51 protein-coding genes (2 of these 51 running past the window's edge) are annotated in these 56,194 nt (G+C 73.1%); 20 read left to right on the top strand and 31 right to left on the bottom strand.

Going from position 1 to position 56,194, the window contains the following annotated elements; all coding sequences use genetic code 11:
* The 4 genes from ACFYSC_RS30520 to ACFYSC_RS30535 all read right to left on the bottom strand — a co-directional run.
* Positions 1-903, bottom strand: the 5' portion of a protein-coding gene (locus tag ACFYSC_RS30520) for a helix-turn-helix transcriptional regulator (RefSeq protein ID WP_389968532.1). Its footprint begins 81 nt before the window's first position; 903 of the gene's 984 nt are visible here — the first part of the coding sequence; it begins with the start codon at positions 901-903; the stop codon falls past the left edge of the window.
* Between the two features lie 60 nt (positions 904-963).
* On the bottom strand, positions 964-1,305 hold the full coding sequence (locus tag ACFYSC_RS30525) for a TraR/DksA family transcriptional regulator (protein WP_389968534.1): 342 nt from the start codon (positions 1,303-1,305) through the stop codon (positions 964-966).
* A 127-nt stretch (positions 1,306-1,432) separates the two neighbouring features.
* On the bottom strand, positions 1,433-2,239 hold the full coding sequence (locus tag ACFYSC_RS30530) for a rod shape-determining protein (RefSeq protein WP_389968536.1): 807 nt from the start codon (positions 2,237-2,239) through the stop codon (positions 1,433-1,435).
* 414 nt (positions 2,240-2,653) lie between these two features.
* Positions 2,654-3,043 (bottom strand): hypothetical protein, encoded by a 390-nt coding sequence (locus ACFYSC_RS30535; RefSeq protein ID WP_389968538.1) that lies wholly within the window; start codon positions 3,041-3,043, stop codon positions 2,654-2,656.
* Positions 3,044-3,234: 191 nt separating this feature from the next.
* Between ACFYSC_RS30535 and ACFYSC_RS30540 the strand changes: the two genes are divergently transcribed.
* From ACFYSC_RS30540 to ACFYSC_RS30550, 3 genes are all read left to right on the top strand, one after another.
* Positions 3,235-3,702, top strand: a complete 468-nt coding sequence (locus tag ACFYSC_RS30540; RefSeq protein ID WP_389968540.1) for a hypothetical protein — start codon at positions 3,235-3,237, stop codon at positions 3,700-3,702.
* A gap of 46 nt (positions 3,703-3,748) precedes the next feature.
* Positions 3,749-6,061, top strand: coding sequence for a protein translocase subunit SecD (gene secD / locus ACFYSC_RS30545; protein WP_389968542.1), 2,313 nt, complete (start codon positions 3,749-3,751; stop codon positions 6,059-6,061).
* Positions 6,062-6,238: 177 nt separating this feature from the next.
* Positions 6,239-6,946 carry an RraA family protein gene (locus tag ACFYSC_RS30550; RefSeq protein ID WP_389968544.1) on the top strand — a complete coding sequence of 236 codons (708 nt, stop codon included), beginning with the start codon at positions 6,239-6,241 and terminating at the stop codon, positions 6,944-6,946.
* 151 nt (positions 6,947-7,097) lie between these two features.
* Here ACFYSC_RS30550 and ACFYSC_RS30555 read toward each other — a convergent pair whose 3' ends face one another.
* Genes ACFYSC_RS30555 through ACFYSC_RS30565 form a run of 3 tightly spaced genes read right to left on the bottom strand, consistent with a single transcriptional unit; the run spans position 7,098 to position 10,620 of the window.
* Positions 7,098-9,389 (bottom strand): FtsX-like permease family protein, encoded by a 2,292-nt coding sequence (locus ACFYSC_RS30555; protein WP_389968546.1) that lies wholly within the window; start codon positions 9,387-9,389, stop codon positions 7,098-7,100.
* Entirely contained in the window at positions 9,386-10,096 is a 711-nt protein-coding gene (locus ACFYSC_RS30560; RefSeq protein WP_389968548.1) for an ABC transporter ATP-binding protein, read from the bottom strand. Before ACFYSC_RS30560 ends, ACFYSC_RS30555 begins: the two co-directional genes overlap by 4 nt.
* Entirely contained in the window at positions 10,093-10,620 is a 528-nt protein-coding gene (locus ACFYSC_RS30565; protein WP_389968550.1) for a PadR family transcriptional regulator, read from the bottom strand. Before ACFYSC_RS30565 ends, ACFYSC_RS30560 begins: the two co-directional genes overlap by 4 nt.
* A gap of 281 nt (positions 10,621-10,901) precedes the next feature.
* Between ACFYSC_RS30565 and ACFYSC_RS30570 the strand changes: the two genes are divergently transcribed.
* On the top strand, positions 10,902-11,660 hold the full coding sequence (locus tag ACFYSC_RS30570) for a DeoR/GlpR family DNA-binding transcription regulator (RefSeq protein WP_389968552.1): 759 nt from the start codon (positions 10,902-10,904) through the stop codon (positions 11,658-11,660).
* A 348-nt stretch (positions 11,661-12,008) separates the two neighbouring features.
* The gene (locus ACFYSC_RS30575) at positions 12,009-13,244 is read left to right on the top strand and encodes an MFS transporter (RefSeq protein WP_389968554.1); all 1,236 of its coding nucleotides are present in this window, start codon (positions 12,009-12,011) and stop codon (positions 13,242-13,244) included.
* Between the two features lie 71 nt (positions 13,245-13,315).
* Here ACFYSC_RS30575 and ACFYSC_RS30580 read toward each other — a convergent pair whose 3' ends face one another.
* Positions 13,316-14,314, bottom strand: coding sequence for a LacI family DNA-binding transcriptional regulator (locus tag ACFYSC_RS30580; protein ID WP_389968556.1), 999 nt, complete (start codon positions 14,312-14,314; stop codon positions 13,316-13,318).
* A gap of 149 nt (positions 14,315-14,463) precedes the next feature.
* On the opposite strand from ACFYSC_RS30580, the gene ACFYSC_RS30585 reads away from it, so the two are divergent.
* Entirely contained in the window at positions 14,464-15,243 is a 780-nt protein-coding gene (locus ACFYSC_RS30585) for an SDR family NAD(P)-dependent oxidoreductase (RefSeq protein WP_389968558.1), read from the top strand.
* A 172-nt stretch (positions 15,244-15,415) separates the two neighbouring features.
* On the opposite strand, the gene ACFYSC_RS30590 is transcribed toward ACFYSC_RS30585, so the two are convergent.
* Positions 15,416-15,601 (bottom strand): DUF418 domain-containing protein, encoded by a 186-nt coding sequence (locus ACFYSC_RS30590; protein WP_389968560.1) that lies wholly within the window; start codon positions 15,599-15,601, stop codon positions 15,416-15,418.
* A gap of 47 nt (positions 15,602-15,648) precedes the next feature.
* Positions 15,649-17,040 (bottom strand): CoA transferase, encoded by a 1,392-nt coding sequence (locus ACFYSC_RS30595; RefSeq protein WP_389968562.1) that lies wholly within the window; start codon positions 17,038-17,040, stop codon positions 15,649-15,651.
* A gap of 890 nt (positions 17,041-17,930) precedes the next feature.
* Between ACFYSC_RS30595 and ACFYSC_RS30600 the strand changes: the two genes are divergently transcribed.
* Positions 17,931-18,203 (top strand): hypothetical protein, encoded by a 273-nt coding sequence (locus ACFYSC_RS30600; protein WP_389968564.1) that lies wholly within the window; start codon positions 17,931-17,933, stop codon positions 18,201-18,203.
* 222 nt (positions 18,204-18,425) lie between these two features.
* Here ACFYSC_RS30600 and ACFYSC_RS30605 read toward each other — a convergent pair whose 3' ends face one another.
* Positions 18,426-19,190 (bottom strand): TSUP family transporter, encoded by a 765-nt coding sequence (locus ACFYSC_RS30605; protein WP_389968566.1) that lies wholly within the window; start codon positions 19,188-19,190, stop codon positions 18,426-18,428.
* Between the two features lie 141 nt (positions 19,191-19,331).
* On the opposite strand from ACFYSC_RS30605, the gene ACFYSC_RS30610 reads away from it, so the two are divergent.
* From ACFYSC_RS30610 to ACFYSC_RS30620, 3 genes are all read left to right on the top strand, one after another.
* Positions 19,332-20,588, top strand: coding sequence for a sensor histidine kinase (locus ACFYSC_RS30610; RefSeq protein ID WP_389968568.1), 1,257 nt, complete (start codon positions 19,332-19,334; stop codon positions 20,586-20,588).
* 229 nt (positions 20,589-20,817) lie between these two features.
* Entirely contained in the window at positions 20,818-22,206 is a 1,389-nt protein-coding gene (locus ACFYSC_RS30615) for an FAD-dependent oxidoreductase (protein WP_389968570.1), read from the top strand.
* A gap of 85 nt (positions 22,207-22,291) precedes the next feature.
* The gene (locus ACFYSC_RS30620) at positions 22,292-22,588 is read left to right on the top strand and encodes a HesB/IscA family protein (RefSeq protein ID WP_389968572.1); all 297 of its coding nucleotides are present in this window, start codon (positions 22,292-22,294) and stop codon (positions 22,586-22,588) included.
* A gap of 137 nt (positions 22,589-22,725) precedes the next feature.
* Here the strand turns inward: ACFYSC_RS30620 and ACFYSC_RS30625 are convergent, their stop codons facing one another.
* On the bottom strand, positions 22,726-23,199 hold the full coding sequence (locus ACFYSC_RS30625; RefSeq protein ID WP_389968574.1) for a hemerythrin domain-containing protein: 474 nt from the start codon (positions 23,197-23,199) through the stop codon (positions 22,726-22,728).
* A 70-nt stretch (positions 23,200-23,269) separates the two neighbouring features.
* A complete protein-coding gene (locus ACFYSC_RS30630; protein WP_389968576.1) occupies positions 23,270-24,451 on the bottom strand; it encodes a zinc-dependent alcohol dehydrogenase in 1,182 nt (393 codons plus the stop codon).
* Between the two features lie 456 nt (positions 24,452-24,907).
* On the opposite strand from ACFYSC_RS30630, the gene ACFYSC_RS30635 reads away from it, so the two are divergent.
* On the top strand, positions 24,908-25,477 hold the full coding sequence (locus ACFYSC_RS30635) for a hypothetical protein (protein WP_389968578.1): 570 nt from the start codon (positions 24,908-24,910) through the stop codon (positions 25,475-25,477).
* A 206-nt stretch (positions 25,478-25,683) separates the two neighbouring features.
* On the opposite strand, the gene ACFYSC_RS30640 is transcribed toward ACFYSC_RS30635, so the two are convergent.
* Together ACFYSC_RS30640 and mca are read right to left on the bottom strand one after the other, a co-directional pair.
* On the bottom strand, positions 25,684-26,958 hold the full coding sequence (locus ACFYSC_RS30640) for a C39 family peptidase (protein WP_389968580.1): 1,275 nt from the start codon (positions 26,956-26,958) through the stop codon (positions 25,684-25,686).
* A 73-nt stretch (positions 26,959-27,031) separates the two neighbouring features.
* Positions 27,032-28,069, bottom strand: a complete 1,038-nt coding sequence (gene mca, locus ACFYSC_RS30645) for a mycothiol conjugate amidase Mca (RefSeq protein ID WP_389968582.1) — start codon at positions 28,067-28,069, stop codon at positions 27,032-27,034.
* Positions 28,070-28,181: 112 nt separating this feature from the next.
* On the opposite strand from mca, the gene ACFYSC_RS30650 reads away from it, so the two are divergent.
* Complete coding sequence (locus tag ACFYSC_RS30650) at positions 28,182-28,832, top strand: TetR/AcrR family transcriptional regulator (RefSeq protein WP_389968584.1); 651 nt, start codon at positions 28,182-28,184, stop codon at positions 28,830-28,832.
* 10 nt (positions 28,833-28,842) lie between these two features.
* Here the strand turns inward: ACFYSC_RS30650 and ACFYSC_RS30655 are convergent, their stop codons facing one another.
* The 8 genes from ACFYSC_RS30655 to ACFYSC_RS30690 all read right to left on the bottom strand — a co-directional run bounded on the left by ACFYSC_RS30655 (position 28,843) and on the right by ACFYSC_RS30690 (position 38,911).
* Complete coding sequence (locus tag ACFYSC_RS30655; RefSeq protein ID WP_389968586.1) at positions 28,843-29,103, bottom strand: zinc-ribbon domain-containing protein; 261 nt, start codon at positions 29,101-29,103, stop codon at positions 28,843-28,845.
* A gap of 155 nt (positions 29,104-29,258) precedes the next feature.
* Positions 29,259-30,722: a PucR family transcriptional regulator ligand-binding domain-containing protein gene (locus tag ACFYSC_RS30660; protein WP_389968588.1), complete on the bottom strand. Its 1,464-nt coding sequence runs from the start codon at positions 30,720-30,722 to the stop codon at positions 29,259-29,261.
* A gap of 43 nt (positions 30,723-30,765) precedes the next feature.
* The gene (locus ACFYSC_RS30665; RefSeq protein ID WP_389968590.1) at positions 30,766-32,625 is read right to left on the bottom strand and encodes a nitrilase-related carbon-nitrogen hydrolase; all 1,860 of its coding nucleotides are present in this window, start codon (positions 32,623-32,625) and stop codon (positions 30,766-30,768) included.
* Positions 32,626-33,169: 544 nt separating this feature from the next.
* Complete coding sequence (locus ACFYSC_RS30670; RefSeq protein WP_389968592.1) at positions 33,170-34,276, bottom strand: alcohol dehydrogenase catalytic domain-containing protein; 1,107 nt, start codon at positions 34,274-34,276, stop codon at positions 33,170-33,172.
* Positions 34,276-35,760: a purine-cytosine permease family protein gene (locus ACFYSC_RS30675; RefSeq protein WP_389968594.1), complete on the bottom strand. Its 1,485-nt coding sequence runs from the start codon at positions 35,758-35,760 to the stop codon at positions 34,276-34,278. The genes ACFYSC_RS30670 and ACFYSC_RS30675 overlap by 1 nt, the downstream gene beginning before the upstream one ends.
* Positions 35,745-35,912 (bottom strand): hypothetical protein, encoded by a 168-nt coding sequence (locus ACFYSC_RS30680; protein ID WP_362944408.1) that lies wholly within the window; start codon positions 35,910-35,912, stop codon positions 35,745-35,747. Before ACFYSC_RS30680 ends, ACFYSC_RS30675 begins: the two co-directional genes overlap by 16 nt.
* 317 nt (positions 35,913-36,229) lie before the next feature.
* On the bottom strand, positions 36,230-38,545 hold the full coding sequence (locus ACFYSC_RS30685) for a phosphoketolase (protein ID WP_389968596.1): 2,316 nt from the start codon (positions 38,543-38,545) through the stop codon (positions 36,230-36,232).
* A gap of 81 nt (positions 38,546-38,626) precedes the next feature.
* Positions 38,627-38,911, bottom strand: coding sequence for a DUF427 domain-containing protein (locus tag ACFYSC_RS30690; RefSeq protein ID WP_362944404.1), 285 nt, complete (start codon positions 38,909-38,911; stop codon positions 38,627-38,629).
* Positions 38,912-39,060: 149 nt separating this feature from the next.
* Here ACFYSC_RS30690 and ACFYSC_RS30695 point away from each other — a divergent pair, with 149 nt between their 5' ends.
* Positions 39,061-40,110: an NAD-dependent epimerase/dehydratase family protein gene (locus ACFYSC_RS30695; protein ID WP_389968598.1), complete on the top strand. Its 1,050-nt coding sequence runs from the start codon at positions 39,061-39,063 to the stop codon at positions 40,108-40,110.
* Between the two features lie 168 nt (positions 40,111-40,278).
* On the top strand, positions 40,279-41,232 hold the full coding sequence (locus tag ACFYSC_RS30700; RefSeq protein WP_389968600.1) for a DUF72 domain-containing protein: 954 nt from the start codon (positions 40,279-40,281) through the stop codon (positions 41,230-41,232).
* 127 nt (positions 41,233-41,359) lie between these two features.
* Here the strand turns inward: ACFYSC_RS30700 and ACFYSC_RS30705 are convergent, their stop codons facing one another.
* The 7 genes from ACFYSC_RS30705 to ACFYSC_RS30735 all read right to left on the bottom strand — a co-directional run bounded on the left by ACFYSC_RS30705 (position 41,360) and on the right by ACFYSC_RS30735 (position 49,769).
* The gene (locus ACFYSC_RS30705; RefSeq protein ID WP_362944398.1) at positions 41,360-41,674 is read right to left on the bottom strand and encodes a WhiB family transcriptional regulator; all 315 of its coding nucleotides are present in this window, start codon (positions 41,672-41,674) and stop codon (positions 41,360-41,362) included.
* Positions 41,675-41,810: 136 nt separating this feature from the next.
* The gene (locus tag ACFYSC_RS30710; protein ID WP_389968602.1) at positions 41,811-43,256 is read right to left on the bottom strand and encodes a DUF2254 family protein; all 1,446 of its coding nucleotides are present in this window, start codon (positions 43,254-43,256) and stop codon (positions 41,811-41,813) included.
* A gap of 452 nt (positions 43,257-43,708) precedes the next feature.
* Positions 43,709-45,373, bottom strand: coding sequence for a catalase (locus ACFYSC_RS30715; protein ID WP_389968604.1), 1,665 nt, complete (start codon positions 45,371-45,373; stop codon positions 43,709-43,711).
* A 166-nt stretch (positions 45,374-45,539) separates the two neighbouring features.
* Positions 45,540-45,932, bottom strand: coding sequence for a ChaB family protein (locus ACFYSC_RS30720; RefSeq protein ID WP_389968606.1), 393 nt, complete (start codon positions 45,930-45,932; stop codon positions 45,540-45,542).
* A gap of 127 nt (positions 45,933-46,059) precedes the next feature.
* A complete protein-coding gene (locus ACFYSC_RS30725) occupies positions 46,060-47,145 on the bottom strand; it encodes a DNA topoisomerase IB (protein WP_389968608.1) in 1,086 nt (361 codons plus the stop codon).
* 63 nt (positions 47,146-47,208) lie between these two features.
* Positions 47,209-48,669: a cytochrome D1 domain-containing protein gene (locus tag ACFYSC_RS30730; RefSeq protein ID WP_389968610.1), complete on the bottom strand. Its 1,461-nt coding sequence runs from the start codon at positions 48,667-48,669 to the stop codon at positions 47,209-47,211.
* Complete coding sequence (locus ACFYSC_RS30735; RefSeq protein ID WP_389968612.1) at positions 48,666-49,769, bottom strand: beta-propeller fold lactonase family protein; 1,104 nt, start codon at positions 49,767-49,769, stop codon at positions 48,666-48,668. Before ACFYSC_RS30735 ends, ACFYSC_RS30730 begins: the two co-directional genes overlap by 4 nt.
* Positions 49,770-50,171: 402 nt before the next feature.
* Here ACFYSC_RS30735 and ACFYSC_RS30740 point away from each other — a divergent pair, with 402 nt between their 5' ends.
* The gene (locus ACFYSC_RS30740; protein WP_389968614.1) at positions 50,172-50,816 is read left to right on the top strand and encodes a response regulator; all 645 of its coding nucleotides are present in this window, start codon (positions 50,172-50,174) and stop codon (positions 50,814-50,816) included.
* 178 nt (positions 50,817-50,994) lie between these two features.
* Here ACFYSC_RS30740 and ACFYSC_RS30745 read toward each other — a convergent pair whose 3' ends face one another.
* The gene (locus ACFYSC_RS30745) at positions 50,995-51,768 is read right to left on the bottom strand and encodes a hypothetical protein (protein WP_389968616.1); all 774 of its coding nucleotides are present in this window, start codon (positions 51,766-51,768) and stop codon (positions 50,995-50,997) included.
* Positions 51,769-51,890: 122 nt separating this feature from the next.
* Between ACFYSC_RS30745 and ACFYSC_RS30750 the strand changes: the two genes are divergently transcribed.
* From ACFYSC_RS30750 to ACFYSC_RS30770, 5 genes are all read left to right on the top strand, one after another.
* A complete protein-coding gene (locus tag ACFYSC_RS30750) occupies positions 51,891-52,895 on the top strand; it encodes a MoxR family ATPase (protein WP_362944382.1) in 1,005 nt (334 codons plus the stop codon).
* Positions 52,896-53,069: 174 nt separating this feature from the next.
* Positions 53,070-54,035, top strand: coding sequence for a DUF58 domain-containing protein (locus tag ACFYSC_RS30755; RefSeq protein ID WP_389968618.1), 966 nt, complete (start codon positions 53,070-53,072; stop codon positions 54,033-54,035).
* Positions 54,032-54,979 carry a VWA domain-containing protein gene (locus ACFYSC_RS30760; protein WP_389968620.1) on the top strand — a complete coding sequence of 316 codons (948 nt, stop codon included), beginning with the start codon at positions 54,032-54,034 and terminating at the stop codon, positions 54,977-54,979. The genes ACFYSC_RS30755 and ACFYSC_RS30760 overlap by 4 nt, the downstream gene beginning before the upstream one ends.
* 175 nt (positions 54,980-55,154) lie before the next feature.
* Entirely contained in the window at positions 55,155-55,766 is a 612-nt protein-coding gene (locus tag ACFYSC_RS30765) for a methyltransferase (RefSeq protein ID WP_362944375.1), read from the top strand.
* A gap of 133 nt (positions 55,767-55,899) precedes the next feature.
* On the top strand, positions 55,900-56,194 hold the 5' portion of the coding sequence (locus tag ACFYSC_RS30770; RefSeq protein ID WP_362944373.1) for an RNA methyltransferase. The gene runs 266 nt beyond the window's last position; 295 of the gene's 561 nt are visible here — the first part of the coding sequence; its start codon is at positions 55,900-55,902; the stop codon falls past the right edge of the window.

Below are 56,194 nucleotides of genomic sequence, written 5' to 3' on the forward strand. Positions count from 1 at the left end.
CACCTCCACGTCGGTGCCCAGACGCAGCAGCGTCCAGCGGGCGTGCCGGACCGACTCGATCGGCAGCCGCATCACCCTCCACCCCCGCTCGTCCGGCTCCCCCGCGCCGCCCAGCGCGACGTCGGCGGCGTCGTCGCCGACGGTGTAGCGCAGCAGGCCCTCAAGTCCCGGCGCCACCCGCACCACCGCCTCGGCGGTGTACATCCGGCGGCGGAAGTCGGCGGCGTAACGCTCCCAGTGGGAGGCCAGGTCGAACCCGGCGGGCCGTTCGAACCGCCCGGCGAGCACCTCGGCGCTGACGATCCGCGACACCCGGTAGGTGCGCGGCTCTCCCCCGTCCACGGCGGCCACCATGTACCACGTCCCGCCCTTCAGGACCAGCCCGTACGGCTCGGCCACCCGCTCGACGTCGCGCGGCCCCCAGCGGCGGTAGGTCATCCGCAGCGGCCGCTGGTCCCACACCGCCTCGGAGACCTCCGCCAGGAACGGCGCCTCGTCGGCGCCGTTGTACCAGCCGGGCACGTCGAGGTGGAAGCGCTCACGCATCCGGGCGGCGTGCGAGCGCGGCTCCGGCGGCAGCGCCGCCAGCAGCTTCAGCTCGGCGTTGGCGGCCACCTCCCCCAGCCCCAGCTGGGTGGCGGGGCCGGGCAGCGCGGCCAGGAACAGCGAGGAGGCCTCCTCGGCGGTCAGGCCGTTGAGACGGGTGCGGTAGCCGTCCAGCAGCCGGTATCCGCCGGCCGGGCCGCGGTCGGAGTACACCGGCACCCCCGCCGACGACAGCGCCTCCACGTCCCGGTAGACGGTCCGGACCGACACCTCCAGCTCCCGGGCCAGCTCGGTGGCCGTCAGCCGTCCCCGGGTCTGCAGAAGCAGCAGCAGTGACAGCAGACGGCTCGCTCGCATGACCACATTGTTCCTCCTCCCGCGGCCACTCCGTGCGAGCCGCCTGGCTGCGCGGAGCCGTCAGGCGGCCTCGTGCACGCGCTGGCAGGAGATGCAGTAACGGGCCAGCGGCCGGATCTCGAGCCGCTCGAACGGGATGCCCGCCTCACAGTGGGCGCAGCGGCCGTAGGTGCCGTCCGTCAGCCGCTCCAGGGCCCGGGTGAGCTCGGCGACGGCGCGGTCGGCGGCGGTCAGGGAGGCCACCAGCTCCTGCCAGGTGCCGTCGGCGCCGGCACTGTCCTGCGCCTCGGCCCGCAGGCCGAGCACCTGCTGGGTGCGCCGCTCCAGCTGCTCCCGCAGGTCCCGGCGGAGCGCCTGCAGCTGGACGCCACTGAGGTGAGAGGTCTGGCCGATGTCGGTCATGGTGAGAGTTCCTTCCTGGTGACGCTGATGACAATGGGTACCGAGGCGATCGGCCACCGCGGACGGCGCCGATCGGGATGAGGGGGCTCGGAGGAGCCCTGGACGAGGGGGCGGGCGCCGAGGCGGCTCAGCGGCCGCCGGCGGTGGCCCGGGCCTCCAGGTCCGGCCGCAGGCACAGGCTCACCAGGCCGCGGATCGTGGCGTGCCCGGGTTCGGGCGCGGCGCCGACCGGCACCCGCAGCGCGGCGCGCAGGCGCTCCAGCAGCGGTGCCTGCCGGGCGCCTCCGCCGGTGACGACCAGCCCCGCCGGGCGCGGCCGGCCGGGCAGCCGGCGCAGCAGGCCCGCCGTCATGCCGACGACGCCGTCCAGCGCGTACAGCGGCAGGCCGGTGCCGGTCGTGGCGCTCAACTGGAGGACGGCGGCGTCGGTGATGACCCCTCCGTCGATGACGACGGCCTCGGCCAGGCCCGCCCCCACGTCCAGCAGCAGGCACGGCCGGGGACCGGCGATGTCCAGCCCGGCGCCGACGGCCGCGGCCAGCGGCCCCTCCACCAGCGTGGCCTCGCACCCGGCGACCTCGGCGACCGCGGTGCCGACCGCCCGCCGGTCATCCGGCGTCGCCGTCACCGGCACGCCGGCCAGCACCCGCTCCGGCGGCCAGGCGCCCGACCAGCGGGCCTCCAGCAGCACCAGCCGAACCAGCCGCAGGTAGGCCGCGGGGTCGGCGACCACGCCGTGCCGCAGGGGCCGCACCGGGCCCGGGACGCCGGACGGGCCGCCGGTGATCGCCGACGGCCGGTCGGCGACGGCGCACCCGCCCGACGACATCGAGCGGGTGCGCGCGGTGCCCACGTCGAGCGCCACGAAGCCCCGGCGGGCCGGGGGCTGTTCGAGGTGCCGCGGATGGGTGTGGATCGATCTGACATCGGCCATGGCGGTGATCGCTCCTAGCGTGTGACCGAAAGCAGGCTCGCCCCGCTCACGGCGGGGTCACGGCGGAGTCCCGGTGCCGCGGCAGGCGGGCGTGGGGATCCGGCGCGCACGGCGCCGGATCCCCGCGGCGCGGACGGCCGGAGGACACCGGAGGGACGGAAGACGGCGCCAGGTCCCGTCCCGCGGTTCCTCGCCGCGCACCGGCCGTACCGCCTCCCCACGGGGCGAAGGCGGCGCAGGGCGGCGAAGGCGCGGCCCGGACGCGCGTCCCACAGGACGGAGACGCGTTCCCGGACGCACCCTCAGGGCGAACCGGCGGATGACGGCGGCCGCGGCCGGCGGGACCGGCCGGAGCGGCGGGCGGAACGGCCCGCCAGGGCGGAACCCGGGCGGAGCGGCCCGCGAGGACGGGACCTAGATCGAGGAGACGCCGGCCGGCGGGCTGCGCGACCCCGCGGTGCGGTGCGCGAACTGCTGCGGATCACGGATCGCGTCCGTGTCCGGGCCCGGCGACGACGGCAGCGCCAGATGGGCGGCGTCCTCCTGCCGCTCGCCGCGCGACGGCCACAGCGACGGCACGTGGTGCTCACGGACCCCGGCGGCCTGCGGCGGCAGGCTCGCCGGCGCGTCGTCCCACGTGCCCGGACCCCACACCGGGCCGGACGAGGGCGCCGCCGGGTGGGCGTGCTTCCCGGCGCTCCAGGCGCCGGGCGAGCCGGACAGCAGCAGGGACAGCAGAACCAGGCCCATCACGGCGACAGCCGCGACGGACCCTCCCGCTGCGCTGCGCCACGGCCCGGTCATGAGGCCGACCATAGCCCAGACGCTGCGAAAAGGCATGTCCATTCGTCCCGGCCCCGTTCCGGTTCGGCTCCGTTCCCGTTCCCGGCCCTGTTCCGGCGCCGCCCCCGCCGCGGACCGCCGGCGCGGGCGGGGTCGCGCCGGGGTACGGTGGCCGCAACACCCCCCCTTTTTCCCGCCGATCAGGAGGAGACGTGCGCAGCAGAGTGCCCGCCGTCCTGCTCCTGCTGCTTTCGGCGTTCGTGCTCCTGCCGCCCGCCGTTGACGCCCACCCCACCGGCGTGGCTCCCGCGGCCTGGTGGAGCGGCCCGGCCGTCCAGGCCGTGGCGGGCCAGGCCGCCCGCGGCGGGCCGGGCCCGGCTCTGACACGCCCGGCCGCCCATACCTGGCCGGATCAGGCCGCCCAGGCCGCCCAGGCCGCCCAGGCCGCCCAGCCTGTGGCCGATCCGACCGTCCACGCCGGGACGGACCCGGTCCTGCCGCGCCTGCACCCCGCCCGCGGCACACCCGCCGCGCCGGCGCATCCGGCCGTCCTGCCGCCCGTCTGGGAACCGGACGGCGCCCTTCGACCGGCCGGCGCCGCGGCCGGCCACGCTCCGGCGGCTCCGCAGCCGCGCCTGCGCCGGGCCCCGGCCCGCGCACCCCCCTCCACGACGCGCTGACGTCCTTTCCCCTCGACAGTCCGTCGACAGCCCGTGGAGGCTTCCCATGTCACGTGCGCCCCTGTGGCGCGCGGTGGCGGCGTTCGTCATCGTCGCCACCGCCGCATTACTCACCGTCACCGCATCGCCACGCCTGGGCCTGGACCTGCGCGGTGGCACCCAGCTGGTCTTCGAGACCCGCGACTCCCCCACCGCCAAGGCCGACGCCGAGGCCACCGACCGCGCCCTGGACGTGCTGCGCCGCCGCGCCGACGCGCTCGGCGTGGTCGATCCCACCCTGGTCCGCTCCGGCGAGCGGCGGATCATCGTCGAACTGCCCGGCGTGCTCGACCCGCGCCAGGCCGCCCAGGTCATCGGCAGGACGGCGCAGCTCACCTTCCACCCGGTGCTCGGCCAGGCCGACCCCGCCACCGACCCCGCCACCGGCCCCGCCCCCGGCTCCGGCTCCGGCGCCGCTTCCGGAGACGACCCCGGTGCGGCCAGAGCCGGGCAGGTCCTGGCCGACGAGTCCGGGCGGCGGCTGCGGCTCGGCCCCGTCGCGATCACCGGGGACGGGGTGAGCGACGCCGCCGCCCGCAACGACCCCCAGCAGGGACCGGCCTGGTTCGTCACCGTCGACTTCCGCGACGCCGCCGCCTGGCAGCGGCTGACCGGCGACGCCGCCTGCCACGACCCGGGCGACGATCGGCGCCGGGTCGCGATCGTGCTGGACAAGGAGATCATCTCCTCACCCCAGGTGGACACGTCCGTGCCCTGCCGTACCGGCATCCCGGGCGGGTCCACGCAGATCACCGGTTCCTTCACCCACCAGCAGGCGCAGGACCTGGCGGTGCTCGTCAAGGGCGGCGCCCTGCCCGTCCCCCTCGCACTGATCGAGCAGCGGACCGTCGGCCCCACCCTCGGCGCCGAGGCCATCGAGGCCAGCGCCGAAGCGGCCGTCGCCGGGGTCCTGCTCACCGCGTTGTTCGTCGTCGCCGTCTACCGGCTGTCGGGGTTGCTGGCCGCCGTCGCGCTCGCCGCCTACGGCCTCATCTCCTACGCCGCGCTGCTGGCGTTCGGCGCGACGCTCACGCTGCCCGGCCTGGCCGGGTTCGTGCTGGCCATCGGCATGGCGGTGGACGCGAACGTGCTGGTGTTCGAACGGGCCCGCGAGGAGTACGGCCGCGCACCCGGGCGGGGCCTGCGCGCGGCCCTGGACGCGGGCTTCAGGAACGCCTGGAGCGCCATCGCCGACTCCAACATCACCACACTGCTGGCCGCCGGGCTGCTGTTCTGGCTGGCCTCCGGGCCGGTGCGCGGTTTCGGCGTCACCCTGGCCATCGGCGTGCTCGCCTCGCTGGTCTCGGCGATGCTCATCACCCGCGTCCTGGCCCACTCGCTCGTCGGCAGGGTCGGGCCCCGGCTGTCGGGGCTGGCCACGCAGGGACGCGTCCGGACCTGGATCGCCGAACACGAACCGCGCCTCATGTCCCGCGGCAGGCGCTGGCTGGCCCTGGCCGCCGCCGGACTGGTCCTGGCCGTCAGCGGGCCGGTCCTGCACGGCCTGAACTTCGGCGTCGAGTTCACCGGCGGCCGGCTCGTCGAGTTCACCGCCGCCGCGCCGGTGAGCGCCGAGACGGCCCGGCGGTCCGTGGCCGAAGCCGGGCACCCCGCGGCGGTCGTGCACGCCTCCGGCGCCACGGTCTCCGTACGCGCCGGGCAGATCAGCGCCGACGACGTGGCCCGCATCGAACGGTCACTGGACCGCGACCTCGGCGAGGTGACCAAGCAGCGCGACGAGCTCATCGGCCCGAGCCTGGGCGAGGAACTGCGCCGCAACGCGCTCGTCGCGCTCGCCGTGGCGCTGGCGGCCCAGCTGCTGTACCTGGCGGTCAGGTTCCGCTGGACGTTCGGCACCGCCGCGGTCCTCGCCCTTGTCGTGGACACCGCCGCCGTCGTCGGAGTCTTCGCCTGGCTGGGCAAACCCGTCGACGGAGTGTTCCTGGCCGCCATGCTCACCGTCGTCGGCTACTCGATCAACGACAAGGTGGTGGTCTTCGACCGGGTCAGGGAGCTGTGGCAGGCGCGGCGCGGGGACCGCTTCGCCGACGTCGTCAACGCCGCGATCCTGCAGACCGTCCCGCGTACGGTCAACACCGGGCTCGGCGCCCTGTTCATCCTCGTCGCGCTGGCCGTCCTCGGTGGCGACACCCTGCGTGACTTCGCCCTCGCGCTCATCATCGGCATCGTGGCCGGCACGGCGTCGTCGTCGTTCGTCGCCGGGCCGCTGGCGATCGAGCTGGAGCGGTTCAGCTCGCAGCCGCCGCCCGAGCCGCCCCGGCCGCGTGCCCGCCGGGAGGGCAACGGAGCCGTGGTGTAGGGAGGAGGACCGCGGAACGGCCGGGGGCGGGCTCGTTGATCCCGGCCCCCGGCCGTGCCAGTCTCGGTGGCGACGGCATCAGGCGGCGGCGCGCCGGGTGACGCCACGGTGGGCGGCACGGCAGGCGTCCGGCGCGGCGGGCGGCGGCGCGGCGGGCGGCGGAAGGGGAGCACGGCCATGGACCACCAGGAGCTTCACAAGCGGTTCACCGCTCTGACCACCGCCCACCTGGCGGACGCGTGCATCCGCGCCGGCGTCCCGGTGCGGTGCGCGCCCGCCGCCCTGCGCGCGGTGACACCCGGCGACCGCCTGGCCGGGCGGGTGGCCCCCGCCCGGCACGCCGGCAGCGTCGACGTCTTCCTGGAGGCGTTCGAGCGGGCCGCGCCGGGCGACGTGCTGGTGGCCGACAACGGCGGCCGCCTCGACGAGGCGTGCGTCGGCGACCTGGTGGTCCTGGAGGCCCGCGCCGCCGGGCTGGGCGGGATCGTGATCTGGGGGCTGCACCGCGACACCGCCGACATCCAGCGGATCGGGCTGCCCGTCTTCAGCCTGGGAGCCCTGCCCACCGGGCCGCTGCGCCTGGACGAACGCCCCCCGGGCGCCCTGGAGTCGGCGGACGTGGGCGAGTGGACGGTGGGCCCCGGCGACCTGGTCCTGGGCGACGACGACGGCGTGCTGTTCGTCCCGGCCGGACGCGCCGGGGAACTCCTCACCCTGGCCGAGGCGATCCGCGACACCGAGCGGCGTCAGGCCGACCGGATCCGCGGCGGAGACACCCTGCGCGATCAGGTGCGCTTCGGCGCCTTCCTCGCCGGGCGGCGGCAGAACCCCTCGCTGACCTTCCGCGACCATCTACGGGCCGTGGGCGGCGCCATCGAGGAATGACCGCGGACGCCGCCCGCCGGGCTCGGGGCCGGGACGCCGCCGTAGCGCTGGGCCTGTCCCGGCGCGGGCGCCGCCGTCAGGAGGGCGCCGGCCAGGGCCGCCACGAGGAGCGCGGACAGCCGCCTGACACGCATCATCATCATCGGGGGTCCTATTCGAAGCGGGCGCCCTCGGGCGCGGTCACACGCCTGAGCAGCGGCAGACCGGCGAGGATCACCAGCAGGGCGGCCAGCAGCCCGCCGCCGACGGTCAGGAAGTAGGCGGGGCCGGGCAACGCCGCCGGCGCGCTCCTGATCCTCAGCAGGTCGATCACCGGCCCGGCCACGCCGAGGCCCGCCCCCGCCGCCACCAGCGCGGCCAGCACCATGGGCGCCGCGGTCTCCAGCAGCACCACGCCGGACAGGGTCCGCATCGGCGTGCCGCACAGCCGCAGCAGCGTGAAGGGCCGCCTGCGCTCCACCACGCCTCCGGCGACCGCGACCAGCAGGCCGCAGCCCGCCACCAGCAGGGTCAGCGCGACGATGGCCAGTGCCACCCGTTCGGCCTGGTCCAGCAGCACCGCGCGCGCCTGGGCGACCTCGGCGAACGTCAGCGGCGTCTCGGCGCTGCCCGAGCGGGCGACGTACGGGGCCAGCAGCGTGCGGATCCGCTCGCGGACGGCCGGGTCGTCCACGCGGACCAGCACCGCCGCCAGGGACAGGCCGGCCGGGCCGGAGGCGGGGCTCGCAGCGGGACTGGAGGCGTCCACGATCGGCAGGTTGCGGCCGACGCTGAGCATGTTGTCACTGGTCAGCAGCCGGTTGAAGTCGGCCGCCACCGTGCGGGCGCCCGGGGCGCAGCGGCCGAGCGCCGGGAAACCGGCCAGGGCGTCGCACGCGACCACCTGCCCGAGCATGAAGTCGGGCCGGCAGCCGGGGCCCGGGTCGCACGGCGGGGGTCCGCCGGGCGGGGCCGGCTGCCCGGTCCTGCGGTGGATCGGCAGCACGGTGACCCCGGGGTGGGCGCGGAGCCCGGCGAGCAGCTCGTCCGCCGTGCCGGGCGGCAGCGGCCGGCCCGGAGCGGCGTCGGCGTACCCGAACGACACCCGCAGGACCTCGTTCAGCGTGCCGCCGCCCGCCGTCTCCTGGCCCGAGACGACGGCGGGGACGATGCCGGCGACGGCCGTGCCGATGAAGACCGCCAGCACGATCCCGTTCACCGGCCGGAAGGCCGCCTTCGGGTCGGCCGCCAGCCGCTGCGCGGCCAGCAGCGTCGCCGCGCCGGGGGTGAGGCGGGCGGCCAGCCGCGCGGCCAGCATCGTCAGCCAGGGCCCGGCCGCCACGAGACCGGCCATGACCAGCACCAGGCCGGCGTCGGCGAGCACCGCGTCCGGATCACCGCCCCCGAACGCCGGGCCCGCCAGCAGTCCCAGCCCCACCGGCAGCGGCAGCACCCGCCACCAGCCCGGAGCCGGCGCCCGCACCCTGCGCGCCACGCCGAGCGGCGTGATCCGCACCCGGCGCAGCGACCACAGCGCGGCGCCCGCGGCGGCGAGCGGCACACCCGCGACCACGGCGGCGTACTGGAGCGCGGTGGGCGCGACCGTGTCGGGGAAGAAACGCGAGCCGGTGACGGCGACGCCGGCCAGGGCGGGCCGTACCGCCTGGAAGACCGCGATGCCGGCGAGCGCGCCCAGCAGCGCGCCGAGGGCCGCGTCCACCGAGGCGATCACGCTGATCTGCCGCGCGGTGGCGCCGGCCAGCCTGATCGCGGCGAACCGCGCCTCGCGGCGGGCGGCGGCCAGGCGCGTGGCCGTGCCGACGAGGACGAGCAGCGGGAAGACCAGGCCGATCGCGGCGATGCCGAAGCCGTGCCCGTACAGGGCGGCGGTATCGTCGGCGGCCGGGGCGGCGGCGACGTCGGCGGCGTCGACTGCCACGGTGCCGGCCATCGCGGCCAGCTCGGCGGGGGTCCGGCCGACGACGGCGACCAGGTCGTCCGGGCCGGACAGCGCCGCCCGCCCGACGAGGCCGGCGCGGACGCCCGGGAAGCGGTCGGCGAGCTGCTCGCGCGGCACCGCGTCCATCAGCTCGGCGAGCGCGGGCGAGACGTGGTAGCGCCCCGCGGCCGGCGGCGCGGAGAGACCGGGAACGCCCGGCGCGGGCGCCCGCGCGTCGAGGACGGCGACGTCGAGCCGCTTGATCGGGCGGCCGGCGTAGGAATCCCGGCGGTGGTTCCACAGCACGGCGCCGGGGGTGGCGCCCAGTGCCCGGCCGCCCGGCGCCGATCCGGTCGTGCACTCCCAGCACGGCCGGTCCGCGGTGGCCCGGAAGGCGTTGAACAGCGCCACCGTGGACAGCAGCACCGTCACCCCCATCGCGACGGCGGCGCCGACGAGCACCAGCCGGACGGCCGCCTCCCGGCCTCCGCGCAGCGACAGCCGCAGGCCCAGCCGGAGCGTCATCGCAGGACCCCGCTCGCGTAGGGGTCGGTGACCCTGCCGTCGCGCACCATGACCTCCCGGTCGGCGCAGGCGGCGACGCGGGCGTCGTGCGTCACCACGATCACGGTCGCGCCCTCCTGGCGGGCCAGGCCGACGAGCAGCTCCATGACCTTCTCGCCGGTGAGCGAGTCGAGCGCTCCGGTGGGCTCGTCGGCGAAGACCACCTTGGGCCGCGTCACCAGCGCCCTGGCGATCGCCACCCGCTGTGCCTGTCCGCCGGACAGCTCGCCGGTGCGCCGCCCGCGCAGGCCGTCCAGCTCCAGCCGCTCCAGCCAGTCGTCCGCCCGCCGGTAGGCCCGCCTGCGCCCGGCCCTGCCGAGCAGCAGCGGCAGGGCGACGTTGTCGGCCACCGTGAGCTCCGGCACCAGCTGGCCGAACTGGAAGACGAAGCCGAACGCCGTACGGCGCAGCTCCGACCGCCGGGCGTCGCTCAGGGTGTCCAGCCGCCGCCCGTCGAACCAGACCTCGCCCGCGTCGGGGGTGAAGATGCCGGCCAGGCAGTGCAGCAGCGTGGACTTGCCGGACCCGCTCGGCCCCATGATCGCCAGGATCTCCCCCGCCGTCACCGACAGGCTCGCCTCGCGCAGCGCCGGCGTCCGGCCGTAGGAGCGGCCGACGGAGCGGGCCTCCAGCAGCGGGCCCGGCACGGGAAGGGCGTCGACGGTCATGCGCCGCGCACCGTCTCCGCCAGCGCGCCCAGCCGGGCCGCGGTCACGTCGATCCAGCGCAGGTCGGCCTCCAGATGGAACATGGCGTGGTCGGCCAGCAGGGCGTCCACGAGGGCGCCGCCGCGTTTGATCTCCGACAGCTCGCGCATGCGCCGCATGTGCGTGGCGCGCTGGACGTCGAGGAAACCCTGCGCGTCGTGGCCCAGCATCAGCGCCAGCACGACCTTCGTGAACAGCACCGTCTGCAGGAACGGCTCCGCCGCCGCCGGCTCGGCCAGCCACTCCTCCACCTCCCGCCTGCCCAGCGGGGTGATGGCGTAGCGCTTGCGGTCGGGGCCGTCGCCGGGCTCGCTCTCGCCGGCCGCGACCTTTCCGTCCCTGGCCAGGCGGCCGAGCGTCGAGTAGACCTGCCCGAAGGGAAGCGGCCTGCCCCTGCCGAAGTAGGTGTCGTAGTCGCGTTTCAGGTCGTACCCGTAGCTGGGCTCACGATCCAGGAGGCCCAGCAGCGTCAAGGGGACTGTCATGACGATCACTATATACCGAGGGTATATACGCGGCGCATACGACGATTCGTGATCCCGGGCCGCCGATCGGACGAGACGGCGTTTCGACATTCCCGACAGCTGACCGTTATCCATTAGCCAGCCACTGGAGAGCAGGGTGCGGGACACCGCGCCGGCCACGCCCGCGCATCCGGCCCTCGCGGCCCGCCGGCCCGTGGCACAGACCCTCAGCGCCGAACCGACCTGACCGGACTCACCCCACCGGCTTGCGGAACGAACACACATCATGTTCAAATGAACCCGTGGAGAGTTCAGAGCGTCTGCGCGCCATCATGTCCGAACTACGCGCCCACGACACCGTCTCGGTGGCGGAACTCGCCGCCGAACACGCCGTCTCGGAGATGACCATCCGCCGCGACCTCGACGAACTCGCCCAGCAAGGAGTGGTCAGACGCGTCCGCGGCGGCGCCATCAGCCTCCTGCTCCGCGGCGAGGAACCCCCCTTCGGCGTACGCGAACGCGAAGCGACCGACATCAAACGCCGCATCGCCGCCGAAGTCGCCACCCTCCTCGCCGACGGCGAAGCCGTCCTCCTCGACGGCGGCACCACCAACCTGGAGGTCGCCCGCGCCATCCGCGACCGCCGCCTCACCGTCCTGCCCCTCTCCCTGCAGTCCGCCGACGAACTCGCCACCGCACCACGCATCCGCCTCGTCCTCCCCGGCGGCGAGGTACGGCCCGGCGAACTCAACTTCTCCGGCCCCCTCACCGAGACCTCCATCCGATCCCTGCGCTTCGACACCGCGATCATCGGCTGCTGCGGCCTGTCCGCCGAACACGGCCTTACCGCCCACGACCTGTCCGACGTCGCCGTGAAACGAGCCGCCATGGACTCCGCCCGGCGCGTCGTCATCGCCACCGACTCCGGCAAGTTCACCCGCACCGCCTTCGGCGCCGTCTGCCCCCTCGACCGCCTCGACATCGTCATCACCGACACCGCCATCCCCCCGGGCGAACACGACGCCCTCACCGCCGCCGGTGTCACCGTCCGCACCGTCTGACCGGAGCACCCAGCCCTTGCCCCGGCCGAACCCCCTCCCCTCGTGGCGCACCGGGGCCACGCATGCCTCCCGGCCCGGCCCCGCCCCGATCGGCGGCCTCTCCGAAGCCGTCAGCCCTCCCACACCGGCCACCGCGCCGGGCGGGCCGCCGGAGGCCGCCGGCGCAACCCCGCCTCTGATCATCTCTTGTTGCCTATTATTTTTGTCCTTTTTGTCTATTTCTTTCAGAACGCCCGCCTTTACGAAGTAGATCACTAAGATTGCGTCAGAGGCCCCCTTCCAACGCCTCCCGCACCGGCCCCCTCCCCGCTCCCCGCACGCACCTGCTCCACCGTGATCGGAAAGCCGATGCCCGCTACCGCCCCTCCCACCGCACCCACCCGCCAGGCACGTCTGGCCCGTGCCGCCGTCGCGGCGCTGTTCCTCACCAACGGCGCCGTCTTCTTCAACATCGTCCCGCGCTATCCGCAGATCAAGGCCGACCTCGGCGTCAGCAACGCCGTCTTCGGCACCGCGGTGGCCGGCTCCCCGATCGGCGCGCTGCTGGCGGGGCTGCTCGCCGGCGCCGCGATCCGCCGCTTCGGCTCCGCCCGCACGGCGGCCTTCGGCATCGTCATCACCGCCCTCGTGACCCTGGCCGTCCCCTTCGTGCCGAACTGGGTGGCCTTCGGCGGCGTGCTGTTCTTCGTGGGCGCGCTCGACGCGATCGTGGACGTCGCACAGAACGCCCACGGCCTGCGCGTGCAACGGCTCTACCGGCGCTCCATCCTCAACTCGCTGCACGGCCTGTGGAGCGTCGGCGCCGTGCTGGGCGGCCTGATGGGCTCGGCCGCCGCGGGACTCCGTCTGCCCCTGGCGATCCACCTCGGCATCTCCGCGGCGCTGCTCAGCCTCGTGGCCGTCGTCGCCCACCGCTTCCTGCTGCCGGGCCCGGAAGACGCCGAGCGCTCCGGCGCCCTGGAGCCGGCCGCGGCCGGCGACCACACGGCCGGGTCCGCCCGGCGCGCGGACCGGCGCTCGTTCACCGGCCCGGCGGTGCGGATGCTCGCCGTACTCGGCGTGCTGGCCGCGTGCGGCGCGTTGGCCGAGGACGCCGGCGCGTCCTGGGGCGCCCTCTTCCTCACCGGCCTGCACGCCGACGCCGCCACCGCCGGTCTGGCCGTCGTGGCCTTCCAGACCGCCATGACCATCGGCCGCCTGTCCGGCGACCGCGTGGTGGACCGCTTCGGGCAACGCGCGGTGACCCGCGCGGGAGGCGCCCTGGCCGCCGCCGGCATGGGCGCGGCACTGGCCCTGCCCTCCGTCCCGGCGGCGCTGGCCGGCTTCGCCCTCGCCGGACTCGGCGTCGCCACCCTCGTCCCGGCCACCATGCACACCGCCGACGAACTGCCCGGCCTGCCGCCGGGCACCGGCCTGACCATCGTCAGCTGGCTTCTGCGTGGCGGCTTCCTGCTGTCCCCTCTGCTCGTCGGAGCCGTCGCCGACCTCGTCGGCCTGCGCGTCGGCCTGCTGTCGGTCGTCCTGGCCGGCCTCCTCACCATCGTCTTCGCCCGTGTCCTGGCCGACCACCGCTCTTCGGCCTGATCCCCGGACCGGCCGCGAGACACCGTCCCGGCGTCCCCGAGGCGATGCGGAAGGCATTCTCCCCACGGGGGTCAGGTCGTGGTGCGGGCGATCAGTTCCAGCCCGAGGACCACGTCCCTGGCAGCGGTGCGACGACCCAGCTGCTGGATCAGGCGTTCCATGGCGGCCCGGCCGGACTCCTCCAGCGGCTGGCGAACGGTGGTGAGACCCATGATCTCGGCCGGTTCGCCGTCGTCGAAGCCGACCACGGCGACACTCCCGGGCACGTCCAGGCCGAGATCGCGGGCCGCCCGCAGGACCGCGGCGGCGAGGACGTCGTCGGAGGCGAACACCGCCGTCGGACGATCCTCGCGAGCCAGCAGGTCCCGGGCCGCGGCCAGGGCCTCCCCGGCCCGGTGACACACCAGGCGCACGTCGCCCTCACCGACGACGTGACCGGCCTCGGCGAGCGCGGCACGATATCCACCGAGCCTGAGCCGCGACGGCGAGACGTATCGATCGGACCGCTGGTCCTCGCCGAGGAAGCCGAACCGGCGATGACCACGGCCGAGCAGGTGCCCGGCGGCCAGGCGGCCCCCGTCGGCGTCGTCGGTGCGGACCGAGTCGAAACCGGGATGACGCACGTCCACCAGGACCGCGGGCAGCCGCAGGGCGGCGAGCCGATCGGCCACCGCGTCGTCCAGGGGGAGGCTGACCACGATGAGGCCGTCCAGCCGTCCGGTGACGGGCAGGCTCGCCAGTAGCGGGGAGGTGTTTTCGGCGGCCGACTCCTGGTCGAACAGGACGACTTCCAGCGGCCTGTCACCGACGGCGCGCAGGACGCCGCGGAGCCGGCGGGCCACGGACGGATAGGAGGTGTAGGGCGCGATCACGCCGACGCGGCCGACACCGCGTCGTGCCTTGGCCACCGCGTCCGGCTTGGGAGTGAATCCGAGCGCGTCCACGGCGGCGAGCACCTTGCGGCGGGTCCGCTCGCTGACAGCGCCGGGCGAGTTGAGGACCCGGGACACCGTCGAGATGCTGACGCCCGCCCGGGTGGCCACGTCGTAGATGGTCGGCGGGCCGCTCACACCGTCCTCCTCGCATCCGTCACATCCGATCCCCAAGGGGATCCTATCGCGGAAGTGCTTTCATGAAAGCACTTGACGGAATGAGGGCGAATCCCGTTGCCTGAAACGGCGGCCCGGCGAAGGGAGGCCGCCGTCGCACAGGGAGAGACATGAACCGTTCGTACGTGGTGACGGGCGCGGGCCGGGGAATCGGCCGGGCGGTGGCCGAGCGGCTCGCCGCCGCCGGGGATCCGGTCGTGGTGATCGAGCAGGACCCCGCCGCCCTGGCGTGGACCACGGCCCACCCGCTCGGCGACCGGCTGATCGGCCTTGCGGGCGACGCCGCCGACGAGCGCGTCACGGAACGGGCCGCCGACACCGCGGAAGCCGCGGCACCGCTGGCGGGCTGGGTCAACAACGCCGCCGTCTTCCGGGACGCCTCGGTGCACTCGGCCACCACCCGGCGGATCCTGGACCTGATCGCGGCGAACCTGGAGACCGCCATGACCGGCTGCGCCACCGCGGTCCGCCGCTTCCTCGCCGCCGCCACGCCCGGCGCGATCGTCAACGTCTCCTCCCACCAGGCACGCCAGGCGGTCCCGGGCTCGCTGCCGTACGTGACCGCCAAGGCGGCCATCGAGGGGATGACCCGCGCCCTGGCGGTCGAGTACGGCCCGCGCGGCATCCGCGTGAACGCGGTGGCGCCAGGCTCCGTGCGCACCGAGCGCTACACCGGCTTCCTGGCGTCCCAGGAGCCGGAGGCCGCCGCCCGCGTCGAGGAGCAGATGGCCGCCGTGCACCCCCTGGGCCGCGTCGCCGAGGCGGACGAGATCGCCACCGCCGTCGCCTACCTGCTGTCGCCGGAGGCCGGGTTCATCACCGGTGCCACCGTCCCGGTCGACGGCGGCCGGACCGTCCTGGCCCACGACCCGGAGACGAGAAGCCTCTGACGACCGACGACGCCGCTCTCCGCCGGCCCCCGCGGGAGCACGGGACGGGTTGCGGGAACGCAGGACGGCCCCGCGAGGGCACGAGGCGCAACCGGGAGGCGCGGCGGATGAGCGCCAGGCGGACACGACCCGGTGGCGGGGACGCGGAGGTGTGAGGCGCGGCGGACGGCGGTCAGGACGCGCGGAACAGAGCCGGACGGCGGGCCCAGGCGGCCCAGCGCCAGAGCCACTCGAGCGGACCCTGACGACACCGCCGCAACCACAGGACGGACCACAGCCACTGCACGGCGAGGACGGCCCCGACGATCGCCGCCACCATCGTCTCCGGCCAGTGGTCCGGCACTCCCCCTGGGCCCAAAGCACGATCCGCACCGCGCCCGGCCGTACTTCCAGCCGGTTCCCGGCCTACCCGGATGAGGTCGCTCCGCCCCGCTCCCCCGCCTCGCCCCGCCACACAGGAGGATCCGTGCCCCACAGGGTCGGCGGGCCGCTCCACGTCCGGGGCGCGCCCTCGTAGCGGATCGGTGGCAGGGCATGACGCAGCGGCCCGTACGGCGAGGCGGTCTCCGCCAGCCAGGGCCCCGGGTCGTAGCCGCCGCCCTCGACCGGCGCGGGACGGACACCGTGCAGCAACCAGGAGGCGGTGCCCGCGAGGGAGAGCCGAAGCCGGCGGCCGCGGCCGGTGAGCTGCCGGTCGCTCAGCGCCCGCAGGACCGCAGCGGCCAGCAGATATCCGGTCCCGTGATCCAGCGCCTGCGCGGGCAGCGCGCCGGGACGGCCGTCGGCCCCCGCCTCGATCACGGCGATACCGCTCGCCGCCTGGACCAGGCTGTCGAAACCGCGCCGCGCCGCCCACGGCCCCGACCAGCCCCAGGCGCACAACCGGGCGACGATCAGGCCGGGACGCCGGGCGAGGAGCGCGTCGAGACCCAGGGCCTCCAGCGCGCCGGGCCGGTAACCGAGGACCACGACGTCGGCCGAGTCGAGAAGATCGGCGAAGACGCGGCGGTCCCCGCCGTCGGACAGGTCCAGCCGCGTCGAGCGCTTGCCCATCCCGGTGTCGGCGTGGGCGTCCGCGCCCTCCGACAGCCGGGGGCAGTCGACGCGGAGCACGTCGGCGCCCAGGAGGGCGAGGGTGCGCGTCGCGACGGGACCGGCGATGACCCGGGTCAGGTCCAGGACCCGCACCCCGGCGGCCGGCAACGGCGCCGGCGCCAGGACTCGCGGGCGGCCCTCCCCGGCGGGCCGGGTCTCGACCAGGGGACGCGCCGCCCCGCCGGGAGGCGCCACGGCCACGGCCAGGCCACCGGCCTCGTAGACGGTCTCCTGGATCCACCGGGCCGGGCGCAGCGCCAGTTCGTCCGCGAGCACCCCCGCCAGCGCCCGGTCGTCTCCCGTGTCACCGATGCCCAGGGCGTCCAGCAACCGGGAGCGATGGTGCGGGTAGTTGGCGTGGGTGCGCACCCAGCCGTCGGCCGCGCGCCAGAAACCGGAGAGCGGCGCGAAGGCCACCGGGGCCCGGCCGTCGATCCGCAGGTGGCGTTCGCTGACGAACGCCGTGGCCACCTCCGCCTCCCACACCCGTACGGCCGGCACCGGCACCGCGTTGCGCCGCGCCAGCAGCTCCGCGGCCGCCAGCGAGCACACGCCCACGCTCGCCCGGGCCAGCTCCCGCACCGGCAGCCGGGCCGGCAGGACGTCGCCCGCCCCCTCGTACGAAACCCCCTCGGCCAGTTCCACCGGCCCTTCCAGAGCGGCCCAGGCGTGGACGGTCGCCGCGTCGTCTCCATGCGTCACCCGGCCAAGTCTGCCCCATCGCCGGCGACTCGCCCACGGTTCGCCCACGGAAAAGATCTGCGCGAACCTCTCATGTCATCCCTCCGAAAGGACCGGTCATGACACTCGGCATGGTGCTCGGCGACTTCTCCTCCCGCGCTTCGACGCAGGAGCGGTAGCCCCCTGCCCTGACACCCCCCATGCCACGGCACGGGCCGTTTCTCCCGCTCCTCGTCGAAGTGCTCTTCGTGTCCCCGCACGTTCGATCACGAGGAGTACGTGGTGTCCACGATCCGCCGGACCGAGACGAACACCCCCTGTTCCGCCCACTGGCATTCCGAGAGCGCGGCTCCACCGCCCCGCCGGGTCATCAGCGCCGACGACCGTACGAAAGCCGACACCGCCTACCGGCTGGCATGTGAAGGCACCGGCCTGCTGTGGCGGGGTGACTTCCACGACGCGCGGCGGCTGCTTCAGGCGATGAGCCGCCGGATCGACCGGAAACCTCACCGGCAAGGCGACAGCCCGGCGGAGTCCTTCCACCTGTACCGCCGTGCCCGCGGCCACCGCGCCCGCGTGCCGGGCAGGCTCCTGGTCCTGCTGGAGGACGACCACCGCCTGAACCTGCGCAGAGCCCCCGATGTACGCCGGGCCTGCACCGAAGCGTACGGCCCGCCGTCCGAGCCGACGGCCGTCTCGCTCACCGAACTGCTGGGCGTGATCGGAGCACATCAGTGGCGCATGAAAGGCGTGGAGGCACCGGCCCTCCACGCCCGCATCCACCCGCACTACGGCGTGTTCTCTCCCGTCAGGGGGAATACGTCGGCCTCGTCGCACACGCGCCGCTCCCCGCACCGGCGGACCGCCACGCGGACCGCCGCACCGCGTTCGACCTCGGCACCGGAACGGGAGTGCTCGCCGCCGTCCTGGCCCGCCGGGGCATCGACCGCGTCGTGGCCACGGACATCAGCCCGCGCGCCCTGGCCTGCGCACACGAGAACGTCCGCCGGCTGCGCCTCACCGGGCGCATCGACATCGTGGGCCCCGCCCTCTTCCCCGACGGGCGCGCGGTGGACAGGATCGACACCGGGCCGCGGCATCCACGGGCGAGGGACACCACCGATCCCCTCCACGCCGCCCGAGCCGCGGAAGTCACCTCGCTCTGGCGTCTCACCGGCGGATGACGTCCGGTATCGGCCGGTGCCGGAAGGAGCGGACTCGTGACCCCGTCGATCGCCTCCGGATGAGAAGGAAGGCGCTTCCGCGTGTTCTCCGGCGTCTCGTGCCGTGATCCGGTCATCGGCGCCGCTGGCCTTGTCCTGGCCTCACCTTCTCTGGTGAGGCCAGAATCCTCTTGTGTCTGCTGTTTGAACCGACCAGCCTGCTTTACTATGTAGATCAAAATGTCAGGCGACGAACTGCTCGTAGCCGAGTTTCGCCACCATGGCGCACACCACGCACAGCAGCACGATCCGCACGAACCCCGAGCCGCGGCGCAGCGCCATCCGGGCTCCGACCTGGGCACCGGCGATGTTGCAGACGGCCATTCCCAGCCCCAGCAGCCACAGCACATGCCCCTGGGAGGCGAAGACGATCAGCGCCCCGACGTTGGTGCAGGAGTTGATGATCTTCGAATGCGCCGAGCCGTGCACGAAGTCCATGCCGAGGACCGTGGTGAAGGCGATGATCAGGAAGGTGCCGGTGCCGGGCCCGAGGATGCCGTCGTAGAAGGCGACCGCCACGCCGGTGACGGCGACCGCGGCCAGCGTCCTGGCACGGGTGCCCAGGTGGGGGCGGGGGTGGGAGCCGAACGCCGGGCGGAGGGTGACGAACAGCGCCACACACAGCAGGGCCGCCATGACCAGCGGGGTGAGCGCGTCCTTGGAGATCGCCGACGCCGACGCCGCGCCGAGACCGGCGAACACGACCGCGGCCAGACCGGCGGGCACCGCCACCCTGCGGTCGATCTTCGTGGTGCGGGCATAGGTGACCGCGGCGGAGGAGGTGCCGAAGACGGCCGCGAGCTTGTTCGTGGCCAGCGCCTGGACCGGCGAGACCCCGGCGACGATCAGCGCGGGCAGTTGCAGCAGCCCTCCCCCGCCGACGACGGCGTCGATCCATCCCGCCCCGGCCGCGGCCGTCAGCAACAGGACGATCTCCACCGTGCTCATCCCGAAATCCCCCGGACCATCGCCATCCGCCGTCAGCTCGGCAGAGCGTACCGAACCGCCTCCGGGTGTCCCCCGCCCGGGGGACGGGCTCCCCTCCCGGCGGGAGGGCGTCCGCTCCGGGGAGTTGGGAGGATCGGGAGCGTGAGACGCATCCTGGCGCCACTCGCCGACCGGACCACCTACCTCCGCTGGACGTGCCTGATCCTGGGCGGCGCGCTGGCCATGCCGTACATGATGGTCGGGACGATCCTCGCGGCCCTGACGGGGGCGCTGGAGGCGCGGGCGTACCCGCTGGTGAGCATAGACCCGCTGGTCTTCGCGGCCGTGCTCCCCCTGATCGGGACGACCGGGCTGTTCCTGCCGGTGCGCGCGCTGGAACTGACGGCCGCGCGGGGCCTGCTGGGCGCCCGCGTCGATCCGGCCCCGCACCGGCCGGGGCGTACCTGGGCCGAGAGGCGGCGCACCGCGGCCTGGTTCACCCTGCACCTGGGGGCCGGCGCGGTGATGGCGGGGGCGACGCTCGCCCTGGTGCCGTTCGCCGTCTGGCTGATCCTGCTGCCGGTGTTCGGCGACCCGCTGGGATTCCTGGGCGGCCACCTGGCACCCGGATGGGACTCCGCCTGGGGGCCGGCCGCCGGGGTGGCGACACTGGTGCTGCTGGTCCACGCGGTGTCGGGAACCGGGGCGCTGCTGGCCCGGCTCGCCCCCGTGCTGCTGGGCCCCTCCCCCGCCGACCGGCTGGCCGCGACGGAGGAGCGCGCCCGGCGGCTGGCCGTCCGCAACCGGCTCGCCCGCGAGCTGCACGACTCGGTCGGGCACGCGCTCAGCGTGGTGACCGTCCAGGCCGGCGCGGCCGGGCTGCTGCTGGAACGCGACCCGGAGGCGGCGCGGGCCGCGCTGGACGCCGTCGAGGAGTCGGCCCGGGCGGCACTGGAGGACCTCGACCACGTGCTGGGGGTGCTGCGCGAGGAGGCGGGCGGCGACCGCGTCCCCGTGCGGACCCTCGCCGACCTGCCGGAACTGCTCCGCTCCACCGGAGCCGCCGCCGAGATCGACGGCGACCTCGCGGCGCTGCCCGCCCTGGTGTCCCGCGAGGCGTACCGGATGGCCCAGGAGGCGCTGACCAACGCGATCCGGCACGGCGCGGGGGCGGTACGGCTGGCGGTCGCCGTACGGGACGACCGCCTGGAGCTGAGCGTGCGCAACCGGCTCCGTGCCCCGGCGTCACACGCGGGCGCGCACGGCCGCGGTCACGGTGATGAGCGCGGCGGGGGCGGGCGGGGGCTGGCCGGGATGCGGGAGCGGGCGGCCCTGCTGGGCGGCGCCGTGGAGGCCGGCGCCACCGGGGAGGAGTGGCGGGTGACCGCACGGTTGCCGCTGTGCGGCGAGCATCCGTAGCGGCGGGCCGTACCCGGCCGGGCGGTGGAGATCCCGTACGGCGGAGCGGGCCGTACAGCGGGATGCTCAGCACGTCGTTGACGCCACCGGCCGTTCCGACGCCGCTCAAGCCCCCTTACCGCGGGGCGGGGCGACACGCCATGATCGAGGCGATGCCGTTTGGGACGGGCGGGCGGAGGAACCCCTTCCCCAGCGGTGCACACTGACGGCTTGCGAGACGGGCGGGACGATGACGGAACGGCTGGTGGTGATCGGCGGCGACGCCGCGGGGATGAGCGCGGCCTCCCAGGCGCGGAACCGGCGCGGCCCGGACGACCTGCGGATCGTGGCCCTGGAGAAGGGCTTCCACGCCTCCTACTCAGCCTGCGGAATCCCCTACCTGGTGGGCGGCGAGGTGAACGGCGTCGAGGAGCTCGTCGTCCGGCGGCCCGAGGTGTTCCGCGACGAGCAGGCCATCGACCTGCGCCTGCGCAGCGAGGTCACCGAGATCGATCTGGGCCGCCGGACGGTGACCGTGCGCGACCACGGGGAGGGCCGCGACTACCGGGAGCCGTTCGACCAGCTCGTCGTCGCCACCGGAGCCCTGCCGAACCGTCCCGGCCTGCCCGGCGCCGACGCCGAAGGCGTGTACGGCGTGCAGACCCTGGACGACGGCGCCGCGCTGCTGCGGGCCGTGGAGACCGAGGGGGCGGAGCGCCCGCGCGCCGCCACGGTGGTCGGCGGCGGCTACATCGGCCTGGAGATGGCCGAGGCCCTGGTGCGGCGGGGCCTTTCGGTGACGCTCGTCGAGGCCGGTGAGCAGCCGATGGGCACGCTCGACCCCGACATGGGCGCCCTTGTCGCCGACGCCCTGCGCCGGCTGGGGGTCGAGGTGCTCCTCGGCGAACGTGTGACGGGTTTCCCCACCTCCGGCGGCCGGGTGGACGCGGTGTGCGTCGGGGACCGGAGCGTACGGGCCGACCTGGTCGTGCTGGGCCTCGGGGCCCGCCCGAACACCGCGCTGGCCGAGGCCGCGGGCATCCCGGTGGGCGAGACCTCCGGGATCCGGACCGACCGGCGGATGCGCACGCCGGTCGAGGGCGTCTGGGCGGCCGGCGACTGCGTCGAGACCTTCCACCGCGTCTCCCGCAGGCCGGTGGCGATCGCGCTGGGCACCCACGCCAACAAGCAGGGCCGCGCGGCGGGCATCAACATCGGAGGCGGGTACGCGAGCTTCCCCGGGGTCGTGGGGACCGCCGTGTCCAAGATCTGCGAGTACGAGGTGGCCCGCACCGGCCTGACCGAGACCGAGGCCGCCGCGGCGGGGTTCGAGTTCGTCACCGAGACCGTGGCTTCCACCACGCGCGCCCACTACTACCCCGGCGCACGGGAGATGCGGACCAAGATGATCGCCGACCGCCGGACCGGCCGCCTGCTGGGCGCCCAGATCGTCGGGCAGGAGGGTGCGGCCAAGCGGATCGACGCCCTGGCACTGGCCGTCTGGCACGGGATGACCGTGGAGGAGATGACCGGCCTGGACCTGGCCTACGCTCCCCCGTTCTCCCCGGTGTGGGATCCCGTGCTGATCGCCGCGCGCAAGACGGCCGAGCGCCTCGAACGCCTCCACACCGGCGGATGAGGGGAAATCCGCCTGTTCATGTGTTGGGTCTGCCGTAATCGGGCAAGGGCGGAGAGTCCAACCTCAATTCGGACAAGGAGTTGCAATGCTCACAATGACCGATAACGCCGCACAGGTGATCCGGAATCTCAGCTCCCAGGTCGGAGAGTCGACGGACACCGGGGTCCGCATCTCCGCGCAGAGCGACGGCACGGACTCTCTGCTGCTGTCGATCGTGGAAGGGCCGCAGTCCGAGGACAAGGTGGTCGAGACGGGCGGAGCGCGCGTCTTCCTGGACCCCAAGGCGGCGGACCTGCTCGACGACAAGTCCCTGGACGCCGACGTCGACGAGGGTGGAGGGGTGGCCTTCACGGTCACCGAGCAGATTCCCCGGCAGGCGTGACGGCCTTCCGGGAAAAGCGGGCCCCGGCCTCGGATGAGGCCGGGGCCCGCGTGTCGTCTCAGGCGCCCTGACGGGCGCTCCCGGCGGTGTTCCCACCGCCGGTCTCCCCGGCGACGCCCCGCCGCGCCGCCGGCGCCCTACTGGCGGGCGCTGGCCAGCGCCAGCGGGTCGGACGGAGCCTCGGCCTTGGCCTTCTCCATCCGCTCGCCGAGTTCCTGGAGCCTGTTGCGCCCCAGGGCCTCACGGACCTGGGGGAACCAGTCCTCTTCCTCCTCCTTGACGTGGTGGCGCACGTTCTCGATGAGAACGGTCACCTTGGCGTCGAACCGCTCGTCCTTGGGGTCCATCCCCTTCAGCTCCGACAGCAGCCAGGCCACGACGTGGTGCTCCTCCACGCTCTCGAGGACGTGGTCGGAGGTGTCGGGCACCTCGGCGCGCGCCTCCGGGTAAAAGATCGCCTCCTCGATGTAGGCGTGCCGGCACAGCTCCTGGGAGATCTTCTCGACGATCTCCTGCTTCTTCTTGTAAGCGGTCTCGCCCGTCTGCTCGAACTCCTTGAACAGCTTCTCGACCGTCTTGTGGTCGTCCTTCAGCAGCACGATGGCGTCCATGGCCTATCTCCTTCGGGTACGGGGTCCGCGGGGACCCGCCTGTTCAGGGGGGACGTCTTCTCGGGGTCTCTCAGGGGTTCAGGAGGACCTTGATGGCCCCGTCCTGCTTCTTCTGGAAGATCTCGTAGCCGTGCGGGGCCTCCGCCAGCGGCAGCCGGTGCGTCGCCAGGTCCATGACGCCCAGCGGATCGGAGTCGTCGGCCACCAGCGGCATCAGGTCGTCGATCCAGCGCTTGACGTGCGCCTGACCCATGCGCAAGGTGATGCCCTTGTCGAACATCTTCAGCATCGGCAGCGGGTCGGCCGCGCCGCCGTAGACGCCGGAGACCGAGATCGTGCCGCCGCGCCGTACCGTGTCGATGGCCTGGTAAAGGACGGCCAGCCGGTCCACGCCGGCGTTGGTCATCAGCGGTGCGGCGATCGCGTCGGGCAGGAGCCCGGTGACGGTCTGGGCCACCTTGGCGACCGGGGAGCCGTGCGCCTCCATGCCGACCGCGTCGATGACGGAGTCGGTGCCCCGCCCGCCGGTCAGCTCGCGGACCGCCTCCGGCACGTCCGGGGTCGCGGAGGAGTCCAGGATCTCCACGCCGTGCCGGCGCGCCATCTCCAGCCGCTCGGGTACGGCGTCGATGCCGATCACCCGGTACCCCAGGTGCTTGGCGATCCGGGCGGACATCTGCCCGATCGGGCCCAGGCCGAAGACCGTGACGCTGCCGCCGTCGGGGACGCAGGCGTAGTCCACGGCCTGCCAGGAGGTGGGCAGGACGTCGGAGAGGTAGACGAACCGCTCGTCCGGCGGCCCGTCGGGCACCTTGATCGGCCCGAAGTGCGCCTGCGGGACCCGGAGGTACTCGGCCTGCCCGCCGGGGACCTGGCCGTACAGCTTGGTGTAGCCGAGCAGCGCGGCCCCGGTGCCGTACTCGCGCACCTGCGTGGTCTCGCACTGGGCGTACAGCTTCATGTCGCACATGTGGCAGCGGCCGCAGGAGATGTTGAACGGGACGACGACCCGGTCACCGGGTTTGATGTGCGTGACCTCCGCACCGACCTCCTCCACGACGCCCATCGGCTCGTGCCCGAGGACGTCCCCCTGCCCGAGGAACGGTCCCAGCACCTCATAAAGGTGGAGGTCGGAACCGCAGATCGCGGTCGTGGTGACCTTGATGATCGCGTCGGTGGGTTCCTTGATCACCGGGTCCGGAACGTCCTCGACACGTACGTCTCGCTTGCCGTGCCAGGTAAGGGCCTTCATCGCTCTCCTCCTATCGGGACGCCGGACGGCGTGTCACACAGCCACGCCTGAGCTGCGACGACGTCCCTCTTACCCCCTGAGTCGTCCTCAAACGAGGAACCCCGGAGGAGGCGTCGCCGGTTGGCCCGGGAGGAAGGCCGCCGACAGGAATGCGACCCGCCTGTTCATTTCGGTTTTCCTTTATTGCCTTTTTTATTGCCACTTATTGCGGAATGCAGTGCGGGGAGTAATTCGCGCGGCCGATCAGCGCTCCCCCGCGGGAAGGACGCCCCGGTGGACCGGCGGCGGCCACCATGAGATCGAGATCGACACCGCCTGCGGCGGCTCTCCCCCGTACGCAGGCGTCATGTGGGCGGGATCGGCGCACCGTCCGGTCCCGGCGGCCGGCGTGAACCGCCGCCACATGCGTTCTCATCATCCGGAACGACGTCCGAAAGGAAACCGAGGAACGTGAAAATGACCAAGAAGGCTCTGCTCGCGGCGACGGCGACGGCGGCTCTGTCCACCCTGGCGCTGGTGCCGACGGCTCCCGCCAGCGCCGCGGTCTACACGGTCGAGGTCCAGCTCCAGAACGTCATCAGTGTCAAGGAATCAGCGGGCGCCCATGTCACCTGCCCCGCCAACCAGGTGATGACCGGCCGTGCGCACTCCGGAGACGAGAACGCCTACACGAAGTACTCCTGCAGCCGGATCCTCATCAACGGCGAACAGGTGACGGTGGAGTCCCGAAGCTGGAGCCCCAGCCAGAAGGAGAGCAGCTCGTTCTACGAGACCTCCGACAACCGGGTCATCACCGGCCGGTGGCACGCCGGAGACGAGAACGGCTACACGAACTACGAGTCGGGCGCGCTGTGGTGGCAGGGCAGGCAGCTGCGCCTCGTCTCCGCGCCGTGGAGCTCGAATCTGCGTGAGAGCAACCACTCCGTGTCGGCGAGCCCCTACCACGTCATGACCGGCCGGAGGCACTCCGGAGACGAGAACGGCTACACGAACTACCGGTTCGCCTCGGTCACGGTCGACGGCTGAGCTCCCGTACCTCCACTCACCCGGCATCGCCCCGGGTGAAGGCCCTGCCACTGCTGGGGCCATCGCCCGGGGCGGCTGCCGGGAAGCCATGACACGGCTGAGCGTGGCACCCCCGCTCACACCGCCGGAAGAGCCGGTGGCCTGCGTGCCCCGGGCGGCGGGAGCCCGGGAATCCGTACGGCCGGCCGTACGGATTCCCGGGGCCCTCACCAGTTGGCGGGCAGGCCCGGTTCTGCGGCGGGCAGGGCATGACCCGGCGGGTGGATGACGTAGACGATGCCGCCGCTGCTGGAGCTGCGCTGCCACACGTTCTCGAAGTCGCCCCGCGGATAGACGTGGCGCACCGCGTCGTCGCTCGGTGAGGCGGGATCGTTGGCGATCACGTCGCCGGTGGCGGTGAACCCGACGATCACCATGATGTGGCCGTCGGTGCCGTAGCCGGCGCCGGGCAGCTCGTTCTCCTTGAACGACTGGGAGGTGATCACCGGAATGCCCGCGGCGATGAAGCGCTCCAGCTCGGTCAGCGACCGCAGCCTGGTGACGAAGCCCTCCATGCCGTACCGCCCGGCATAGGCGGTGTTGAAGGGCCAGTTGCCTGCCCCCTGGTAGGCGTGGTCGTAGGTGTGGCGGGCGGCGTGGTCGACCTCGGGGTCGGGGTCGGACGGGTCCACCCAGGAGGTGTCCTCCTCACTGGGCCAGGCGCCCCAGTAGCCGAGCACCATCGTGGTGGAGGTCGGACTGCACCACGCCTGGCCGCCGCCGTCCCACTCGGGGTAGTGGCCCGTGTGGACGTTCTGGGAGCGGCGCGGCACGTTCAGCTCGATTCCCCACGCCGGGCCACCCGGGCTGGCCGTCACGCGTTTGCGCTCAGGGACGGCCGAGGCCATCGCGCCCAGACTCCGCACGACGGGGGCCACGGTGGAGCCGGGCGTGCGGTGCAGCGTGACGCGCAGCTGGTAGGCGGTGATCGGCTGTCCCGACGCGGCGACGAAGGTGTCGACCGAGACGGTGCCGTCGGCGTCGCCCTGCCCGGAGACCGAGGTGCGGCGGATGTCGCCCTCGCCGTAGGCCCAGCGGCCCATGACGTACCACTTGCTCAGCCCGGCGGCGTTGCGTCCGCGCATCTCGACCTGCACCCAGCTCCCGGCCGGGGTGTCGGCCGTCCAGGAGGCGACCAGCTCGGTGGCGGAGAAGCCGACCCCTCGCTCGGGGCCGGTCCAGCGGGCGTACTCCCAGGTACGGGTGCCCAGGGCGTCGGTGTAGGAGGTGGTTCCGGCGGCGGAGGCGAAGGCCAGGGTGTCCTCGGCCCTCACGCCCTCCTTGACGCCCGAGGGGAAGGCGGCTCGCTGGTAGACGACGTCGGTCCGGGTGGGCGGCGGCTTGGTCACGGCCGCGGCGGGCCCCGCCGCGGAGGCGGTGAAGGTCGCGGCCGACGCGACGGTGGACAGGAAGGCGGAGAGGAACACGGTCAGCACGCGCATGGGCTCACCTTGCCTGAGGGGTTCTCGACTCCGCAGACGCTAAGCCGCCACGCCGCCCCGCGCATCGGGAACTTTACGTATCCAGCCCCGAGCCGCGACGCGCAGCGTCACCATCAACCCGCTCGGGGGCGCCGGTGTCTGGACTGAGGAGCGCAGCCGCGAAGCGGCGGAGAGACGAGGGAAGACACCGGTTACCAGCCCCCGAGCCGCGACGCGCAGCGTCACCATCAACACAGCCCGCGAACAGATCATCCTCCGGCAGGTCCACCGGGACCAGGGGGCGGGCCAGGTGGTAGTCCTCGGTCGGCCAGACCTCCCGCTCGATGTCGCGTGGGTGCCGCATGAAGCTCTCACCCGGGACGATCTGGGTGGCGTGCGCCAGCAGCGCCCGATCTCGCACCGCGAAATAGCCGTCGCAGCGGATGCGCGTGGTGACCTCCGGGGTGGGCGCGGTCTCCGGCCAGCCCTCCAGCAGCGGGCCCATCCCGGAGTCGAGTCCGCGAGCGGTCATCGCCTCGTGCATCGCGGCGAACCAGGCCCGGGACAGCGTCGCCAGGTAGTACAACTTGAGCGGACGCCAGGGGGCGCCGGTCCCTGGGTGGCGGGCGGGGTCTCCGGCCGCGTCGAACGCCGCCGCCGTCACCCGGTGGGTCATGACGTGGTCGGGGTGCGGGTAGCCGCCGGTCTCGTCGTAGGTGACGACCACGTGCGGGCGGAACTCGCGGATCTCGGCGGTCAGCGCCCGTACGGCGACATCGAGGGGCTGGGTGGCGAAGCAGCCCTCCGGCAGCGGGTCGCCCTCTGCGGGCAGCCCGGAGTCGGTGAAGCCAAGGAAGCGCTGCCGTACACCGAGGATCTCCCGGGCCCGTTCCATCTCCGCCCGCCGTACGGCCGGCAGGTCGGCGCGCACCTCGGGACGGTCCATCGCCGGGTTGAGCACGGCACCGCGCTCGCCACCGGTACAGGTGACCACCAGGACCTCGGCTCCCTCGGCGGCGTAGCGCGCCAACGTCGCCGCGCCCTTGCTGGACTCGTCGTCGGGATGGGCGTGCACCGCCATCAGCCTCGGCGGCTCGGCGGAGATCCCCTCCAGGGGGATTTCCTGCTTCATGGTCGTCCTTCCCGGCCTCTCTTGTTAGGTCGATTCAAAATATATACTCGTCATAAAAATGACTCAAGTCTGATTCTGTCTTCGACCCAGCGAAGAGCTCTAAGATGGCGGCATGACGACCCGGCCGATGGGCCTGCGGGAACGCAAGAAGAGGGAGACGCGGCAGCAGATCTCGAACATCGCGACGCGGATGTTCATCGAGCGCGGCTTCGACGAGGTCACGATCGCCGAGATCGCCCAGGCGGCCGAGGTGGCGAAGATGACCGTCACCAACTACTTCCCGCGCAAGGAGGACCTGGTCCTCGACCTGCATGACGAGATCGTCGCCCATCCGGCGCGCACGGTGGCCGAACGGGCGTCCGGCGAGTCCGCCCTGGCCGCGCTACGCCGTGACTACTTCGCGGCGCTGGAGCGCCGCGACGCGCTCCTCGGCTTCTCCGGTCGCCCGTTCGCCCGTACGGTGACCGGCAGCCCCGCGCTGCTGGCCAGGCTCCGCGAGCTCCACGAGCAGCGCGAGACGGCCCTGGCGGCGGTACTGGCCGGAGAACCCGGCACGGACGGGGCGGATGGGACGACCGGCGATGTCATCGCCCGCATGGTGGCCGGGCAACTCGTCTCGGCCCTCCGGGTGCTGTTCGGTGAGGCGATCCGCCGTACCCTGGACGGCGAGGACGAGGACACCGTCGCCTCGGCCCTGCACACTTCGGCCACCCGGATCTTCGACCTCCTGGAACCATCCCTGGGCGCCTACGCCGTCCGCTGAGCCGTCCCTCTCAGAATCCCCCGAGCCGGGCTGGGCCGACGCCGCTCCGGAGCCTCTTCATCTCGTCCCTGGAGACGTCGTAGGCGGCTCCGCAGTACGTGCACTGCATCACGTGTCTCGTCCGCACCGGGAAGATCGGGATGAAGAAGAGGCTGAACTTCGTCACCCGCTTCGCCAGCGCCTGAGCCGCGGTGTTACCGCAGTTGCGGCAGACGAGAGTGATCATGCCGAGCCGCTGGACGACGGTACGAAGACCGAAAATGAACAACATCACCCGCTCCTACCCGCCCCAGCCCGACTTCCACGCCAACCCGCGAGGGGGCGCCGGTGTCTGGACTGAGGAACGCAGCCGCGAAGCGGCGAAGAGACGAGGGAAGACACCGGTCACCAGCCCCCGAGCCGCGACACACAGTGTCGCCATGAGCACTATCCGCGACGCGCCAGCGTCGCCATCAACAGAGCGAGGGCGAGGCGGTCGGTGGGTGAGTCCAGGTCCAGGCCGGTCAGGTTCGCCAGGCGGCGCAGCCGGGCGCGCAGCGTCTCGCGGTGCACGCCCGTCGCGGCGGCGGCCGGGTCCCAGTGGTGGTTGGCCGCGACCCATGCCCGGGCGGCGGCGATCAGCGTCTCGCCATCGGCCGCCTCGGTCACGGGCGCGAGCAGCGCGTCCGCGAACCGCTCCGCCTCGGGTGACGCCAGCAGCCGGTCCAGCTCCATCGCGGGCGTGTCGGCGTAGCACACCGCCGGCCGGTCGGGGCGGGTCAGCTGGGCGGCCAGTCCGGACTCGCGGATACCGGCCGGGATCCCGTCGAGCGGCTTGGGCGTGGCGATCCCGGCGCGGGCGCCGTCGAGCAGGGATTCCAGCCGTTCCTCGGTGAACCCTGGGATGACGAGCACGACCGTGCCGGACCGGCCGTCGCCCGCCGCCCAGCCGCCGGCCGCCACGATCCGTTCGGCGGCGCGGCGGCGGCCGGAGCCGACCAGCGTGACGGCTGCGAACTCCCCGGGCAGCGGCAGGTCCGCCACCGCGGCCACCCGCGCGGCCGAACGGGCGTCGCCCTCGGCCAGCAGCCCGGCGACCGTACGGCGCAGCTCGCGTTCTCCGCCCCGGTCGAGCACGGTGAGCAGGGCGGCGGCGGTGCCGATGATCCCGGCGGCCCACATGGGCCGCTCGCCGACCGCGAGCGCGCCGACGCAGAGCGTGCCGCGCCGGCCGCGGGCCGGGCCCAGCGGGACCGCGGTCACCGGCACCCCGTCCAGCTCGACCTGAAGGATGTGCCGCCCTGATCGGTCGCCCTGGCGGGCCAGATCGGTGAGCGCCTCGGCGGCGGGGCCTGCGCCGGTGGGCGCGCGCAGTGCCACGGCGTGCCCGGCGTCCAGCACGGCGACCCAGCCGTGCAGTTCCCGCGCCAGCCGGTCGGCCACGGCCTGCCGTCCGGCGTATCCGGCCTCGGCGAGCTGCTGCTGCACTTTCCTGGCCTGCTCGGCCTCGCGCCGCGCCTCGGTGGCGTTCAGGTCGGCCACGGCCCGGTCCACCGCGACGAACGGCGTGCGGCTCGGGACCTCGATCAGCGTCAGCCGGTGGCGGCGGGTGGCCTGGACGATCTCGGCGGGGACTTCGGGGAACCAGGGGTCGAGGCCGAAGCCGACGGCTCGGGCTCCGGCCTCGGCGAGCCGGGCCGCCCACCGCTCGGCCGTCGCGGCGGGGTCGGCCTGGTCGCACAACCACATGCCGCTGGTCAGCAGCAGTTCGGCGCCGTCGAGCCAGGGTGTGGGGTCGGGTTGCTCGGACACCGCCACCCAGCGCACCGGCTGGTCGAGCCCTTCGTGGCCCAGGACCACCCGCAGTCCGAGGCGGGCGTTGGCCAGCAGTCGCCGGATCGTCACCGCCATGGCTTTCCACCGCCCTCCGCGCGGCCGCCCCGGCGGCCGCCGGTCAGCGGGGCCGTCGCAGCATCTCCGCGCCGAACAGGTCGGTCCGACGCCGTGCCAGCTGCGGTTTCACCGCGCACGTCTCCCCCGCGCCGTTCGTGCCCCGCACCGCGCACCGCAGTCTCGTCCAGCCTATCCCCGTGTTCAGCGCCTCCTCGCGGGGCACCGTGACATGGTCGGGGCCGAAGACGCCGCCGGGCGTCACGCCGGCGTTGGCCAGGGCGATCCAGATGTGGGAGTCCCCGGCGCGCAACCGGGCGGGGTGGGCGAAGGCGGGTTCGGGGTCGCGCAGTACGGCCGGGTTCAGCGGGACCCGGGTGCCGGGGAAGGGCACCGGATACGGCCAGTCCACCGCGGCGGGCACCGCGAGGATGTCGGCGCCGAGCACCGCGAGCACCCGTGAGGGTTCGAAGGGCTCCAGTTCCTCCCCCGCCAGCAGCCCGAGGGAGCCCCACGGCCGGGTGACGGCCATCGGCGGCTCGTCGCCCGGCTCGGCCCAGGCGGCGTGCGCGCCCAGATGGGTGACGTGGCGGCGGGCGGCCTCTCCGCCGGGGGTGACGAGCGTGACCGCGTACCGGACCGGACCCCGCGGGCCGTCCGCGCCGCCCGGGTCGTCCGCGATCTCCGTCCCGCGAGCGATCTCCGCGCCCCTCTCGTCGTCGCCGGGTACGGCCAGCGCGGTCACCGCTTCGCAGCGGTGCCGTTCGCACCAGGCGCGCAGTTCCTCCAGCGCGGGCCGGGCCCGGCCCGGGTCGGGGACGCCACCGGTCAGGTGGAAGGCGGGCAGCACGGCGAGGTCGGTGCCCTCGGGCGGAGCGGGCAGATCACCGGCGGGCCCGGCCAGTACGGCGACGCCCACCGTCCGCCCCTCTCCGGCCCCGGCCCCGGTCGTGTCCCAGGTCTCGAATACGGTCCCGGTCCTGGACACGGTCTCGGTCTCGGTCTCGGTCTCGGTCTCGACTGAAGACGCCCCGCCGGGCGAAAACGCCCCACCGGACGAGGGCACACCGCCGGGTGGCGTGGTCAGCGCCTCGCGGTCGGCGCGCGGCCAGACGGTCGAGCGGGCCAGTGGGCCGTACTCCGCCGGCCGCCGGGCGGCCAGCCGCCGGTGGCGCGCGGCGGCCGCGGCGTCGAGGTCGAGGGTGGCGACGACGAATCCGGAGCCGTCGTCCAGGGCGGCGGCGACGGCCCCGGTGTGGTCGAGCACGCAGCTTCCGCCGCTGAACTGGAAGGAGTTGCCGGCGAGGGTCTCGGCTCCGGCCTGGTCGGCCGCGACCAGCGGCAGGCCGTTCTCCCAGGCTCGCAGTCGCCAGGTGGCGCTGGGGCCGGGTTCGGCCACCCAGGCGGTGGGCAGCGCGATCCAGTCGGCGCCGCGTAGCGCGGCGTACCGGGCCGGCTCAGGGTAGTCGGCGTCGGCGCAGATCAACGGGGTGACACGGCCCGCAGGGGTGTCCCACACCGGCGGCGGCAGGTGACCGTCGACCGCCCACAGGGGGTCGGCGACGAACGCCTGGGCCTTGCGGTAGGAGCCGGCCGGCCCGTCGGGGCCGATGAGCACGCACGTGTTGTGCAGGGTGCCCAGATCGGGGTCGAGTTCGGGCATGCCGAGCACCAGCCAGGCCCCGGTGGTACGGCACAGCCGGGTGAGCCGCCGCACAGACGGCCCGTCCACCGGCTCGGCGAAGGGCCGCACATGCTCCTCGGAGGACCACAGGTAGCCGGTCAGGGCCATCTCGGGGGTCACGACCACCCTCGCGCCGACCGCGGCGGCCGCGGCGGTGAGGTCCTCGATCGCCTCCAGGTTGGCGGCGACGTCGCCGTGCGCCGACCGGAGCTGAACGGCCCCGAGGGTGACCGTGTTCATTGCGACGCTGGCGCGTCGCGGCTCGGGGGCTCTTACCCGGCGTCTTCCCTCGTCGTTCACTCGCTGCGCTCCCTGTTCATGGCGACGCTGCGCGTCGCGGCTCGGGGCTCTTGACCCGATGTCTTCCCTCGTCACTCCGCCGCTGCGCTCCCTGTTCATGGCGACGCTGCGCGTCGCGGCTCGGGGCTCTTGACCCGATGTCTTCCCTCGTCACTCCGCCGCTGCGCTCCCTGTTCATGGCGACGCTGCGCGTCGCGGCTCGGGGCTCTTGACCCGATGTCTTCCCTCGTCACTCCGCCGCTCCGCGGCTGCGCTCCTCAGTCCAGACACCGGCGCCCCTCGCGGCGCCCCTCAGTCCAGACACCGGCGCCCCGTACTCATGGCGACGCTGACGCGTCGCGGCTCGGGGGCTCTTACCCGGCGTCTTCCCTCGTCACTCCGCCGCTCCGCGGCTGCGCTCCTCAGTCCAGACACCGGCGCCCCCGAGCGGGCGGGTCCAGACGCCGGCGCCCCCTCGCGGGGCCGTGAGGGGGCGGGGGTGGTGTCAGTCGAAGACGATGACGCTGCGGGTGCGGGTGCCGTCGCGCATCGCGTCGAACGCCTCGTTAACCTCGTCGAGCCGGATGCGGTGCGAGATGAGGGAGTCCAGCGGCAGCCTACCCGCGAGATAGAGCTCGGCCAGCCGCGGGAAGTCCAGGCTCGGCACGGCTCCGCCGTAGTTGGAGCCGATGAGGGTCTTGCCCGTCTCGGCCAGTTCCAGCACGTCGATGCCGGCCTTGGCCCCCTCGGGCGGCAACCCGACGAGGACCCCGACGCCGCCGGACGCCAGCAGCGACGGCAGCGTCTCGATGGTCTCGACGCGGCCGATCACCTCGAAGGCGTAGTCGGCGCCGCCGCCGGTCAGCTCGGACACCTGGGCGGCGACGTCGTCGCCGGCGCGCAGGGTGTGGGTGGCGCCGAAGGAGCGGGCGGCGGCCAGCTTCTCCTCGGCGGTGTCCACCGCGATGATCGGGTGGGCCCCGGCGAGTGCCAGGCCCATGATCACCGCCAGGCCCACGCCGCCGCAGCCGACGACGACGGCCGAGGAGCCGGCGGGCACCCTGGCGTTGTTGACGACCGCTCCGACACCGGTGGTGATCGAGCAGCCGATCAGGCTGGCGACGTCGAACGGCACCTCGGAGGGAATGCGGACCGCGGCCGACTCGGGCACGACGGTGTACTCGCTCATCGTGCCCACCGCGAGGTAGGGGTAGACGACGCCGTCGCCGTCGCCGTCGCGCAGCCGGGTGGTGCCGTCGGGCAGCAGGCACTCGGGCGCCCGGGTGCCGGTGCACGCCCACGCCTTGCCGGCCGCGCAGGCGCGGCAGCGGCGGCAGGGGTAGTACCACGACAGGATGACGCTGTCGCCGGGGGCCACATCGGTGACGCCCTCGCCGACCGCCTCCACGATGCCGGCGCCCTCGTGGCCCATCACCGTCGGGGAGGGAAGGTTCCACTCGCCGTCCAGGACGTGCCGGTCGGAGCCGCACACGCCGGAGGCGCCGAGCCGTACCAGGACCTCGCCGGGGCCGGGGTCGGCCACCTGGATCTCCTTGATCTCCAGGCGGTTGCCGCGGCCGTCGTGCACGGCCGCCAGGGCGGTTCTGGACATCAGGACTCCTTCTGCGCGGTGGCGGGGGCCGCTCCGGCGGCGGGGACGACGGGGGCGGCGGGGGCGGCGGGGGCGAGGTGCCGGCGGTTGAGCGCGCGGCTGAGGACGATGTGCGAGACCGCGGCGACGATCACGGCGGGCACCGAGGCGGTGAGCCAGTTGAAGGCGGGCTGCGTGTCGAGGGTCTGCGGGTTGTACAGCACCACGTAGGCGACGGCGCCCAGCGCGGTGGAGATCAGCCCGGCCAGGTTGAAGCCGCCGGTGAAGTGGTACGGGCTGGCGGCGCGGTGCGCGTACAGGCCGCGCAGGTCCAGCCGCTGGCGGCGCACCACGAAGTAGTCGGCGATGACGGTGCCGCAGATCGCCGCAAGGAAGGCGCCGCTCCAGGTGACGAAGACCAGGAACCGGTCGTACAGCAGGTTCGGCCAGAAGCTGATGATCGCCGGGAGCAGGAAGAAGCCTCCGGTGAGCCATTCCCAGCGGAATCTCGCCAGCATCTCGCCGCCTGCCTGCCGTAGCGCCAGGCAGGTGGAGTAGACGATGGAGGTGAGGCTCGTGAGGTTGGCGAAGGCGATGAACAGCAGCGCCAGCATGCCGAGCCACTTGCCGCCGAGGGGGACCATCCACACGGTGGGGTCGGGGTCGCCGAGGGTCAGCGCGGCGGCCATGCCCACGACCTGGGCCACGATCGTCGCGCCGAACAGGCCGATGAAGCCCGGCCACAGGGCGCTGCGCGGGCGGTCGGTGAGGCGGGCCAGGCTGCCCATGACCGGCCACCACGACAGGCCGACGCCGAGGTTGAACTCGACGGCGAGGGCGAAGTTCAGTCCCTCGCTGGGGAACGGGTTCAGCGGCTGGGCCGCAAGCAGGTCGTTCCACGAGGTCTTGGTGAGCACCAGCACGATCATGCCGACGGTCAGCACGGCCAGGCCGGGTGCGACGATGCGGTTGAGGAAGCGCATCGTCAGCGGGCCCTTGGCCAGCACGATCCAGGCGATCGCCAGCGCGAGGAGGGCCAGGATGGTCACCGGCAGCGCGTTGGGGCCGATGTCGGTGCCGAACACCTGGTTGGAGACCTGCGTGGTGGCCCGCCCGAACATGACGCCGAGCAGCGCCGACCAGCCCATCTCGGTGAAGAGCACGACGGTGAACACCAGGACGGCGACCCCGCCGAACCCGAACACGCTGCGCAGCAGCGTGTACTGCTCCACGCCGTAGCGCTGGCTGGAGACGACGCTGCCCAGCAGCATCACGGCGACGCCGATGGCGTTGCCGATGATCATCGCTGCCAGGCCCTTCTGGAAGCCCACCAGCGCGGCCGTGGAGCCGCCGACGAGGAACGCCCACGTCGCGATCGCCAGGCCGACGTTCACCCAGGTGAAGTCGGTGAAGTTCCAGACCCGCTCGCCGCGCAGCACGGGCAGCGACCCGAAGGTCGCCTCCCTGGTGACGTCTTCCTCGGCCGACATCAGGCCATCACCCATCCGGCGATCGTCATGGCCACGACGATGGCGGCCAGCAGCCACAGGTCGGCCGCGGCGAGGGGCGCGTGCGCCGGGTCGTCCGACTCGTCGTGTTCGAGGGCGACGAGCCGTCGGTCCAGCTCGGCCCGCAACGCGGAGTCCTTCACATCCATGCGGTCATCCTCCAAGAACGGTCACCCGGCGGCCCGGGGCGTCTCTCGCGGGCGGGCCTCGTGCGACACGGAACTCGTCCGGCGGTCAACTCACCGTAGAAGGAGGTTCGAGAAGATGTCCCCGCTGCATTTCCGCTGGTCAGGCGATGGCGGTGGCGGGTTTACCGTATGGCGGGGCCGCCGGGGCGGCCCCCGAACGGCCGGCCCCGGCGGTCATGGGTCGCCGGCCGTACGGAGGACCGGCACCCGGCCGCCGGTCCTCCGTACGGTGTCCTCGCGGTACGGCGTCCTCGCCGTACGGCGGCCGACCCGGCGGGTCAGTAGGGCCAGGCCCAGTCGCGGATGTCGGCCGGGTCCTCGCCGTGCTCGCGGGTGTGGGCGCGGGCGCGCAGGCGCTCGTCGGCCATCCGCTGGCGCAGGTGGGCGGCGGTGGAGCCGAGGCCGGGAACCCGGTCGACGACGTCCATGACCAGGTGGAAACGGTCGATGTCGTTGAGCATCGCCATGTCGAAGGGCGTGGTGGTGGTGCCCTCCTCCTTGTAGCCCCGGACGTGGATGTTGTCGTGGCCGTTGCGGCGGTAGGTGAGCCGGTGGATCGACAGCGGGTAGCCGTGGAAGTTGAAGATGATCGGCCTGTCCGTGGTGAACAGCGTGTCGAACTCGGCGTCGGTCATGCCGTGCGGGTGCTCCGACGGCGGCTGGAGCCGCATCAGGTCCACGACGTTGACCACCCGCACCCGCAGTTCGGGCAGGTGCTCGCGCAGCAGCGCGACGGCGGCCAGGGTCTCCAGCGTCGGCACGTCCCCGGCGCAGGCCATGACCACGTCGGGCTCGGACCCCTCGTCGGTGGAGGCCCACTCCAGGATGCCCAGCCCCCGGGTGCAGTGCGCGATCGCCTGCTCCATGGTGAACAGGTCGAGCACCGGCTGCTTGCCCGCCACGACGAGGTTGACGTAGTCGCGCGAGCGCAGGCAGTGGTCGCCGACCGACAGCAGGGTGTTGGCGTCCGGCGGCAGGTAGATCCGCACCACCGAGGGCTTCTTGTTCATCACCACGTCGAGGAAGCCGGGGTCCTGGTGGCTGAAGCCGTTGTGGTCCTGACGCCAGACGTGCGACGACAGCAGGTAGTTCAGCGAGGCGATCGGCCGCCGCCAGGGGATCTTCTGTGACGACTCCAGCCACTTGGCGTGCTGGTTGAACATCGAGTCGACGATGTGGATGAACGCCTCGTAGCAGTTGAACAGTCCGTGCCGGCCGGTCAGCAGGTAGCCCTCCAGCCATCCCTGGCACAGGTGCTCGCTGAGGACCTCCATCACCCGGCCCTCGGGGCCGAGGTTCTCGTCGGTGTCGAGGATCCGCGAGTCCCAGGCCCGGTCGGTGACCTCGAAGACGGCCGACAGCCGGTTGGAGGCGGTCTCGTCCGGCCCCATCAGCCGGAAGTTCTCGGGGTTGGCGGCGATGACGTCGCGCAGCAGGGCGCCCAGCACCCGGGTCGGCTCGGTGAGCTGCGTCGCCGGGGCCTTGACCTCGACGGCGTGGTCACGGAAGTCGGGCAGCGTGAGCGGGCGCAGCAGCTCGCCGCCGTTGGCGTGCGGGTTGGCGCTCATCCGGAGCGGCCCGGCGGGCACCGTCTCCAGCACCTGCGGCACGGGCCGGCCGTCGGCGCCGAACAGTTCCCCCGGCCGGTAGGAGCGCATCCACTCCTCCAGGGCGTGCCGGTGGTCGGCGTTGTCGCGCACCCCGGTCAGCGGCACCTGGTGGGAGCGCCAGGTGCCCTCGACCGGCAGGCCGTCCACCTCGCGGGGGCCCGTCCAGCCCTTGGGTGTGCGCAGGATGATCATCGGGAGGCGTTCGGCGCGGCCGTCCCTGAACTCGGCGATCTCGTCGAAGACCCGGTCCAGGGTCTCGGCCATCAGCGGGTGCATGACGGCCGGGTCGTCGCCCGCGACGACGTGCGGGCGGTAGCCGTACCCCTCCATGAGCTTGATCAGTTCTTCCTCGGGGATGCGGGACAGGACCGTCGGATTGGCGATCTTGTAGCCGTTGAGGTGGAGGATCGGGAGTACGGCGCCGTCCCGGGCGGGGTTGAGGAACTTGTTGGAGTGCCAGCTCGTGGCCAACGGGCCGGTCTCGGCCTCGCCGTCGCCGACCACGCAGGCCACCACGAGGCCGGGGTTGTCGAAGGCGGCGCCGAAGGCGTGGGCCAGCGAGTAGCCCAGTTCGCCGCCCTCGTTGATGGAGCCGGGCACCTCGGGCGCGACGTGGCTCGGGATGCCGCCGGGGAAGGAGAACTGCCGGAACAGCCGCCGCATCCCCTCGGCGTCCTGCTGGATGTGGGGGTACCTCTCGGTGTAGGTGCCCTCCAGCCAGGAGTGCGCGACCGCCGCCGGGCCGCCGTGGCCCGGGCCGATGACGTAGATCATGTCCTGGTCGCGCTCGGTGATGATCCGATTGAGGTGGGCGAAGCAGAAGTTCAGCCCCGGCGTGGTGCCCCAGTGGCCCAGCAGCCGGGGTTTGATGTCCTCGGGCCGCAGCGGTTCGGACAGCAGCGGGTTGTCGAGCAGGTAGATCTGCCCGACGGACAGGTAGTTGGCCGCCCGCCAGTAGGCATCGACGTGAGCGAATGCATCCATACCACCGACAGTTCCTCCGGGGCGGGCTTCGAACCCTCATCGGCCCGGCTACCTTACGGTGAACCGGGCCGGCGCCGGGTGTCAGCCGGTGACCTCCACGCCCCTCCAGAAGGCCACCCGTCCCTTGATCTGGGCGGCCTCGGGCTTGGGGTCGGCGTAGAACCACGCCGCGTCGGGGTTCTGCTTTCCGTCCACCTCCAGCGTGTAGTAGTTCGCCGTCCCCTTCCAGGGGCATACCGTGGTCGTCTCCGACGGCCTCAGGTACTGCGGGAACACCGACTCGATCGGGAAGTAGTGGTTGCCCTCCACCACCCGGGTGTCGTCGCTCCGCGCGATGATCTCGCCGTTCCACCGTGCTGTCGCCATGCCTCCAGGCTGACACATCTCCGCTCCGAGGTCCCGCGCGGACCTCCCTCCGGTGGGAAGGCGTCGCGAAGCCCTGCCGCCCTGCCGCATACGGCAAAGCCCTCCCCGGGTACGGGTTCGATCGCCCATGCCGGGGCAGTCCCGTACATATGCGCGTAGTAGTCGTCGGCGCCACCGGGAACGTGGGCACCAGCACGGTGTCCGCCCTGGCCGCCGATCCCGAAGTCACATCCATCGTCGGCCTGGCCCGCAGGATCCCGGACTGGAGCCCCGACAAGACGACCTGGCACTCGGTGGACGTCTCCACCGGCGACCTGGACACGCACCTGGCGGGAGCGGACGCCGTGGTGCACCTGGCCTGGCTGTTCCAGCCCACCCGGAACCCGGTCACGACCTGGCGCTCCAACGTGCTGGGCAGCATCCGGGTGTTCGAGGCGGCCGCCCGGCAGAAGGTCCCCGCCCTGGTCTACTCCTCCTCGGTGGGCGCCTACTCCCCCGGCCCGAAGAACCGGCCGGTCGGCGAGGACTGGCCCACCAACGGCTGGCCCGGCGCCGCCTACGGCCGGGAGAAGGCCTATGTGGAGCGGGTGCTCGACATCTTCGAACGGGACCATCCGGACACCCGGGTGGTGCGGATGCGGCCGGGCTTCGTCTTCAAGCGGGAGGCGGCGACCGAGCAGCGGCGGCTGTTCGGCGGGCCGTTCATCCCCCAGCGACTCGTCCGGCCCGGCCTGATCCCCTTCGTCCCGGACAATCCGGGCCTGAGGTTCCAGGCGGTGCACGGCGAGGACGCCGGCGAGGCATTCCGGCTCGGGGTCACCCGGCCGGTGTCGGGGGCCTTCAACCTCGCCGCCGAGCCGGTCGTCGAGCCGTCCATGCTGGCCGAGCTGCTGGACGCCAGGCTGCTGCCGGTGCCCGACTGGGTCCTCAGGGGGACGGCGGCGACCGCCTGGTACGCGCGGCTGATCCCGGCCTCGCCCGCCCTGGTGGACATGGTGCTGAAGATGCCGGTCATGGACGTCACCCGGGCCCGTACCGAGCTGGGCTGGCAGCCCCGCCACACCGCGGCCGACGCCCTGCGGGAGCTGTTCGAGGGCCTGCGGGGCGTCGAGGGCATGGAGACCCCGCCGCTGTCGACGGAGACCGGCGGCCCGGCGCGGACCGGCGAGCTGAGCACCGGGATCGGCAGGCGGCCGTGACCGCGGCGTCCCGGGCCGTCGCCCAGGACGCCGGCCCGCCCATGTCAGGGCCTGCCGCCTCCGGCCCGGATCCGGCTGGAGGCCCCGGCGTGGCGCCGGTGACGGAAGGCCTCCGTTGGGATCCCCGGGACGGGTGACGCGGCCGCGCCGCGGGGCAGGGATGCGGGCATGACGACACCGCCCTCCTTCCCGCACGCCTCCCCGCCGCCCGCCGCCCGGCGGCCCGGGGCGGGCCGGATCCTGGCCGGCACGGCCTCCTGGACCGACCGGTCGCTGCTGGAGTCGGGCTGGTATCCCGAGGGGGTCTCCACCCCGGCCGAACGGCTGGCCTACTACGCCTCGCAGTTCCCGATCGTCGAGGTGGACGCCACCTACTACCACCCGCCCGCTCAGCGGACGGTGGAGGCCTGGCGGGACCGGACGCCGCCGGACTTCACCTTCAACATCAAGGCGTTCTCGCTGCTGACCGACCACCCCACCCCGCCCCGGTCCCTCTACGCCGACCTGCGCGACCGCGTCGGGACGGCCAAGCGCAACCTCTACCTGCGCGACGTCGGCCCGGAGATCACCGAGGAGGTCTGGCAGCGGTTCCTGTCGGCGCTGGCGCCGCTGCAGGAGGCGGGCAAGCTGGGGGCGGTCCTGTTCCAGTTCCCCCCGTGGTTCACCATCGGCGCGGCCCAGCGGCGCTACATCCTCGACTGCGTACAGCGCTGCCGTCCGATGCGCGTCTGCGTGGAGTTCCGCAACCGGACCTGGATGGAGCCGGAGGGCAACCGCGAGGAGACCCTGGAGTTCCTCGCCTCGCACGAGATCCCCTACGTCTGCGTCGACATGCCCCAGGGGCACCCGTCGTCGGTCCCGCCGGTGCTGGCCGTGACCTCCGCCGACCTGGCGGTGGTCCGTCTGCACGGTCACTCCGAGCGGTGGGCGGACGGGACGAAGGAGGAGCGCTTCGCCTACCTGTACTCCGAGGAGGAGCTGGCGCGGTGGGCGGAGAACGCCCGGCTGCTGTCGGCTCGGGCCGCCGCCACTCACGTGATCTTCAACAACTACTGGGGTGACGGCTCACAGCGCAACGCGGCGCGGCTGGCCGAGCTCACCGGCCGGGAAGGGCCGGGCTGAGGGGACCCGGGCGAGGAGGCCCGAACCGAGAGGCCCCGGCGAGGGCTCGGCGTGTGGGGAACCCTCCCCGTGAGGCGGGGACGAAGGAAGGCCGCCCCGCCGGGGGCGGCGGACCGCCGGGGGCGGGTCAGTTCCGGCCGGCGGCACCCGCCCTCGTCCTCGTCCCGGCCTTCGCCGCGGCTCTGCGGCGCACCACCGCCAGCGCCCTGCGCTCGTCGGGGGTGGTGCCGCCCCAGATCCCGTCCATCTGCTGGGTGTTCAGGGCGTAGTCCAGGCAGCGCCGCTTGACGGGGCAGCGGCCGCAGACGGCCTTGGCCTGCTCGCACTGCGCCCGGCCGGGGCCTTCGAAGGAGACGGGGAAGAAGAGCTCCGGGTCCTCCTTCAGGCACAGGGAGCGGCGGGACCAGTGGATGATGGGCACGACGTTGCTCTGTACAGACATAGACGATCCAATGACAGTGAAAGATGTAATGATTCACGACTCGGCTTCCGGGTCGCGTTCCCACTCGGCATGCGTTCATACCTTTTAAGGCGAAAAATCACGCTAATTTGCCAGTTGTTTCCGCGCCTCTGCCCGTCTAACGGAACCGGAACGACATCGGGCCGGTCGGCGCCTGGTCGTCGAAGGAGCCGGCCATGTCGTCCTCCTCCCCCAGCCCGCTCTCCCTGGCCAGCCTCGGCCCCATCTCTCGCACCTCGTCGGCCAGGTCCTCCTGGCCGATCGCGTCCAGCGCGGCCCGCAGCTTGGCCAGGCCCTGTCCCATCTCCACGCTCGCCACATGAGACAGCGTCGCGGGCAGCGCCCGCTGCAGGCTCCTGACCGCCACGTCGCGGTCCCGGCCCTCCAGCTGCGGCAGGATGTCGGCGAGGGTGGACAGCGCCGCCGCGCACGTCTGATGCTGCCGGGAGGAGGTGCTCACCACCACCAGGTCCACCAGCGCGGTGACGATCCGCCGCTGCGCCACGTCCTCGTAGACCACCGGCAGCGGCCCGCCGTACAGTTCGGCGTCCGGCACGCCCGCCGCCGCCCACCGCGCCGACAGGTCCCGCAGGGCGCCGATCGCCGCCACCGCCACGTCGGGGTTCTGCCGGGTGGAGTTGGCGGCCCAGGCGACGTGACCGAGCTGCTCGACGGCATGGTCGGGGTCGACGCCGGCGTTACGGGACCGGTCGATCGTGACGCACGACAGGACGTTGTCGGCGACGTGGGCGCGGTGCCCGGCCTCCCCGCCCCGGATGTGGGCGACGGTGTCGCCGTAGGCGAGCAGGTCGCCGATCCGCACCCGGAACTCCACCTCGATCTCGTCCCCGGTTCCGCACAGCAGCTCCTGCAGGCGGGCCGTACCGATGTCGATCACGTAGCCCGTCTCGCGAGTGGTCACCGGGGTCGGCTCACCGTCCAGCGTCCGCCTGCGGCGGGAGCGGGCCACCAGCGGCATCTGGCGCATCCTGGCCCGGATAGCGAGGTCCTGGATCGAGCGCACCACGGAGGTGGGCCGCATCTGGTCGATCACGCCGTAGCCCATGAACACCAGCAGGACCAGCGCCCCGGCGGCCAGCGTGACCGCCAGCATCGCCCCCACCCCGACCCACTCCGGGCGTGAGACGGCCATCACGAGGTAGGTGAAGGTCGCGCAACCGGCGAAGTAGCCGAAGTACGCCTGGTTGGCTCTGCGCCGCAGGAACTGGTCGAAGACCACCGGCGCGACCGAGGTGGACGTGTGGGAGATCGCCACCAGTAGCGCCGACAGCGTGAGCGTGGTCACCGTCACCAGGCCCGAGGCGATCACACTCAGCATCCTGAGCAGGTTGGCGTGCGGGAACAGCCGCAGGAAGACGTCGTGGACGACCCCGTGCGACCTCGACAGGGCGATGTCGGCGAAGACCGACACCGCGGCCAGCCCGACGAACCCGACCACCATCAACAGCGGCGTGAACAGGAACTCCGTAGCGGACAGCCGCCAGCGGACCCGCAGGTCCTGGGTGGGCGGCACGAACCTCTGGAGATGGGGGGATTGGGGCACCGAGATCGTCTGCCCCGGCGCAATGGCGGCAAACTCCGCGAAACGCCCGCGAGGGGGCGCCGGTGTCTGGACTGAGGAACGCAGGAGCGAAGCGACGGAGAGACGAGGGAAGACACCGGCTCAACAGCCCCCGAGCCGCGACGCGCAGCGTCGCAATGAGCCCGCGAGGGGACGCCGGTGTCTGGACTGAGGAACGCAGGAGCGAAGCGACGGAGAGACGAGGGAAGACACCGGTTACCAGCCCCCGAGCCGCGACGCGCAGCGTCGCAATGAGCCCGCGAGGGGGCACCGGTGTCTGGACTGAGGAGAGAGCGAGCGCAGCGAGTGAACGACGAGGGAAGACGCCGGCTCAAGAGCCCCCGAGCCGCGACGCGCAGCGTCGCAATGAGCCCGCGAGGGGGCACCGGGCCCGGCGCCCGGACCTCTCGTCCGGCCGCCGGATCCGGCGGCCGTCAGGCCGTCTCGGCCATCCGCGCCCGCTCGTTGGGCACGCCGTGCGTCATCTTCAGGCCGTTCACGTCACGCGGCCCGTTCTTGCCCAGGTTGGACAGCCGCTCCAGCTCCTCCTCGCTCAGGTCCTGGGTGGCCAGCGGCTCCAGATGGGCGACGTCCTCCGGCCCGATCCCCAGCCCCTCGCCGACGCGCAGGCCCAGGTCGTCGTCGACCATCAGGAAGTGCCAGACCATGCGCTCCTGGATGGGACGCTCGGCCTGCGACAGCATGGTGACGAAGTTCAGCACCAGGTCGTCGCGCTCCCACTCCTCCATCAGCGTGTAGCGCTGACCGGCCTGGGTGTAGTCGTCGGTCCGCGGGATGCGCTTACGGGTCAGCCGCCCGGAGACGACCGGCCCCTGCTCGTCGTGGGTCGGGTACTGCGCCTCACGCAGCCCGCCGGTGATGGACGGCTCGTAGTTGACGTGCGGGTTCTCCCCCTCGCCGTCGACGTAGTAGGCCATCTGGCCGTCGCGCTGGTTGGTCCGCACCCTGGCGTTCTTCGCCTGGTTCACCGGCAGCTGCAGGTAGTTCGGCCCCACCCGGTAGCGCTGGGTGTCGCTGTAGGAGAACGTCCGGCCGACCAGCATCTTGTCGTCGGAGAAGTCGAGCCCGTCGACCAGCACGCCGGTGCCGAAGGAGATCTGCTCGTTCTCGGCGAAGTTGTTCTGCACGTTGCGGTCGAGGACCATCCGGCCGACCGGCAGCGCCGGGAACTCGTTCTCCGGCCAGACCTTGGTGTCGTCCAGCGGGTCGAAGTCCAGCTCGGGGTGGTCGTCGTCCGACATGATCTGCACCAGCAGCTCCCACTCGGGGAAGTCACCGCGGTCGATGGAGTCACGCAGGTCCTTGGTGGCGTGACCCAGCTCCTGCGCCTGCACGGCCGCCGCGTCCGCCGCCGTCATGCTCCGCACGCCCTGCTTGGGCATCCAGTGGTACTTCACCAGGTGCGTCACCCCCTCGGCGTTGACCCACTTGTAGGTGTTGACCCCGAAGCCCTGCTGGTGCCGGTAGTCGGCCGGGATGCCCCGCGGGCTGAACAGGTTCACCAGCATGTGCATGCTCTCCGGCGTCTGCGACATGAAGTCGAAGATCCGGTTGGGCTCCTGCCGGAACGTCACCGGGTCCGGCTTGAGCGCGTGGATCACGTCGGGGAACTTGATGGCGTCCCGGATGAAGAAGACGGCCAGGTTGTTGCCGACGAGATCCCAGTTGCCGTCCTCGGTGTAGAACTTCACCGCGAACCCGCGCGGGTCGCGGGCCGCCTCCGAGGAGTCGCGGCCGCCGATCACCGTGGAGAAGCGCACGGCGACGTCGGTGCGCTTACCCGCCTCCTGGAAGAGTTTCGCCCTGGTGAACCGGCTGATCGGCTCGTCACCCAGCTTGCCGTACGCCTCGAAGAAGCCGTAGGCGGTCGTCCCCCGGGCGTGCACCACCCGCTCGGGGATGCGCTCCCGGTCGAAGTGACTGACCTTCTCCAGGAACTGGTAGTTCTCCAGGGTCGCCGGGCCCCGCGCGCCGATCGTGCGCTGGTTCTGGTTGTCATAGACCGGGTGTCCCTGCCGATTCGTCAGCGTCGGGTGCTCGTCACCCGGCTGCGACCCCATGCTCGACACGTCCGTCATGACGTCATTCCCTTCCGTGTGGCGATCACTTCGGCGTACCGAGCCTGTCGGCACACGGAGTCCCCATGTCCGGCGGTGTGCGATTTATAGCGGAGAAGGAAAAGAATCTCCGTAACACAGAGACCCGCGTGAACGGCGCACGGCCGTCACGCGGGCATCCGGCCCCTCAACGGGACTTCGCCGTGGCCCTCCGGTTGGCCTTCTTGATCGCGTCCACCAGCTCCTCCTTGCTCATCGAGGAGCGTCCGGACACGTCCAGGCGCTTGGCGACCTCGTACAGGTGCTGCTTGGACGCAGCCGCGTCGACCCCCTCGGCGGTCTTGCCGCGCTTGGGAGTGCTCTTGGCCGCCTGGGAGTCGGAAGGCCCCTTGCGGCCCTTCTCCTCCCAGTGGTCGCCGACCTTCTCGAAGGAGTGCTTCAGCGCCGAGAACGCCGTACGGTGCGCCCGCTCCCCCTCGCCGTAGGTCTCCACCGCCGAGTCATGGGCCTTGCTCCAGGTCTCCTGCGCCTTCTTGGGAGAACGCCGGATGGTGGACGGCATTTCCTTCCGTGCCGGCATCGGAATCACCTCTTCCCCTCTTTCCCCTCTTCCCTCGGCTCCCTGCCCGCGTCACCGCCTTTCATGCGACCCCGCCTCCCACCCGGCGCCGGCTCCCGTACGGCCTGGCTCCCGTACGGCCCGGCCCTCACGCGTTCCCGGCTTCCGCGCGGCGCCGGCGCCGGCGCCTCTCGCGACGCGCCTTCTCACGGGCCCTCCCGGCCGAGTCCCGCAGCAGGGAGATCACCGCCCGCTCCACGCCGCCGTGCGTGGCCAGCTGCCCGAAGGCCGCGTCGGCGCCGAGCCTCCCGAGGGCCGGCCCGATGGTCCGCCCCCTCTCGTACGCCTCGATGACACGCGGGTCGATGTAGGAGGCGCGTGCGACGGCCGGGGTGTTGCCCAGATACCCCGCCACCTCGTTCACCACCCGGCTCACCGCCCGCCTCCGCCCGGTCCTGGACCGGGCGCGGACGGAGACCGCCAGCCCCACGGCCGCCAGGACCGTCCCGTGCCAGGTACGGAAATCCTTGGCCGAGACCTCCGCCTCCAGCGTCTCGCGCAGATAGGCGTTGATGTCGTCGCTGCGCACGTCCACCCAGCGGGAACCGTCCCGGTAGCGCAGCAGCTCCCCCTCCTCCGCGGCCCGGTGCAGGGCGGTGACCACCTTGCACACGTCCGCGTCCATGATCTCCACCTCCCGCTGCTTGCCGCCCTTGGCCGGATAGGAACAGACGACATGGCCCGCCGAACAGGTGACGTGCTCCATGCGGAGCGTGGCCAGCCCGAACGACTCGTACGCCTCCCCGCCGACCCGGAAGAAGCCGATGTCGAGCATCCGGGCCGCGGCCGCCAGCACCCGCTCCCGCGTCAGCCCCCGCTGCCCCAGATGCTCGGCGACCCGCTCACGGAACCGCGGCAACCGCTCCGCCATCTCCACCACCCGGTCGAACTTCAGCCGGTCCTGCTCCCGGCGCCAGTCGTCGTGGTAGCGATACTGACGGCGGCCCGCGGTGTCGGTGCCCACCGCCTGGATGTGCCCGTCGGGCCGGCGGCAGATCCACACGTCGGTCCAGGCGGGCGGAAGCACCAGCGCCCGGATCCGGTCGAGGGTACGGCGGTCACGCACGGGACGGCCGTCCGCGTACCGGTAGCTGAACCCGCGGCCCCTGCGCCGGCGCACGATGCCGGGTTCCGCGGGATTGCTCTGGCGAAGTTCGGTCACGGTAACGCCCATACCCTGCTCATTGCGACGCTAGCGCGTCGCGGCTCGGGGGCTCTTACCCGATGTCTTCCCTCGTCACTCCGTCGCTTCGCTCCTCCGTTCCTCAGTCCAGACACCGGCGCCCCCGAGCGGGCTCTTCCGGCCTCCTCGGTTTGGATGGCGGTGCGCTCCTCGATTGGGGTGGACGGCTCGGTTGGGGTTGCTGGGGTGGCCCTCGCGGGAACGGCTGGGGGGTGGTTTTCGGGGAGATGAGGGACGGGGGTGGCGGTAGCGGTGGTGTTTGCGGGTTTTGTGGGTCAGGGTGATGGTCCGGCGTTGGTGTTGGACGGAGCGGATCTCCGCCCGGCCGCGACCGGTCTGGCGGCCGCTCTGGCGTCCCGTCCTCCCCTCGTCCCGGACGGCGGTCGGCACGGTGGGCGGTGCGGTGGGCCGTGCGATGGGTGGGCCGTACTGCTCCCGGCCCCGGCTCCCGCGGCCGGTGGGACGACCGGGGATCCAGCTGATGGTCAGGTCGAGGGGGGTCTTCCCCACGGGGATGGCGGTGACCACCGCGCCGGTCCGGGGATCCACCACCGACACGGTGCTCCTGTCGGCGTTGGCGACGTAGACCCGGGAACCGTCGGCGGTGACGTCCAGCCCGTAGGGTGAGCCGAAGACCTTGAACATGCCGACCTGCGCACCCTCCCGGGTGTCGATCGCCGACACCGCGTCCAGGTATCCGCTGCTGGTGTAGAGGCGCGTCCCGTCGGAGGTGATCGTCAGGTTCCGGGGGATCCGCTTGACCTCGATGACACCGGTCACGGTGTCGGTCGCGGTGTCGATCACCGACACGGTGTTCTCCTTGACGTCGGTGACGTAGACGCGGCGGCCGTCGGGGGTGATCGCCATCCCGAAGGGGCGGGGACCGACGCGGATGGTGCCGACGACGGTGTTCGTCGCGGTGTCGATCACCGCCACGGTGCCCGCGGCGAGGTCCGAGACGTAGATACGGCGGCCGTCGGGGGTGATCACCATGTAGAGGGGGGTCGGTCCGATGGGAATGGAGGCGAGGACGACGTTCGTCGCGGTGTCGATCGCCGACACGGTGCCCCCGCTGAAGTCGCCGACGTAGACACGGCGGCCGTCGGGGGTGATCACTATCTTGGAGGTCAAGTTACCGGTCTTGATACTCGCGGTGACGGTGTTCGTCGCGGTGTCGATCACCGACATGGTGCCCGTGCCGAATCCGGTGACGTAGGCACGTCTCCCGTCCGGTGCGATCGCCACCCCGCCCGGAGATTGGCCGACCTTGATGGTCGCGATGACGGCGCGGGTCGCGACGTCGATCACCGAGACGGTGTCCTCACCGAAGTTCACCACGTAGGCGACCTCCCGGACGCCCGTGCCCGGCTCAGGCAGGGCGGGAGCCGCGGCCGGCACCGTCAGGACGGTCACCGCGACCGTGAAGACGATCACCCGCCACGCACAGGACGCCCACCCGGTGACCCGGCATCGTCCGAACGGCTCGGGATGGCGGCTTCCCATCGTTCTGCTCATCGAGCGAGCCCCACTTCGACGACGTCATGCCTTTTACGCCCGCGCGCCGCCCCGCCGGAGACGCGACGGCGTGTCCCTGGCTCTTCGATCCGAACTTTTGACCGGCCGTCGACGTGTCGCCGACCGCGCGGCCGGTGACCGCCGTCCAGCACGGTGTCCTGGCGCTGCCGCTGGACGGAACGGACCTCCATCCGGCTTCTCCCCTCTTCACCCACCTCTCCTCCACCCGCTCCGTCGTCCCGCCGCCCGGCCGTACCGGCACCCTGGAGGCCGGCGCGATCGCGGTCCCGCCGCCGGACCGGGCCGCTCGCCGGTGTCCCGTTCGGAGCGATGAAGGCGTTGATGATCCGTCCGACGGCCAGCCCGACGGGTGCGTCCCCGACCTGGATGGTCGTGATGACGGTGTTGGTCTCGGCGTCGATGACCGACACGCTGTCATCGCTGTTTGCGGCGACATAGACCCGGGAGCCGTCGGGGCTGACGGCGACCCCGCGGGGGTCCCTGCCGACCTGGACGACGGCGACGGTGGTGGCGGCGGCGGTGTCGATCACCGCCATGGTGTCGAAGTACGCGCTGGTGACGTAGACGCGGGAGCCGTCGGGGCTGATCCCCATGATGCGCGGCGACCTGCCGGCGTCGATGTCGTCGACGACCGCACCGCTCCTCAGGTCGATCACCGATACGGTGCTCGACCCCAGGTTGGCGACGTAGGCGCGGGTCCCGTCGGGGCTGATCACCGCTGTGAAGGGGGCCTCCCCGACAGGGAGGACGGAGACGACGGCGTCGGTCGCGGTGTCGATCACCGACACGGTGTCGTCGCCGTTGTCGGTGACATAGAGACGGGAGCCGTCGGGACCGACCGCCGCCCTGATGGGCGTCCTGCCGACCGGAATCGTGGCGATGATCCGGTCGGTCGCGGTGTCGATCACCGAGACGCGATCCGAAGCGGACTCGGTCACGTAGAGAGGCTTCCGGGGAGGCCCGGGCCGGACGGGCCGGACGTCCGCGGTCCCCGTCCCCGTGGGCAGGGCGTCCACGGCCTGCGCGGACGGGAGAGCGACGACGACGGCCGCGGTCAGCGGGATGACGGCTCCGCGCACGCGCGACCACCACCCCCGGAACGGTCCCGGGCGGCCCGTCCTCCCTCTGCCGCCCCCGGACTTCCCCCGCATCCGGCCTCCACCTCACCGATGAGCACGGCATTCCTATCCGGGAACGGTGATCCCCCACAGCACGACGCACCGTACGCGGCCTTGCCTTTCCTGCGGCTCGCCCCGCCCATGGACGTGCCGGTCTCCCGCGAGGAGAAACGGTACGGCGAGCCTCCCGGCCCGGTTCCGCGCCTGCGACCCCTGGGAGCGGGCGGCCTCCTCCACGGGCTGAGGCCCGGTTCCGCGCGTGCGGCTCCGGTCGGGACCGGCTTCCCGGGTGCGGTTCCCTGCCCGGCCGGGTTCCCCGAGGGCGATTTCCGGGTGCGGCCCGAGGCGTCCTAGGGTCGGCACATGACGCTGCGCGTGGTGATCGCCGACGACGAGGACCTCATCCGGGCCGGCCTGAGGGTCATCATCGACTCCGAACCCGACCTGACCGTGGTCGGCGAGGCCGCGGACGGAGCCGCCGTCATCCCCGTCGTGCGCGAGCACCGGCCGGACGTGGTGCTGATGGACGTACGGATGCCCGCCGTCGACGGAATCCAGGCCACCCGCCGGCTCGCCGCGCTTCCCGAACCGCCCAAGGTGATCGTGGTCACCACCTTCGAGAACGACGACCACGTCTACGACGCGCTACGCGCGGGGGCCAGCGGCTTCCTGCTCAAACGCACCCGCCCCGCCGAACTCGTCCAGGCGATCCGGGCCGTCGCCGCCGGGGACTCACTGCTGTTCCCCGCCGCCATCCGCCGCCTGGCCGCGCGGCGCGACAACGAGCGGGCCACCGTCCCCGGCATCGGACGGCTGACCGCACGCGAGGGCGACGTGCTGCGACTGATGACGCGCGGCCTGTCCAACGGCGAGATCGCCGCCGAACTGACCCTGAGCGTCGAGACGGTCAAGACCCACGTGGGCAACGTGCTCACCAAACTGGATGCCCGCGACCGCACCCAGGCCGTCATCACCGCCTACGAATCAGGCTTCGTCTCGCCCTGCTGATGGCGACGCTGTATTAATGGCGACGCTGCGCGTCGCGGCTCGGGGGCTCTTACCCGGTGTCTTCCCTCGTCGTTCGCTCGCTGCGCTCGCTCTCTCCTCAGTCCAGACACCGGCGCCCGCGAGCGGGTCTCGACAGCGGCGCCCTTGAGCGGGTCCGGAATCAATGGGCTGGGGGCGGTCAGATGGGGGCGCCGTCGTCCTCGTCTCCTTCTCTCGGGCTCGGGGTGCCCGTGCCGCTCTGCGAGGGGGACGGCGACGGCGACACGGTGGGCCGGTTCGGGTCCGGGGTGCCCGGGACCGGCGGCGGGGTCGGCACGAACACGGTCGCCGGCAACGGCCTGCGCGGCGCCTGCGTCTCACCGTCGGCGCTCAGCAGCAGCCACGCCATCACCGCCATCAGCGTCAGCAGGACCGTCAGCGCCACCCCCGCCAGGATCACCGACCGGCGGGACTCGGTGAGCGGCGGGGCGGGTTTCGGCGGGCCGGGCAGCGCGGGCACGCGGTCGCTCACCCAGTACGGCGCGAAGTCCGGGCCGTGCCGCTCGCCGATCAGCATGCCGCGCACCAGCACCGGCTCCAGGAACCGTTCGGCACCCTCCCGGGACGGCTCGTACGGCGTGGCCACCCACGGCGCGCTCCCGCCGTTCATCCCGAGGACCCGCGGCGGAGCGTCGGCGGCGAGCGCGGTCCTGCCTCTGGTGGCCCTGGCCACCCACCCCCGTACACCCGAACGGCCGGACGCGGCCTCGCGGATCGCGGTGACGAACCGGTCGCGGGCCGCCGGGTCCAGCGCCGCCCCCCTGGTCAGCACCGCGACCGAGACTGCCCGGCCGTCGGGGCCCTGCCCGAGGTAGACGAGCCCGGCCGGCCCCGCCCACAGGCGGGCTCGAAGGACGAAGGGCCCGAGATGGGGCGGATCACCGTACTGGAGCGGACTGGCCACGACTGCCATGAAAGCACACGCCCGCCGCCGGGCGCGGCCCACGCGGGCCGCGGCACCGGGCCACGCGGAGACCGGGCGAAATACCCCCGCCCAGCCGTGCGGTGCGGGTTTTCATTTGGTGGAATGTCACCATGACCGTCGCCGAAGAACTGCCGCGCGAGATCGACACCGGACTGCTGCGCGAGGCCCTCGCCGAGGTCCGGCGGGTCATCGTGGGCCAGGAGCGCATGGTGGAGCGGCTGCTGGTCGCGCTCCTCGCCCGCGGGCACTGCCTGCTGGAGGGCGTGCCGGGTGTCGCCAAGACCCTCGCGGCCTCCACGCTGGCCACCGTGGTGGGCGGTGATTTCGCCCGCATCCAGTTCACCCCGGACCTGGTGCCCAGTGACATCGTCGGGACGCGCGTCTACCACCCCTCCCGGGAGTCCTTCGACGTCGAGCTCGGCCCGGTGTTCGTCAACTTCCTGCTCGCCGACGAGATCAACCGCGCCCCCGCCAAGGTGCAGTCCGCGCTGCTGGAGGTGATGGCCGAACGGCAGGTCACCCTCGCCGGCCGGACGCATCCTCTGCCGCGGCCCTTCATCGTGCTGGCCACCCAGAACCCGATCGAGTCCGAGGGCGTCTACCAGCTCCCGGAGGTCCAGCGCGACCGGTTCCTGTTCAAGATCCGCGTCTCCCATCCCAGCGCCCAGGAGGAGCTGGAGATCCTGCACCGCATGAGCGTCACCCCGCCCGCCCCCAAACCGGTCCTGGACCCCGAGCGGCTGACGAGGCTTCAGGCCATGGCCGACCGCGTCTCGGTGCACCAGCTCGTCGCCGACTACGTCGTCCGGCTGGTGATGGCCACCCGCTCGCCCTCCGAGTACGGCCTGGCCGACCTGGCCGACAGCATCGAGGTCGGCGTCAGCCCCCGCGCCACCCTCGGCCTGGTCGCGGCCGGGCGCGGCCTGGCCCTGCTCCGGGGCCGCGACTACCTGCTGCCCGACGACATCCGCGACGTGGCCGTGGACGTGATGTCCCACCGGCTGATGCTCACCTTCGACGCCCTCGCCGACGGCGTGGACCCCGACGACGTCGTCGGGCGCATCCTCACCGCCGTCCCCCCGCCCCTGGTCGTCTGGAACCAGCCCGCCCGATGACCAGAGAAACCAAAGTCATGTGCACCCGGTCAGGGGAACCGCCATTCGGATCAACGACCGGGAAAACCGCGAGGGGGCGCCGGTGTCTGGACTGAGGAGAGAGCGAGCGCAGCGAGTGAATGACGAGGGAAGACACCGGGTAAGAGCCCCCGAGCCGCGACGCGCAGCGTCGCAATGAGTACAACCCCCGAGCCGCGACGCGTAGCGTCGCCATTGAAACAGCTGGAGCTGACCATCGTGCGGCGGCTGGACGGCCTGCTGCACGGTTCCTACGAGGGGCTCATCCCCGGTCCGGGCAGCGAGGCCGGCGACAGCCGCGTCTACGTCCCCGGTGAGGACGACATCCGCCGCATGGACTGGGCGGTGACCGCCCGCACGGGCGTCCCGCACGTGCGGGATCTGATCGCCGACCGGGAGCTGGAGACCTGGGCGCTGGCCGACCTGTCGCCCAGCATGGACTTCGGCACCGCCGTCATGGAGAAACGCGACCTCGTGGTCGCCGCGATCGGCGCGATCGGGTTCCTGGCCGGGCGGATCGGCGACCGCTTCGGCGCCTACGTCCTGCACGACGAGCACATCCACCGGATGCCCGCCAGGAGCGGCCGCCCCGCCCTCTACGGGCTCCTGCACTCGCTGGCGGAGGCCCCCCGGGGCCGCCCCGTCGCCGGCGCCCCCGATCTCGCCGAAGCGGTCGGGGTGCTCGCCTCGGTACGGCGCCGCCGCGGGCTGCGGGTGATCGTCTCCGACTTCCTGGGCGCCGAGCCCGTCCTCGACCCCCGCGTGGAGCCGCCCTGGGAGCGGCCGATGCGCCGGCTGGCCGCCCGCCACCAGGTGCTGGCCGTTGAGGTGATCGACCCGCGGGAGCTGGAGCTTCCCGGCGTGGGCCTGGTGAGCCTGGTCGACCCCGAGAGCGGGCGCACCCGCGAGGTCCGGCTCACCGGCGGGCTGCGGGCGGCCTACGCCGAGGCGGCCGCCGCCCAGCGCGCGGCGACCCGCGCGGCGCTGCGCCGCTGCGGCGCGGCGCACCTGGTGCTGCGGACCGACCGCGACTGGCTCCTCGACATCGCCCAGTTCGTCCTGCGGCAGCGGCGCACGGCGCACCTGGCGCACCGGCATCCGACGTCAGGAGTGGCACGGTGACCTTCCTCTCTCCGGCCTGGCTGTGGCTGTTCGCCGCGCTGGCGCTGGTCGTGGCGGGCTACGTGGCCGCCCAGTTCGCCCGCCGCCGCCACGCGGTGCGCTTCACCAACCTGCCGCTGCTGGCGCTGGTCGCGCCGGCCGGGCCCGACTGGCGCCGGCACGTCGCCCCCGCGCTGTTCCTGCTGATGATGTCGCTGCTGGTGCTGGGCGCGGCCAGGCCGGCCGACTCGGTGCGGATCCCGCGTGACCGCGCCACCATCATCATCGCGCTGGACGTCTCGCTGTCGATGGAGGCGAGCGACGTCGCGCCCGACCGGATCACCGCCGCCAAGCAGGCCGCGCAGAAGTTCGTCAGGGACCTGCCCGAACGGTTCAACGTCGGGGTGGTCGCCTTCGCCCGTTCCGCGTCGGTCGTGGTCTCCCCCACCACCGACCACCAGGCGGTCAACACCTCCATCGGCAACCTCGGCACCCGGGCCGGGACCGCGATCGGGGAGGCGGTCTTCAACTCGCTCGACTCCGTCCGCTCCTTCGACCAGCAGGCGGTCACCGACCCGCCGCCCGCCGCGATCGTGCTGCTGTCCGACGGCGACAACACCTCCGGCCGTACGGTGGCCGAGGCCGTCGAGGCGGCGGCCTCGGCCCGGATCCCGGTCTCCACGATCGCCTACGGCACGCAGGACGGCACGGTCACGATCGACGGCCGCGACGTCAACGTCCCGGTGAACAAGGCGACCTTGCAGAGCCTGTCGGAGGGCACCGGGGGCCGCGCCTACGAGGCGGAGTCGGGCAGCCAGCTCCGGGAGGTCTACGAGCAGATCGGCACCTCCCTGGGCTACCAGACGGTCGAGCAGGAGGTCACCCAGTGGTTCGTGGTGGCGGCGGCGCTGACCGGCATGGCGGTCGCCGCGGCCTCGATGCTGCTGGGCACGCGGCTGCCCTGACCCGGCCGCGTCACCGGCGGCCCTCCGGCCTCGGGCCCGTCCCCGCGGCCCGTCCTCACCGCCCGTCCCCGTGGCCGGTGCCCGTCGTCCGGACACGGGGCCGCCGACCGGCCGGGGCGGCCCCGGCGACGCGGCCGCCCCGGCCCGGTCCCGGGCGTTGGTAACGTTCTACGACGTGGCACATTACTTCGAGGAGCGTCCCGAGACCGCCAGCCGTCCCGGCTCGGTCACGCTCGTGCTCCCCGACCTTCACCTGAGGCTGGAGACCGACAGCGGGGTCTTCTCCCCCGAGCGGGTCGACCAGGGCACCCGGATCCTGCTGGAGACCGTGCCGCCTCCCCCGGCCGAGGGCGACCTGCTGGACCTCGGCTGCGGCTACGGCCCGATCGCCCTGACCATGGCCTCCCGCGCGCCCGCCGCGACCGTGTGGGCCGTCGACGTCAACCGCAGGTCCGTCGACCTGTGCGCCAGGAACGCCGAGAGCGCCGGCCTCGGCACGGTGAGGCCGGCGCACGTCGACGAGGTCCCGCCGGAGGTGCGGTTCCGGGCCATCTGGTCCAATCCCGCCATCCGCATCGGCAAGGCCGCGATGCACGAGATGCTGACCCGCTGGCTGTCGCGGCTCACCCCCGACGGCGTCGCCCACCTCGTGGTCCAGAAGCACCTTGGGTCCGACTCTCTGCAGCGCTGGCTGAACGAGCAGGGCTGGCCCGCCACCCGCGCGGCCTCCCGCTCCTCCTACCGGGTCCTCAGGGTCGAGGCCCGCCCCGCGGACCGCGAGGGCTGAGGCCGCCCCGCGGGGCACGGGCACCGGCGGGCGCCCTCCCCCGGCGCCGGCCATACGGACCGGCGACGAACGACCCCGGCGGGCCGCGGCGCGCCCGGGAGAACCACGACGAACGAGGAACGGTGAACGAACGATGACCGCGAACCCGCGCAGGCAGCTGCGGCAGACGGACGTCAAGCGGCTCAACCGCACCTGGCGCAGGCACACCGAGGGGAGGCTCGCCCTGATCGTGGAGTCGGTGACCGGCCCGTTCAACATCGGCTCGATCTTCCGTACGGCGGCGGCCTTCGGGGTGGAGCACGTCTGGCTGGCGGGCAACGCCACTCCCCCGACCAATCCCAAGGCGCAGAAGACCGCGCTGGGCACCGACCGCCTGGTCGCGTGGGACGAGCCGGTCCCCGTCCTGGAGGCGGTGCGGGCCGCGAAGG

The organism is Streptosporangium sp. NPDC004379 (genome assembly GCF_042873875.1).
In the GTDB taxonomy this organism is placed as follows: Bacteria; Actinomycetota; Actinomycetes; order Streptosporangiales; family Streptosporangiaceae; genus Streptosporangium.

Excerpts from the sequence above, each read along its gene's own strand:
- ACFYSC_RS30635 (WP_389968578.1), top strand. The coding sequence starts at position 24,908 with ATGACCAAGAAGGCTCTGCTCGCGGCGACGGCGACGGCGGCTCTGTCC.
- ACFYSC_RS30755 (WP_389968618.1), top strand. The coding sequence starts at position 53,070 with ATGAGTACAACCCCCGAGCCGCGACGCGTAGCGTCGCCATTGAAACAG.
- ACFYSC_RS30650 (WP_389968584.1), top strand. The coding sequence starts at position 28,182 with ATGACGACCCGGCCGATGGGCCTGCGGGAACGCAAGAAGAGGGAGACG.
- ACFYSC_RS30585 (WP_389968558.1), top strand. The coding sequence starts at position 14,464 with ATGAACCGTTCGTACGTGGTGACGGGCGCGGGCCGGGGAATCGGCCGG.
- ACFYSC_RS30705 (WP_362944398.1), bottom strand. The coding sequence starts at position 41,674 with ATGTCTGTACAGAGCAACGTCGTGCCCATCATCCACTGGTCCCGCCGC.
- ACFYSC_RS30745 (WP_389968616.1), bottom strand. The coding sequence starts at position 51,768 with ATGGCAGTCGTGGCCAGTCCGCTCCAGTACGGTGATCCGCCCCATCTC.
- ACFYSC_RS30565 (WP_389968550.1), bottom strand. The coding sequence starts at position 10,620 with ATGACAGTCCCCTTGACGCTGCTGGGCCTCCTGGATCGTGAGCCCAGC.
- ACFYSC_RS30750 (WP_362944382.1), top strand. The coding sequence starts at position 51,891 with ATGACCGTCGCCGAAGAACTGCCGCGCGAGATCGACACCGGACTGCTG.
- ACFYSC_RS30700 (WP_389968600.1), top strand. The coding sequence starts at position 40,279 with ATGACGACACCGCCCTCCTTCCCGCACGCCTCCCCGCCGCCCGCCGCC.
- ACFYSC_RS30715 (WP_389968604.1), bottom strand. The coding sequence starts at position 45,373 with ATGACGGACGTGTCGAGCATGGGGTCGCAGCCGGGTGACGAGCACCCG.
- ACFYSC_RS30525 (WP_389968534.1), bottom strand. The coding sequence starts at position 1,305 with ATGACCGACATCGGCCAGACCTCTCACCTCAGTGGCGTCCAGCTGCAG.
- ACFYSC_RS30740 (WP_389968614.1), top strand. The coding sequence starts at position 50,172 with ATGACGCTGCGCGTGGTGATCGCCGACGACGAGGACCTCATCCGGGCC.
- ACFYSC_RS30555 (WP_389968546.1), bottom strand. The coding sequence starts at position 9,389 with ATGACGCTCCGGCTGGGCCTGCGGCTGTCGCTGCGCGGAGGCCGGGAG.
- ACFYSC_RS30630 (WP_389968576.1), bottom strand. The coding sequence starts at position 24,451 with ATGAAGGCCCTTACCTGGCACGGCAAGCGAGACGTACGTGTCGAGGAC.
- ACFYSC_RS30605 (WP_389968566.1), bottom strand. The coding sequence starts at position 19,190 with ATGAGCACGGTGGAGATCGTCCTGTTGCTGACGGCCGCGGCCGGGGCG.
- ACFYSC_RS30695 (WP_389968598.1), top strand. The coding sequence starts at position 39,061 with ATGCGCGTAGTAGTCGTCGGCGCCACCGGGAACGTGGGCACCAGCACG.
- ACFYSC_RS30620 (WP_389968572.1), top strand. The coding sequence starts at position 22,292 with ATGCTCACAATGACCGATAACGCCGCACAGGTGATCCGGAATCTCAGC.
- ACFYSC_RS30720 (WP_389968606.1), bottom strand. The coding sequence starts at position 45,932 with ATGCCGGCACGGAAGGAAATGCCGTCCACCATCCGGCGTTCTCCCAAG.
- ACFYSC_RS30680 (WP_362944408.1), bottom strand. The coding sequence starts at position 35,912 with ATGGATGTGAAGGACTCCGCGTTGCGGGCCGAGCTGGACCGACGGCTC.
- ACFYSC_RS30670 (WP_389968592.1), bottom strand. The coding sequence starts at position 34,276 with ATGTCCAGAACCGCCCTGGCGGCCGTGCACGACGGCCGCGGCAACCGC.
- ACFYSC_RS30640 (WP_389968580.1), bottom strand. The coding sequence starts at position 26,958 with ATGCGCGTGCTGACCGTGTTCCTCTCCGCCTTCCTGTCCACCGTCGCG.
- ACFYSC_RS30655 (WP_389968586.1), bottom strand. The coding sequence starts at position 29,103 with ATGTTGTTCATTTTCGGTCTTCGTACCGTCGTCCAGCGGCTCGGCATG.
- ACFYSC_RS30560 (WP_389968548.1), bottom strand. The coding sequence starts at position 10,096 with ATGACCGTCGACGCCCTTCCCGTGCCGGGCCCGCTGCTGGAGGCCCGC.
- secD (WP_389968542.1), top strand. The coding sequence starts at position 3,749 with ATGTCACGTGCGCCCCTGTGGCGCGCGGTGGCGGCGTTCGTCATCGTC.
- ACFYSC_RS30535 (WP_389968538.1), bottom strand. The coding sequence starts at position 3,043 with ATGACCGGGCCGTGGCGCAGCGCAGCGGGAGGGTCCGTCGCGGCTGTC.
- ACFYSC_RS30575 (WP_389968554.1), top strand. The coding sequence starts at position 12,009 with ATGCCCGCTACCGCCCCTCCCACCGCACCCACCCGCCAGGCACGTCTG.
- ACFYSC_RS30725 (WP_389968608.1), bottom strand. The coding sequence starts at position 47,145 with ATGGGCGTTACCGTGACCGAACTTCGCCAGAGCAATCCCGCGGAACCC.
- ACFYSC_RS30685 (WP_389968596.1), bottom strand. The coding sequence starts at position 38,545 with ATGGATGCATTCGCTCACGTCGATGCCTACTGGCGGGCGGCCAACTAC.
- mca (WP_389968582.1), bottom strand. The coding sequence starts at position 28,069 with ATGAAGCAGGAAATCCCCCTGGAGGGGATCTCCGCCGAGCCGCCGAGG.
- ACFYSC_RS30550 (WP_389968544.1), top strand. The coding sequence starts at position 6,239 with ATGGACCACCAGGAGCTTCACAAGCGGTTCACCGCTCTGACCACCGCC.
- ACFYSC_RS30675 (WP_389968594.1), bottom strand. The coding sequence starts at position 35,760 with ATGGGTGATGGCCTGATGTCGGCCGAGGAAGACGTCACCAGGGAGGCG.
- ACFYSC_RS30665 (WP_389968590.1), bottom strand. The coding sequence starts at position 32,625 with ATGAACACGGTCACCCTCGGGGCCGTTCAGCTCCGGTCGGCGCACGGC.
- ACFYSC_RS30730 (WP_389968610.1), bottom strand. The coding sequence starts at position 48,669 with ATGAGCAGAACGATGGGAAGCCGCCATCCCGAGCCGTTCGGACGATGC.
- ACFYSC_RS30660 (WP_389968588.1), bottom strand. The coding sequence starts at position 30,722 with ATGGCGGTGACGATCCGGCGACTGCTGGCCAACGCCCGCCTCGGACTG.
- ACFYSC_RS30615 (WP_389968570.1), top strand. The coding sequence starts at position 20,818 with ATGACGGAACGGCTGGTGGTGATCGGCGGCGACGCCGCGGGGATGAGC.
- ACFYSC_RS30625 (WP_389968574.1), bottom strand. The coding sequence starts at position 23,199 with ATGGACGCCATCGTGCTGCTGAAGGACGACCACAAGACGGTCGAGAAG.
- ACFYSC_RS30690 (WP_362944404.1), bottom strand. The coding sequence starts at position 38,911 with ATGGCGACAGCACGGTGGAACGGCGAGATCATCGCGCGGAGCGACGAC.
- ACFYSC_RS30530 (WP_389968536.1), bottom strand. The coding sequence starts at position 2,239 with ATGGCCGATGTCAGATCGATCCACACCCATCCGCGGCACCTCGAACAG.